The organism is Streptosporangium sp. NPDC049644, from assembly GCF_040675205.1.
Classification (GTDB): Bacteria; Actinomycetota; Actinomycetes; order Streptosporangiales; family Streptosporangiaceae; genus Streptosporangium; species Streptosporangium fukuiense.
Genome location: NZ_JBFAOJ010000012.1, coordinates 1 through 57,671, shown reverse-complemented (window position 1 = coordinate 57,671; position 57,671 = coordinate 1). Strand labels below are relative to the sequence as shown.

The 57,671-nt window shown below is 71.1% G+C and carries 46 protein-coding genes and 1 pseudogene (1 of these 47 running past the window's edge); 22 read left to right on the top strand and 25 right to left on the bottom strand.

Annotation, left to right across the window (positions count from 1 at the left end):
* Together AB0J58_RS09630 and AB0J58_RS09625 are read right to left on the bottom strand one after the other, a co-directional pair.
* Nucleotides 1-2,831, bottom strand: partial view of a DNA-binding protein gene (locus AB0J58_RS09630; protein WP_364212628.1) — the 5' portion only. The gene continues 2,158 nt to the left of window position 1, outside the view; 2,831 of the gene's 4,989 nt are visible here — the first part of the coding sequence; it begins with the start codon at nt 2,829-2,831; its stop codon lies beyond the left edge, outside the window.
* Nucleotides 2,828-3,706 carry a DUF4132 domain-containing protein gene (locus AB0J58_RS09625; RefSeq protein ID WP_364212625.1) on the bottom strand — a complete coding sequence of 293 codons (879 nt, stop codon included), beginning with the start codon at nt 3,704-3,706 and terminating at the stop codon, nt 2,828-2,830. The genes AB0J58_RS09630 and AB0J58_RS09625 overlap by 4 nt, the downstream gene beginning before the upstream one ends.
* A gap of 228 nt (nt 3,707-3,934) precedes the next feature.
* Between AB0J58_RS09625 and AB0J58_RS09620 the strand changes: the two genes are divergently transcribed.
* The 3 genes from AB0J58_RS09620 to AB0J58_RS09610 all read left to right on the top strand — a co-directional run bounded on the left by AB0J58_RS09620 (nt 3,935) and on the right by AB0J58_RS09610 (nt 5,569).
* Nucleotides 3,935-4,312 (top strand): alpha/beta fold hydrolase, encoded by a 378-nt coding sequence (locus AB0J58_RS09620; RefSeq protein ID WP_364212622.1) that lies wholly within the window; start codon nt 3,935-3,937, stop codon nt 4,310-4,312.
* Complete coding sequence (locus AB0J58_RS09615) at nt 4,309-4,863, top strand: hypothetical protein (protein WP_364212619.1); 555 nt, start codon at nt 4,309-4,311, stop codon at nt 4,861-4,863. The genes AB0J58_RS09620 and AB0J58_RS09615 overlap by 4 nt, the downstream gene beginning before the upstream one ends.
* Before the next feature lie 127 nt (nt 4,864-4,990).
* Nucleotides 4,991-5,569 (top strand): HAD-IA family hydrolase, encoded by a 579-nt coding sequence (locus tag AB0J58_RS09610; protein WP_364212616.1) that lies wholly within the window; start codon nt 4,991-4,993, stop codon nt 5,567-5,569.
* Nucleotides 5,570-5,571: 2 nt separating this feature from the next.
* Here AB0J58_RS09610 and AB0J58_RS09605 read toward each other — a convergent pair whose 3' ends face one another.
* The 3 genes from AB0J58_RS09605 to AB0J58_RS09595 are packed head-to-tail and all read right to left on the bottom strand — an operon-like array spanning nt 5,572 to nt 8,774.
* Nucleotides 5,572-6,339: a sugar phosphate isomerase/epimerase family protein gene (locus AB0J58_RS09605; protein ID WP_364212613.1), complete on the bottom strand. Its 768-nt coding sequence runs from the start codon at nt 6,337-6,339 to the stop codon at nt 5,572-5,574.
* Nucleotides 6,340-6,371: 32 nt separating this feature from the next.
* Nucleotides 6,372-7,367, bottom strand: coding sequence for a cytochrome d ubiquinol oxidase subunit II (gene cydB, locus AB0J58_RS09600; RefSeq protein WP_364212610.1), 996 nt, complete (start codon nt 7,365-7,367; stop codon nt 6,372-6,374).
* 21 nt (nt 7,368-7,388) lie between these two features.
* Nucleotides 7,389-8,774 carry a cytochrome ubiquinol oxidase subunit I gene (locus AB0J58_RS09595; RefSeq protein WP_364212607.1) on the bottom strand — a complete coding sequence of 462 codons (1,386 nt, stop codon included), beginning with the start codon at nt 8,772-8,774 and terminating at the stop codon, nt 7,389-7,391.
* A 295-nt stretch (nt 8,775-9,069) separates the two neighbouring features.
* Between AB0J58_RS09595 and AB0J58_RS09590 the strand changes: the two genes are divergently transcribed.
* The 7 genes and pseudogenes from AB0J58_RS09590 to AB0J58_RS09560 all read left to right on the top strand — a co-directional run.
* Complete coding sequence (locus AB0J58_RS09590) at nt 9,070-9,744, top strand: pyridoxamine 5'-phosphate oxidase family protein (protein ID WP_364212604.1); 675 nt, start codon at nt 9,070-9,072, stop codon at nt 9,742-9,744.
* Between the two features lie 11 nt (nt 9,745-9,755).
* Nucleotides 9,756-10,763 carry a zinc-dependent alcohol dehydrogenase family protein gene (locus AB0J58_RS09585; protein ID WP_364212601.1) on the top strand — a complete coding sequence of 336 codons (1,008 nt, stop codon included), beginning with the start codon at nt 9,756-9,758 and terminating at the stop codon, nt 10,761-10,763.
* Nucleotides 10,764-11,186: 423 nt separating this feature from the next.
* Nucleotides 11,187-12,326 carry a serine/threonine-protein kinase gene (locus AB0J58_RS09580; RefSeq protein ID WP_364212599.1) on the top strand — a complete coding sequence of 380 codons (1,140 nt, stop codon included), beginning with the start codon at nt 11,187-11,189 and terminating at the stop codon, nt 12,324-12,326.
* Nucleotides 12,233-13,114: a hypothetical protein gene (locus AB0J58_RS09575; RefSeq protein WP_364212596.1), complete on the top strand. Its 882-nt coding sequence runs from the start codon at nt 12,233-12,235 to the stop codon at nt 13,112-13,114. The genes AB0J58_RS09580 and AB0J58_RS09575 overlap by 94 nt, the downstream gene beginning before the upstream one ends.
* Nucleotides 13,111-15,036 carry a serine/threonine-protein kinase gene (locus tag AB0J58_RS09570; protein WP_364212593.1) on the top strand — a complete coding sequence of 642 codons (1,926 nt, stop codon included), beginning with the start codon at nt 13,111-13,113 and terminating at the stop codon, nt 15,034-15,036. Before AB0J58_RS09575 ends, AB0J58_RS09570 begins: the two co-directional genes overlap by 4 nt.
* A 139-nt stretch (nt 15,037-15,175) precedes the next feature.
* Nucleotides 15,176-15,685, top strand: a complete 510-nt coding sequence (locus AB0J58_RS09565; protein ID WP_364212590.1) for a hypothetical protein — start codon at nt 15,176-15,178, stop codon at nt 15,683-15,685.
* Nucleotides 15,686-15,984: 299 nt separating this feature from the next.
* Nucleotides 15,985-16,965 (top strand): annotated as a pseudogene (locus AB0J58_RS09560) (RNA polymerase sigma factor); the annotation flags it as partial.
* A 14-nt stretch (nt 16,966-16,979) separates the two neighbouring features.
* On the opposite strand, the gene AB0J58_RS09555 reads toward AB0J58_RS09560, so the two are convergent.
* From AB0J58_RS09555 to AB0J58_RS09540, 4 genes are all read right to left on the bottom strand, one after another.
* A complete protein-coding gene (locus tag AB0J58_RS09555) occupies nt 16,980-17,819 on the bottom strand; it encodes an NAD(P)H-binding protein (RefSeq protein ID WP_364212587.1) in 840 nt (279 codons plus the stop codon).
* 267 nt (nt 17,820-18,086) lie between these two features.
* Nucleotides 18,087-19,061, bottom strand: a complete 975-nt coding sequence (locus AB0J58_RS09550; RefSeq protein ID WP_364212584.1) for an ABC transporter substrate-binding protein — start codon at nt 19,059-19,061, stop codon at nt 18,087-18,089.
* A 12-nt stretch (nt 19,062-19,073) separates the two neighbouring features.
* Nucleotides 19,074-20,105: a LacI family DNA-binding transcriptional regulator gene (locus AB0J58_RS09545; protein ID WP_364212581.1), complete on the bottom strand. Its 1,032-nt coding sequence runs from the start codon at nt 20,103-20,105 to the stop codon at nt 19,074-19,076.
* Nucleotides 20,106-20,530: 425 nt separating this feature from the next.
* Nucleotides 20,531-21,703, bottom strand: a complete 1,173-nt coding sequence (locus AB0J58_RS09540; protein WP_364212578.1) for a UDP-N-acetylglucosamine--N-acetylmuramyl-(pentapeptide) pyrophosphoryl-undecaprenol N-acetylglucosamine transferase — start codon at nt 21,701-21,703, stop codon at nt 20,531-20,533.
* A gap of 216 nt (nt 21,704-21,919) precedes the next feature.
* Between AB0J58_RS09540 and AB0J58_RS09535 the strand changes: the two genes are divergently transcribed.
* On the top strand, nt 21,920-23,131 hold the full coding sequence (locus AB0J58_RS09535; protein ID WP_364212575.1) for a hypothetical protein: 1,212 nt from the start codon (nt 21,920-21,922) through the stop codon (nt 23,129-23,131).
* 48 nt (nt 23,132-23,179) lie between these two features.
* Here AB0J58_RS09535 and AB0J58_RS09530 read toward each other — a convergent pair whose 3' ends face one another.
* From AB0J58_RS09530 to AB0J58_RS09520, 3 genes are all read right to left on the bottom strand, one after another.
* Nucleotides 23,180-24,460, bottom strand: a complete 1,281-nt coding sequence (locus tag AB0J58_RS09530) for a hypothetical protein (protein WP_364212572.1) — start codon at nt 24,458-24,460, stop codon at nt 23,180-23,182.
* Between the two features lie 96 nt (nt 24,461-24,556).
* Nucleotides 24,557-28,645 (bottom strand): discoidin domain-containing protein, encoded by a 4,089-nt coding sequence (locus tag AB0J58_RS09525; protein ID WP_364212569.1) that lies wholly within the window; start codon nt 28,643-28,645, stop codon nt 24,557-24,559.
* Between the two features lie 47 nt (nt 28,646-28,692).
* A complete protein-coding gene (locus AB0J58_RS09520; protein WP_364212566.1) occupies nt 28,693-30,099 on the bottom strand; it encodes a glycoside hydrolase family 43 protein in 1,407 nt (468 codons plus the stop codon).
* A gap of 658 nt (nt 30,100-30,757) precedes the next feature.
* Between AB0J58_RS09520 and AB0J58_RS09515 the strand changes: the two genes are divergently transcribed.
* The 7 genes from AB0J58_RS09515 to AB0J58_RS09485 all read left to right on the top strand — a co-directional run bounded on the left by AB0J58_RS09515 (nt 30,758) and on the right by AB0J58_RS09485 (nt 38,390).
* Entirely contained in the window at nt 30,758-31,633 is an 876-nt protein-coding gene (locus AB0J58_RS09515) for a xanthine dehydrogenase family protein subunit M (RefSeq protein ID WP_364212563.1), read from the top strand.
* Nucleotide 31,634: 1 nt separating this feature from the next.
* The gene (locus AB0J58_RS09510; RefSeq protein WP_364212560.1) at nt 31,635-32,129 is read left to right on the top strand and encodes a (2Fe-2S)-binding protein; all 495 of its coding nucleotides are present in this window, start codon (nt 31,635-31,637) and stop codon (nt 32,127-32,129) included.
* The gene (locus AB0J58_RS09505; protein ID WP_364212558.1) at nt 32,126-34,519 is read left to right on the top strand and encodes an aerobic carbon-monoxide dehydrogenase large subunit; all 2,394 of its coding nucleotides are present in this window, start codon (nt 32,126-32,128) and stop codon (nt 34,517-34,519) included. The genes AB0J58_RS09510 and AB0J58_RS09505 overlap by 4 nt, the downstream gene beginning before the upstream one ends.
* A 16-nt stretch (nt 34,520-34,535) precedes the next feature.
* Entirely contained in the window at nt 34,536-35,447 is a 912-nt protein-coding gene (locus AB0J58_RS09500; protein ID WP_364212556.1) for an XdhC family protein, read from the top strand.
* 81 nt (nt 35,448-35,528) lie between these two features.
* Nucleotides 35,529-36,419 (top strand): MoxR family ATPase, encoded by an 891-nt coding sequence (locus tag AB0J58_RS09495; RefSeq protein ID WP_364212553.1) that lies wholly within the window; start codon nt 35,529-35,531, stop codon nt 36,417-36,419.
* 35 nt (nt 36,420-36,454) lie between these two features.
* Nucleotides 36,455-37,204: an SRPBCC family protein gene (locus tag AB0J58_RS09490; RefSeq protein ID WP_364212550.1), complete on the top strand. Its 750-nt coding sequence runs from the start codon at nt 36,455-36,457 to the stop codon at nt 37,202-37,204.
* Nucleotides 37,194-38,390, top strand: a complete 1,197-nt coding sequence (locus AB0J58_RS09485) for a VWA domain-containing protein (protein WP_364212547.1) — start codon at nt 37,194-37,196, stop codon at nt 38,388-38,390. Before AB0J58_RS09490 ends, AB0J58_RS09485 begins: the two co-directional genes overlap by 11 nt.
* A 105-nt stretch (nt 38,391-38,495) precedes the next feature.
* Here AB0J58_RS09485 and AB0J58_RS09480 read toward each other — a convergent pair whose 3' ends face one another.
* Nucleotides 38,496-39,452 carry a LysR family transcriptional regulator gene (locus tag AB0J58_RS09480; RefSeq protein WP_364212544.1) on the bottom strand — a complete coding sequence of 319 codons (957 nt, stop codon included), beginning with the start codon at nt 39,450-39,452 and terminating at the stop codon, nt 38,496-38,498.
* A gap of 158 nt (nt 39,453-39,610) precedes the next feature.
* The gene (locus AB0J58_RS09475) at nt 39,611-41,164 is read right to left on the bottom strand and encodes an FAD-dependent monooxygenase (protein ID WP_364212541.1); all 1,554 of its coding nucleotides are present in this window, start codon (nt 41,162-41,164) and stop codon (nt 39,611-39,613) included.
* A gap of 332 nt (nt 41,165-41,496) precedes the next feature.
* Between AB0J58_RS09475 and AB0J58_RS09470 the strand changes: the two genes are divergently transcribed.
* Nucleotides 41,497-41,868, top strand: coding sequence for a VOC family protein (locus AB0J58_RS09470; RefSeq protein ID WP_364212538.1), 372 nt, complete (start codon nt 41,497-41,499; stop codon nt 41,866-41,868).
* 179 nt (nt 41,869-42,047) lie between these two features.
* Here the strand turns inward: AB0J58_RS09470 and AB0J58_RS09465 are convergent, their stop codons facing one another.
* From AB0J58_RS09465 to AB0J58_RS09450, 4 genes are all read right to left on the bottom strand, one after another.
* A complete protein-coding gene (locus AB0J58_RS09465) occupies nt 42,048-42,692 on the bottom strand; it encodes a LysE family translocator (RefSeq protein WP_364212535.1) in 645 nt (214 codons plus the stop codon).
* Between the two features lie 199 nt (nt 42,693-42,891).
* Nucleotides 42,892-43,995 carry a winged helix DNA-binding domain-containing protein gene (locus AB0J58_RS09460; protein WP_364212532.1) on the bottom strand — a complete coding sequence of 368 codons (1,104 nt, stop codon included), beginning with the start codon at nt 43,993-43,995 and terminating at the stop codon, nt 42,892-42,894.
* A 157-nt stretch (nt 43,996-44,152) separates the two neighbouring features.
* A complete protein-coding gene (locus AB0J58_RS09455; protein ID WP_364212529.1) occupies nt 44,153-44,950 on the bottom strand; it encodes a GNAT family N-acetyltransferase in 798 nt (265 codons plus the stop codon).
* Nucleotides 44,951-44,999: 49 nt separating this feature from the next.
* Entirely contained in the window at nt 45,000-45,542 is a 543-nt protein-coding gene (locus AB0J58_RS09450; RefSeq protein ID WP_364212526.1) for an MOSC domain-containing protein, read from the bottom strand.
* 90 nt (nt 45,543-45,632) lie between these two features.
* On the opposite strand from AB0J58_RS09450, the gene AB0J58_RS09445 reads away from it, so the two are divergent.
* The gene (locus AB0J58_RS09445; RefSeq protein WP_364212523.1) at nt 45,633-46,607 is read left to right on the top strand and encodes a tyrosine-type recombinase/integrase; all 975 of its coding nucleotides are present in this window, start codon (nt 45,633-45,635) and stop codon (nt 46,605-46,607) included.
* 144 nt (nt 46,608-46,751) lie between these two features.
* Nucleotides 46,752-47,300, top strand: coding sequence for a hypothetical protein (locus AB0J58_RS09440; RefSeq protein ID WP_364212520.1), 549 nt, complete (start codon nt 46,752-46,754; stop codon nt 47,298-47,300).
* Nucleotides 47,301-47,456: 156 nt separating this feature from the next.
* Here the strand turns inward: AB0J58_RS09440 and AB0J58_RS09435 are convergent, their stop codons facing one another.
* The 7 genes from AB0J58_RS09435 to AB0J58_RS09405 all read right to left on the bottom strand — a co-directional run bounded on the left by AB0J58_RS09435 (nt 47,457) and on the right by AB0J58_RS09405 (nt 57,114).
* Complete coding sequence (locus tag AB0J58_RS09435) at nt 47,457-48,884, bottom strand: L-fucose/L-arabinose isomerase family protein (protein WP_364212517.1); 1,428 nt, start codon at nt 48,882-48,884, stop codon at nt 47,457-47,459.
* Nucleotides 48,885-48,924: 40 nt separating this feature from the next.
* Nucleotides 48,925-50,967: a bifunctional aldolase/short-chain dehydrogenase gene (locus tag AB0J58_RS09430; RefSeq protein WP_364212514.1), complete on the bottom strand. Its 2,043-nt coding sequence runs from the start codon at nt 50,965-50,967 to the stop codon at nt 48,925-48,927.
* Between the two features lie 51 nt (nt 50,968-51,018).
* A complete protein-coding gene (gene rhaI / locus AB0J58_RS09425) occupies nt 51,019-52,170 on the bottom strand; it encodes an L-rhamnose isomerase (RefSeq protein WP_364212511.1) in 1,152 nt (383 codons plus the stop codon).
* A 159-nt stretch (nt 52,171-52,329) separates the two neighbouring features.
* Nucleotides 52,330-53,418, bottom strand: coding sequence for a rhamnose ABC transporter substrate-binding protein (gene rhaS, locus AB0J58_RS09420; protein WP_364212508.1), 1,089 nt, complete (start codon nt 53,416-53,418; stop codon nt 52,330-52,332).
* Nucleotides 53,419-53,428: 10 nt separating this feature from the next.
* Nucleotides 53,429-54,496 (bottom strand): ABC transporter permease, encoded by a 1,068-nt coding sequence (locus tag AB0J58_RS09415; protein ID WP_364212505.1) that lies wholly within the window; start codon nt 54,494-54,496, stop codon nt 53,429-53,431.
* Nucleotides 54,486-55,508: an ABC transporter permease gene (locus AB0J58_RS09410; RefSeq protein ID WP_364212502.1), complete on the bottom strand. Its 1,023-nt coding sequence runs from the start codon at nt 55,506-55,508 to the stop codon at nt 54,486-54,488. Before AB0J58_RS09410 ends, AB0J58_RS09415 begins: the two co-directional genes overlap by 11 nt.
* Nucleotides 55,509-55,572: 64 nt before the next feature.
* Nucleotides 55,573-57,114, bottom strand: a complete 1,542-nt coding sequence (locus AB0J58_RS09405; RefSeq protein WP_364212499.1) for a sugar ABC transporter ATP-binding protein — start codon at nt 57,112-57,114, stop codon at nt 55,573-55,575.
* Nucleotides 57,115-57,310: 196 nt separating this feature from the next.
* Between AB0J58_RS09405 and AB0J58_RS09400 the strand changes: the two genes are divergently transcribed.
* Nucleotides 57,311-57,671: LacI family DNA-binding transcriptional regulator (locus tag AB0J58_RS09400; protein ID WP_364212496.1), on the top strand; the 361-nt coding region annotated here is incomplete at its 3' end.

Sequence of the window (57,671 nt, the reverse complement as noted above, 5' to 3'; positions counted from 1 at the left end):
GCGATCAGCGCGCCGTGGGTGAGTCCCGGCAGCAGCGTGCGGACCAGCTCGCACAGCTCCTCGCGGGCCGGGCGTCCGGCTCCCGGCGTCTGTCCCGGCTGGGTGGGGTGCGCGAGCCGCGCGGAGTCGAGGGAGCTCGCGGCCTTCAGCAGGGCCGCCGCCGTCTCCCTGTCGATCCCGCGCAGGGCCAGCGAGCCCTCCGGGTCGCGGGCCCGCATGAGGTGCCAGTAACGCGGGGGCGGCAGCAGCGCGGTGCCCTCCGCGAAGGGGCCGGGCGCCTGCTCCTCGGAGGCCGTCGCGACGACGGCGCCTTCAAGGTCGACGAGCTTGATCTCGCGGTAGTCCTTGACAAGGGCACGCGGCCGGTCGTCGCCGGGGAACGTTACCGCGTGCGACGGTCGCCCGGGGCCGTCCTGGCCGCCGCGCAGGGTGACGGTGCGACCGGCCAGGTCCTCACCGCGTAGCGACCCGTCGGGCAGCCGGACCGTCCGCCAGCCGAGCAGTCCGCTCACCGGGACTCCGGCCGGGGCCGCCTCTCCCGCGAAGGGCAGCACCCAGCCGCCGTGGAAGGTGCTGCCCACCGGTGCCGAGTTCAGCGCGTCGGCGAGGAAGCCGGGCATGCTCAGCCTGCCGTCGGCCATGCCGGACGGGTCGTGCTCGCGCCAGTGTTCGACGTCTCCGTCCCAGGTCCAGAACGAGGTCCCGTCCCCGATCAGCGTGCGCCTGCCGGGCACCGTGGTGTCACCCGGGTGCAGCACTCCGGCACCCGTGGCCCTGCCGCCGCCGGGCAGCGGCAGGGTGACCGTGTCGGCGCCCGGCATCCACCTGTTGTCCGTCCCCTCCAGCGTCAGGGTCGTGCCCGCCGAGGAGTGCCAGTATCCGCGCAGTTCGCCGCCCGCGCCGTAGGTGTGCCAGTAGACGAGCAACTCGCCGTCCACGTGGTGGAAGCCGGGGTCTCCCCAGGTGCCGTCCGGGGCGGGGCGCAGGTCGTGGGTGAGCACGGTCCCCTCCGGGCCGATCACCCTGACCTGGGAGGGACCCGAGACGATCAGGTTCGGCCAGGCGTCGGCGACCTCGATCTCGCGCACCCCCTTGGGGCCGGTGAGATCGGCGACCGCGTCCTCCCAGGCCGGCCAGCCCAGCTCGTCGAGGAGTCCGCCGCGCAGGGTCCTGGCGAGCTCGGCGGCGAGGTCGGCACGGGCCGCCTCGGCGACCTCCTCCCTCGCGAGGGCCAGCGCCTCACCGGGCAACCAGGTGAGCCGTTTGAGCGCGTCGGGCAGCTGCGGCAGGCCGGTGGCGACCGAGCGCCGGGCTACCTCGCCCACCCAGTCGGCCAGCATCGTCCGGCCGCCGGGGGACGCCGCCAGGCGGCGCACGGCGCGCCGCCCGTCGGTGTCGTCGTAGAACCTGTAGGCGGCGTACTGGAACGCGGGCCGGAAGCGCGGGTCGGCGGCCAGCGCGAGCAGGTCGCGCCCCTCTTCCTTCCCGGCCCAGAACTCCAGCAGGAGACCCACGCCGTCGCCCGGATCGGCGACCGGGACCTCCAGCGACAGCAGCAGGTCGAGCAGGTCGGGTTCCGGCTTGAAGGGCACGGCCCCGCCCGTGCCGGCGAGCTCGGTACGCAGCCGTCCCGCCACCCGCTCGACCAGCGTGTACAGGCCCGGCAGCCGCGGGCCGGACCGCCGCCCCGGATTCCAGATGCCCAGGAAACGTCCGAGCCAGCCCGCTGTGCCGTCGGCGGAGCGCTCCCGCTCGGGCACCTCGTCCGCGCCCAGGCCCGCGACGGCTCCCGAGTCCTCCAGCATCTCCAGCCAGAGGGCGGGCATCTCGCCGTCACCGTTGACGGGCATCATGTTCAGCAGCGTCCCGCGGATCGCGGGCTCCCTGCGGGCGAGGGCCACCAAGGCGGGGCGATGTGCCTTCCACCAGCCCAGCGGCGCCCCTGAGGTGGCGGGCAGGCCGAGCAGGTCCGCCAGGTACTCCTGCTCCTCGGCGTCCGCGTCGCGCCCGGCGGCCCTGGCCAGGCGACGCAGTTCGGCGGCCATCTGCGCGGACGGCGACAGCCCGGCCGCCGTGCGGCGCACACACAGCCGGCGGACCCTGCGCAGGGCCTCGCCGGCCGGCACCCGGCCCGCCAACTCCTTCGCGTACGCCGACAGGGCCTTGACCGGCAGGGCTCCCGCGAGTGCGAACTCCAGGAACACCGCGTCAAGCCGGTCCTCGTCGACGGGCAGTCCGTGTTCCGCCTCTGCCCTGCGCGCCTGGGTGAACAGCTGCGCCGCATAGGCGGTGTTCTCCACCGAGAGGAACACCCGGCCCGCCTGTTCGAGGAACGTCGGCAGGAAGTGCGGGACGGCCCCGGCCAGCTGCGTGGCGAGCCGCTGGTAGGCGTCGAGGGCGGCCTTCGGCTTGGACTTCACCTGCCTGCCCGCGCGGTCCAGCTCCGGCACCAGGGCGAGCGCGTGGTGACCGTCCTGCGGGTGATGCACGAGCACCCACTCGGGGAACCCGAGCGAGCGCCGCAGGCCCACCCCGACGACGACCGGCTCGCCGTCCGGCTCCAGCCCGAGGAAGCGGGCCGCGGCATCCTCCGCGGCGCCCAGCTCCTCGGCGACCAGACGCACCACCACCCGCTCCGCCAGCCCGGGGTGCCGGTAGGCGCGCGCGGTCAACGGCACCGCCCGCTCACCGCCCCCGCTCACGCCGGACGGCAGGACCGCCCCGGCCTCCAGCAGCTCCCGGATCATGGCCGCTTCCGTGACCTCGGCCCGCTCCGGCTCCCCGGGCGGCTGACTCGCCGGGGTGCCCGGCGACGACGTGGTGTGGCTCACGCGTTCGTTCCCTTCTCGACGTCGCGGCCGGCGTACAGCGCCGCGGCCATGCGCATTCCCTCCGACCAGGCCACCGGACCGACCTCCCGCGACGGCAGCCGCCTGCCCTCCCGGTCGCGCCAGGTCAGGTCGCCCGTCTCGGTCTCGCCGTCCCAGTAGGGCTCGCCGATCCAGACGGAGGCCTCGGCGCTCCGCCCCTCGTCGCGCACCACACAGGTGGCGTAGCCACCGGAAACGCGGTAGCCGAGCGAGGTGGCGCGGGCGGCGAGACCGAACCGGGAGGCGAACCTTCCCCCGGCGAACTCCTTCACCTCCGCGGCCTTCTCCCCCGGCTTTCCCGGCTCCACGAAATCGACCGGCCTGCCCCAGGTCGCCCGGTGGATCTGCTCGACGCGCTGGGTCACGCCCAGCTCCGCGGCGAACTCTCTCAGCTCCTCCAGATCCGGCAACAGCACCGGATGCGGCAGGGTCACCGTCTCCGGGGACAGCCGGACGGTCTCGCCGTCCAGGTTCACGACCCGCAGCTCGCCGGAGTCGGTGACGTCCCGCAGGAAACCCACCTCGTCGTCACCGACCACCACCAGGTCGCGCAGCACCGACCGCCACGCCTCGTCCGGCCACACCCGGGCCACCAGCTCGGTGGGAACGGGCAGGGACGACACCATCCAGGCGTCCACCCGCGCCACGCAGGCGGCCTCGTGCCGGTCGAGCCATTCGGCCAGGCGGCGCAGCCGCTCGACCTCGGGATGCTCACGCACCTGTTTGGGCAGCGACTTCAGCCGTCGTCCCGCCGCGCGACCGGAGGTGGCCCTCGCCGCCACCCGGCCCTCCACAAGAGCGACCTCGTACCCGTCGCCCGCCGCCAGCCAGCCCAAAGGATCCCGCCTCTCACCACGCACGGATTGCCGACGTCCGCGGGGATCTCCTCACCCGCGACCGTGATGCGCGGAACGCTAACGCCCCTGACCGACAAACCCGAACCCGGTGTACGGCCCGGCCGTCGCGCGGGCACCCCTGCGACGCTTCGTCGACGGCGAACACACGTTCCAGGAATGGTGTCCACTCGGTAGGTTGCCGGGGTGGCGACGATTCGACGAGACGGCGTGGAACTTGCGTACGACGAGGCGGGCTCCGGTCCCGCGGTGCTGTTCGCGCACGCGGGGATGGCCGACCGGCGGATGTGGCAGCACCAGTTCCTGGCATTGTCGGCGCGCCACCGGGTGATCCGCTACGACTGGCGCGGGTACGGCGAGTCCGGCGACGCGGCCGGTGAGTTCGCGCGCCACGAGGACCTGCCGGCGGTGCTCGACACGCTCGGGGTGGAGCGGGCGGCGCGGCGGCACGCCGGTTGGACCTGCCACGGACGGGTCACCTGCCGCCACTGGCGCGGCCGGTGGAGACGACCTCCGCGCCGGCGGAGTTCCTCGGCGCGCTTCATCGGCCCGCCGGACCGGGGTGACCACCGGGGTGACCCGCGATGACGCCGGCCGTGCACGGCCACGCGCCGCGGATCTCCGCCTGGCTGCGCGCCCGCCCCGCCCGGGCGGGGCACACCCGTGTCCTGGCCGTCGAGGGGCGCTCGGGGTCGGGGAAGTCCACCCTCGCCACCGCCGTGGCCGCGGAGCCGGCCGCTCCCGTCGTACGGATGGACGACCTCTACCCGGGGTGGGACGGCCTGCTGGGCGGGGTCGACGCGCTGGTCGAGTGGATCCTGCTGCCGCTGAGCCTGAACCGGCCCGCACGATGGCGACGCTACGACTGGGTGGACGGCGCATACGCCGAGTGGCACGAGGTTCCGGCCACCGGGACCCTGGTCGTCGACGGCACCGGCTCCGGCGCGCTGGCCGCCGCGCCGTACCTGAGCGGCCTGCTCTGGGTGGAGGCGGCCGACGAGGTGCGCAAGACCCGCGCGCTGGAACGCGACGGCGATCTCTACGCCCCGCACTGGGAGCGCTGGGCGGCCCAGGAGGAGAGGTTCCACACCCGCGACGACGTCCGTGCCCGCGCCGACCTGACGATCGTCACCGGCTGAGGCGCCGAACCGCGACCGCCCGAGAAATCCGGGACTTCCGGCCCGGAAGTGCCTCTCCGCCCCGGCGCACCGGGCAGGCTGGAGAGGTGCCGGGCACGCCGGTGCCGGCCCACAACGAGGAGAGCCCGTGACCACATGGATGCTGCTTGACTACGGCGAGGTCATCTCCAGGCCACAGCCCGCCGGCGAGATAGCGGCCATGGCGGAGCTCGCCGGCCAGGACCTCGCGACCTTCCGTGACCGCTACTGGCGGCACCGCGACGCCTACGACCTCGGCCAGGCCCCCCACGCGTACTGGAGCGAGGTCCTCGGCCGGACGCTCGACGACGGCGATCCCCTCGTGGCCAGGCTCGACGCGGCGGACACCGCGAGCTGGTCCCACCTCGACCCCGATACCCTGCGCGCGATCGAGGGGTTCGCCGGGCGCCACAGGCTCGTCCTGCTGTCCAACGCCCCCGAGTCGCTGGCGGCGGCCATCGACGACGCGCCGTGGTCCGCGGCGTTCACCCATCGCTTCTACAGCTGCCGGCTGGCCCTCTCCAAGCCGGATGCCGCCGTCTTCGAGCAGGTCCTGCGCCGGCTCGACGCCGCCCCCGGTGACGTCACCTTCCTCGACGACCGGGCGGTCAACGTCCGCGCCGCGGCGGCGCTCGGTATCAACGCCGTCCTCCATCCGGCGCGACCGTCCTCGTGGCATCGGGGCTGAGGTCAGGCCGAGAAGCGCGCCACCCACTCGCGGGCGCCGGGAAGGATCTCCTCCACCGGCGCCACCTGCGGGTACCAGGCGCGTTCCCATTCCAGACAGACCCAGCCGCCGAAGCCGCGCAGCAGATCACCGCACCCGTCGAGGGGAACCCCTCCCGCCCACAACGGCACCGGAGTGGTGTCTTCCGCCGAGACCGCGTCCTTGATCTGCACGTACGCGAGGTGATCACCCAGCGCCGCCAGGGTGCCGGCGGGCGCCTCGCCGTGGCGCCACGGGTGCAGCACGTCCCACAGCGCGCCCGCGGTCTCGGGCACACTCGCGGCATCCAGCAGCCGTCCGACCGCGGCACCGGTCGGCATGGCGTCGTGGGTCTCCACCAGCACCCGCACCCCGGACTCGGCGCACAGGTCCGCGACCGCGCGCAGCCGCCGCGCCCCCGCCTCGAGGTCCTGCCCGCCGGGAAAGACCCGCACGGCGGGAGCGCCCAGGTCCGCGGCGAGGACCAGGTCCTCGCGGAGTTCCCGTACCACGGGCTCGTCCGGGCCGGTCACGGCGATCCCGACGTATCCCGCGAGGGCGGAGATCTCCAGCCGGGCCGCCCCGACGGCCGCGCGTACCTCCGCCCGCCGCGCCGGGGAGAGCCCGGCGTGGACCCCGGTATCGGGGTGGAGGCGGAGTTCGAGCCCGGCGCACCCGTACGCCACGGCCGTCTCGACGGCCCGCGCGAGACCCTGCCCCGGCATGCCGAGCGTGCTGAACGCCAACCGCATCGAGCCCCCTTGGAGAACGGTCGTCGTAGACGCTAGACCACGTGGGCGCCGCCGTGGTCGGTGCGGGTCAGACGGCGGCGGAAGACCCAGTAGGTCCAGCCCTGGTAGGCGAGGACGAGCGGGGTGAAGACGACGGCGACCCACGTCATCACCGTGAGCGTGTACGGGCTGGATGCGGCGTTGTCGACGTTCAGGCTGTTGGCCGGGTCCAGTGCGGGCATCACGTCGGGCCAGAGGTTACCGAAGAGGGTGACCGTGATGGCGACGACGGCCACCGCGTTGGCGGTGAAGGCCCAGCCGTCGCGACCGCGCAGGGTGGCGAGCAGCGCGCCCGCGATCCCGGCGGCGGCCAGCGCGGCGCTCGCCCAGGTGGCGGGCCTGCCGCCGCTGAGCTGGGTGGCGGCCAGAAAGGCTCCGCCCACGACCAGGGTGACCACGGCGAGCCTCTTCGCCATGACGGCCGAGCGGGCGCGCAGGTCGCCGTCGGTGCGCAGGGTCAGGAAGAGCGCGCCGTGCAGCACGAACAGCGAGAGCGTGGCCAGGCCACCCAGCAGCGCGTACGGGTTGAGCAGGGTGAGCAGCGTCCCGGTGTACTCGTGGTCGGCGTCCAGCGGGACGCCCCGGACGATGTTGGCGAAGGCCACGCCCCACAGGAAGGCGGGGAGCAGCGATCCGATGAACAGCGTGCGGTCCCAGCCTCGGGAGCTTTCGCTCTTGTTTCGGTACTCGATGGCCACGCCACGCAGGATGAGCGCGACGAGGATGAGGAACAGCGGCAGGTAGAACCCGCTGAACAGGGTCGCGTACCACTCGGGGAAGGCGGCGAACGTGGCTCCTCCGGCGACCAGCAGCCAGACCTCGTTGCCGTCCCAGACCGGCCCGATGGTGGCCAGGACGGTCCTGCGGTCGGCCTCGTCCCTGCCCAGCAACGGCAGCAGGATGCCGACGCCGAAGTCGAATCCCTCCAGGACGAAGTAGCCGGTCCACAGCACGGCGATGAGCACGAACCAGACGGTGGTGAGTTCCATGGGGGTTCCTTGGTCGGTGCCTCAGTAGGAGAGCGCGGGGGCGGTGTCTTCGGAAGGCTTCTCGGTCTCGTCCTCGGGGCCGAGGCGGATGAACTTGAGGAGCAGCCGGACCTCGATCGCCGCGAGCACCGCGTAGAGAAGGGTGAAGCCGACCAGGGTGATCGCGACCTCGGTGACGTCGACGCCCGGTGAGACGGCGGCCGCGGTACGCATCAGCCCGAAGACGGTCCAGGGCTGGCGGCCCATCTCGGTGAAGATCCACCCCAGCGAGTTGGCCAGGAAGGGCAGCGCGATGCCGGCGATGGCGATCCGGTGGAACCAGGCGCCGGCGGGGAGCCGGCCGCGGCGGGTGAACCAGAGCCCGGCCAGGGCCAGGAGCGCGGCCAGCATGCCGAAGCCGATCATCAACCGGAAGGACCAGTAGGCCAGGCCGACCACCGGCCGGTAGTCGCCGGGGCCGTAGATGCTCTCGTAGCGGGCCTGGATGTCGTTGATGCCCTCCACCTCGCCGTCCAGCGTGTTGGTGGACAGCAGGCTGAGACCGTAGGGGATCTGCAGGTTGATGTGGTTGCGCCCGTTCTCGACATCGCCGACGGCGAATATCGAGAAGCCGGCGGAGGTCTCGTCCTCCCACAGCGCCTCGGCGGCGGCCATCTTCATCGGCTGCTGCTCGGTCATGATCTGCGCCTGCCAGTGCCCGGAGAAGGACACCCCGATCGCGGCGACCAGGGTGACGGCCATGGCCACCCGCGCCGAGACGCGGAAGAGCTCCACGTGCCTCTTCCTGAGCAGCTGCCAGGCGCTCACTCCGGCGACGAACGTTCCGGCGGCGACGAACGCGCCGAACAGCACGTGCGGGAAGGTGACCAGGGTGGTGGAGTTGGTGAGCACCGCCCAGATGTCGGTGAGCTCCGCGCGGCCGGTCTCGGGGTTGAGGCGGTAGCCGACCGGGTGCTGCATCCAGGAGTTGGCGGCGAGGATGAAATAGGCCGACAGGTTGGTGCCGATCGCGGCGATCCAGATCGTGGCCAGGTGGACCCTGGGCGACAGCCGCTCCCAACCGAAGATCCATAGTCCGAGGAAGGTGGACTCCAGGAAGAAGGCCATCAGTCCCTCCATCGCCAGCGGCGCGCCGAACACGTCACCGACGAAGCGGGAGTAGTCACTCCAGTTCATCCCGAACTGGAATTCCTGCACGATGCCGGTGACCACCCCCATCGCGAAGTTGATCAGGAACAGACGTCCCCAGAACTTCGTCATCCGCAGGTAGGTGGGATTGCCTGTACGGTGCCAGGCGGTCTGGAATCCTGCGACGAGTACCGACAGACCGATCGTCAGCGGCACGAACAGGAAGTGGTAGACCGTCGTAATCCCGAACTGCCAGCGCGACAGGTCCAAGACGTCCATCGATGCTCCGTCTCACGAGTGATATCTCCGCAAGGATTCCGATTAGGGGGGTTTGCCACATAGGGCCGCCGGGCCCTGATCGGAGGGACCTTGGTCCCGCCCCCTCGCCCCCGCGTCCGGGACTTATGGCCCTCGCCATGGAAGATCACGGACGGCGGCGAGGTCTCCGCAGGTGAGGTGGCGGGTTAGGGGCGTGTGGCCGCGGGGGAAGCCTCAGGTGATGCCGATCGAGGAACGCGGAGCCGGAGGAGCCCCGGACTCGCAGCGACATCGATCTTCTCGGTGGGAGAAACCCATGACCGGACGCAGATCGGCGCCGGGCGACCTTGGCCGCCGGATCGCCAGACGACGCGAGGATCTCGGCTTCAGCCGGGAGGAGTTGGCGAGGCGGGCCGGAATCGATCCCGGTTATCTCGCCTACCTGGAGGAGTCCGCGGCCTCACCGAACACCGGCACCGTGAACCGGGTGGCCACCGCCCTGGACACCAGGCCCGAGGAACTGCTCGGCAAGTACACCGACCTGCCGCCCGGTCACGGCCCGGCAACGGGTCACCCCGTGCTGGAGAAGCTCGACCGGGACGAGTGCCTGCGGCTCATCACCCCCGGAGGGGTGGGCAGGATCGCCTTCGAGGAGGCCGACGGTCCGGTGATCCTTCCGGTCAACTACGCCCTGCACGGCGATTCGGTGATCTTCCGCACCGCCTTCGGCGGTCCGCTCGACGCCTCCCTGCGCACCGGGATCCGGGGGGTCGAGTGCAAGGTCGCCTTCGAGGTCGACCGGATCGACGACGCCTGCCACGAGGGCTGGAGCGTGCTGGTGCGCGGCGGGATCCAGCACGTCTCCTCCGAGAAGGACCGGGCCGCCCTGGCGGCGCTGGGCGTCCGGCCGTGGGCGGGAGGCGAGCGGGAGCTGTACGTGAGGATCACCGCCACCGAGGTCAGCGGCCGGCGCATCCGGCACGGCCTGTGATCCCCGCGGAGATGGACGCCTGGGTCGTCACCCACCCGGGGCCGATCCTCTCGCGCCCCCTGCGTCAGGTCCGCGTCCCGGTCCCCTCCCCCGGGCCCGGCGAGGTGCTGGTCCGTGTCGAGGTCTGCGCGGTCTGCCGTACCGACCTGCATCTCGCCGAGGGCGACCTGCGGCCACGCCGTCCGAGGACCACCCCCGGCCACGAGGCCGTGGGCCGGGTGGTGGCCGCCGGTCCCGGCGCCGGACGGCTGTCGCCGGGCGCCCGGGTGGGCGCGGCCTGGCTCCGCTCGACCTGCGGTCACTGCCGCTACTGCCTGCGTGGCTCGGAGAACCTCTGTCCTCGCTCGACCTACACCGGCTGGGACGCCGACGGCGGCTATGCCGAATACCTGACCGTTCCCGAGGACTTCGCCTACCCGCTGCCGCCGGAGACGCCGGCGGAGAAGCTGGCACCGCTGCTGTGCGCCGGGATCATCGGCTACCGCGCGCTGCTCCGCAGCGACCTTCCTCCCGGCGGGCGCCTGGGCATCTACGGCTTCGGCGCCTCGGCGCATCTGACCGCGCAGATCGCCATCGCCCAGGGCGCGACGGTACACGTGCTGACCCGTTCGGCCAGAGCCAGGGAACTGGCCATGACGCTGGGCGCGGCCTCGGCGGGCGACGCCGCGGACGCCCCGCCCGAGCCGCTGGACTCGGCGATCCTGTTCGCCCCGGTGGGCGAGCTGGTACCGGTCGCGCTGGCCGCGCTGGACCGGGGCGGCACCCTCGCGGTGGCGGGCATCCATCTCAGCGACATCCCGCCGCTGACCTACCAGCGCCACCTGTTCCAGGAGCGCACCCTGCGCAGCGTCACCGCCAACACCCGGGCCGACGGCCGGGCCTACCTGGAGCTCGCCATGGTCCACCCGCCCCGGGTGACCACGGTGCCCTACCCCCTGGCCGAGGCCGACCGGGCCCTGGCCGACCTGGCCGCCGACCGGGTCGAGGGCGCCGCCGTCCTGACGGTCTCGGCCCCCTGACCGGGGAGGTGATCGCCGCTCCACCCCGTTGCCGGCGTCGGATCCGTGCCGCGCCCGCGAGCCGTCAGGGCCACGGAAGCCGGCGAACTCCTGCCCACCGGCCTCGCACGGCCGGCCCGCTCCGTGCGGTCGGCCCACAGCGGCGCGCCGGCCACCTGGAAAGCCGGACCATGACCGAAAATGCTACGCCCGAGCGAATAATCCCCCGATAGGTCCTACGCCAATAAATATCCCCTTCAGGGCGATATTGCGGTGAGTAACATCAAAAAGGCGATATATAGGCACGATATGGCCGAGCGACCGGATGTACGGGAAAGGCATCCGGAGAAGATCTGACCTCTTATTACGGGCTTTCCACTTCGTACTATTGAATCCTCATAATCAGTGATCTCAAGGTAGCCGCCCCGGAGAGGAAGCCAGACCATGCCTGACGTCGGCCCCATCCAGCCGGGGGACCCCGAGCGTGTGGACGAGTACCGGGTGACGGGGCGGCTGGGAGAGGACGTCTACCTTGCCACGACCCCCTCGGGAGACCGGGTGGTCGTGCGGCTGCTGCCCGCCGACGTGGACCGCGAGCGGTTCCGGGAGGCGATGGAGCCGCTGCGGGAGATGCCCGCCTTCTGCACCGCGCAGGTGCTGGACAGCGGGGTGGACGGCGACAGGCCGTACATCGTCAGCGAGTACGTCGACGGCCCGACGCTTCAGGAGGTGGTGACCTCCGAGGGCGTTCTCGGCGCGGTCGCGCTGCACAGGCTGGCCGTCGGGACGATGACCGCCCTGGCCGCGCTGCACCAGTCGGGGACGGTCCACGGCGATCTGCGTCCCGGCAGCGTGGTGTTCGGTCCCGACGGGCCACGGGTGATCGACCTCGGCATGGCGCGGGCGCTGGAGGCGACCGCGTCCACCACGACCCGCAAGGTCGACATCCCCGCCTACAGCGCGCCGGAGAGACTCACGGGCACCTCCCCCGGGCCCGCCGCGGACCTGTTCTCCTGGGGGGCGACCATGGTCTTCGCCGCTTCCGGCCGCTCCCCCTTCGATGCCGGGACGATGGCCGGCACGGTCAACCGCATCGTCAACGACGAGCCCGACCTCGGCGCGCTCCCCGACGACCTGCGCGGGCCGATCACAGCCTGCCTCGCCAAGGACCCCGCGCGGCGGCCTGGCGCGAGCGACGCCCTGCTCCGGCTGGTCGGCGAGTTCCTGACATCCGACCTGATACCCCCGGCTCCCCCACGCCCGGCACCCCCTCCATCGGTCCGGTACGGCGCCCCCGCCCGCTGCCGCTGGTCGCGGGCGCGCTGGCCGTCGCCCTGCTCTCCGGCGGCGCGGTCTACCTGGCGGTGTCGGGCGGGCCGCCCCCGGACGGGCCGGCCCCCACCCGGAGTACCGCGCAGGGCTCGCTCGCCCCGCCCTTCACCCCCCAGCCCCAGGTCAGCCCGGAGGTCACCGAGGCGGCGTGGGAAAAGGTGGAGAAGGCCACCAGGGACATCGAGCTGCCCGGGACGGGCATCGTCCTGCACGAGCATCCGAAGGACACGGTCAGGCTGGGCGCCTACCTGAGCGCCGCCCAGCCCTTCGGCTCGTTCGCCAGGGAGAAGGGGAAGGACACCTTCAGGCAGGTGGGCACCTTCCTGCAGTCGGTACTGTCACCGCGGGGCGACCTGGTGGCGCTGAACCCGTTCGCGAAGTTCGCCGACTCCTCCTTCGACCACCTGAGGATCTTCGACCTGAGGGACGGCAGCCAGTTCACCGTGCCGACCGTCGAACGACCGCTGGAGGGTGTCCTCCCAGTGTGGTCCGCGGACGGCTCGAAGGTCCTGTTGTCGGTGCGGGAACCGGAAAAGCGCCGGTCCGACGGGTTCGTGGTGGTGGACGTGGCGGCGCGCAAGGCCACCCACGTGCTCACCGAGTCCGTCGGCGCCGACACGCTGCTCTTCACCTTCGCCCCGGACGGTTCGGTCACGCGGGGATACTTCGACGGCAAGAGCCACGGGGTCGACTTCTACGGACCGGACGGGCGGGTCACCAGGACGATGCACTGGGTCGGCCGGCCGCGCGGCGCCAACTGGTTCTCCCCCTCGGGGGCGCTCTTCTTCACCGGGTGCCCCAAGGGGAATTCCCTGTGCGTGTGGGACACGGTGAGCGGCAACCGGCGGTACACGATCGCCGTCGGCGGGAAGACGCAGAGCCTGGGCTGGTTCAACAACCAGCACCTGATCGTGCAGAACCCCGCCAAGAAGGGCGCCAGGATCGAGGTGATCGACTTCTACGGCAAGGTCGTCCGGGTGCTCGCCGACCTTGAAAAGAACAACACCGCCTTTCTGAGCTTCACCGCGGCGACCCGGTGACCGGGGTCACCCCACCGGTTCCCGGCGATCCCGCCGAGGTCGGGCCGTACCGGATCATCGGCCGGCTCGGCCACGGCGGACAGGGGACGGTGTATCTGGCCGGGTCGCCGGCGGGGGCGCGGGTCGCGGTGAAGGTGCTCGGCCGGAGCAACGCCACCGACCAGACCCTGGCGCGCTTCAACCGGGAGATCGAACTGGCCCGCAGGGTGAAGGCCTTCTGCACCGCGCAGCTGCTGGAGCACGGCGAGGTCTCCGGCACGCCGTACATCGTCAGCGAGTACGTCGACGGCCCCAGCCTCGCCCGGGTCATCGGCGAGCGTGGCCCGCTGCGCGGTGCCGAGCTGCGCAGGCTGGCGATCGGGACCCTCACCGCGCTGGCCGCCATCCACCGGGCCGGCGTCGTGCACCGCGATTTCAAGCCCGCCAACGTGCTGTTCGCCCGCGACGGCCCCCGGGTGATCGACTTCGGCATCTCCCGCGCACTGGACGCCAAGGCGACGCTCTCCGACCACCTCGTCGGCACCCCGCCGTACATGGCGCCGGAGCAGTTCGACGGGCGCGACTCGGGGCCGCCGGCCGATCTGTTCGCATGGGCGTCGACCATGGTGTGCGCGGCGACGGGGGAACCGCCCTTCGGGAGTGACGCGCTGCCCGCGGTGATCCACCGGATCCTGACCGCCGAGCCCAGGCTCGGCTCTCTGGACGACGGGCTGCGCGAGCTGGTGGGCGAGTGCCTGGCCAAGAATCCGCAGGCGCGGCCGACGGCCACGCAGGCACTGCTGCGGTTGCTGGGCCACCGGGTGGAGTCGCAGCCCCGCGAGATAGGTGACGACGTGCTCGGCGAGGGCCGTGCGCGGGCCGCCACCCCACCGGCGCGGCGGCGACCGGTGCGCCTGGTGGCCGCGGCTCTCGCCGCGCTGGCGCTCACCGCGGGTGTCGCGGTCCACCTGACGAGGGGGGACGGAGCCACGGAGACCGCCTCGCGGCGTGAGCCGCGGCCGGACATCTCCATCACACCCACCAGGCCCGCGACCGGGCCGATGGCCGCCACCTCGACGACCGGCCTGCGGATTCCGGGAACGACGATCACCCTCCGGGAGAACCCCTCGGACACGGAGCGGGTCACGAGCTACCAGGACTCACGCAAGAACACCACCGCCTACCTCCGGCGGGGGAACGGCGCGGACTTCACGTTCCTCGGGACGTTCGCGACCGCCGTGCTCGCCCCGGGCGGGGCACACGTCGCCGTCAACCCGGACAACAAATTCCTGACCGGGGAATTCGACCTGATCCGGGTCGTGGACCCGGCGGGAGGGCAGGACGTCCAGATCAGAACCGTCGACACGCCGCTGAAGACCCTCAACCCGCACTGGGACGGAAACGGGACGAGAATCCTGCTGACGATCTACGAAGGTCTGGAGGAACAGCGATCCAGGGGCTTCGTGATCGTGGACGTGGCCTCGCGCACGGCCCGTGTCTCCCTGGTGCCGGGCGACGGTCTCGACTCCGAGTACGTCTGGGGCCCGGACTCGGCCTCGGTCGTGCACGCCGGGCCGGGCGGGTCGGTCCTCTTCCATCGCCTGGACGGCACGGTGCTGCGGACGGTCCCGAAGGTCGGCGAGCTGACGAGGGACGACGTCAGGACCACCTCCCTCGGAACGGTCTTCACGACCCGCTGCCCCGGCGAATCCCGCGACGTGTGCCTGTGGGACGCCGCCACGGCGGCGCGCAGGGCGGCCGTCCCCATCCGGAACGGAGTGAGGTTCGGCGGCTGGCTGGGCGACCGCCACTTCCTCGCCACCATGCCCGGGAGGACCACGAAGATCGTCATGCTGGACCTGCGCGGTGAGATCGTGCGCGTTCTCGCGGACGGCCCCGCCACGGAGCTGGAGAAGGTCGTCCTCTGGTACACGGCCAGATGACCTGACCGTTTACCCTCCCGCGCCGGCCGGTACGGAATCGGCCTCGCCGCAGGTTCCAATATCTTCGCAGAACAACTGAAAATCCACTGAAGACACAAATAACTTTGACCTGCCACCGCAGATTGGTCATATTTACGCAATGGTCAAACTACGCCCCCTCGCGGGAGCGATCCTCGCGTCCGCTCTGCTGACCGGCTCCATCGCCGCCACCCCCGCGGCCGCCTCGACCGCGGAGACCGTCACGATCTCCGCCGCGGCGGCGGCACGGCCGGGCAACGGAAAGATCCTCTACTCCCGCTACAGCCGCGGGCAGGGCACCCTGAAGGTCAAGAACGGCAACCGGACGGACGCCGTCATCACCCTGGTCCGCGGCAGGTCCAAGGCGCTCAGCGTCTACGTCCGCGCACGGTCCACCGCCACCGTCAGGGTGGTCAGGGACGGCACCTACACCATCTTCTACACCTCCGGCCACAGGTTCAGCACCTCCAGCGGCAGGTTCACCCGCAACCCCGCCTACCGGCGTTTCGACAAGCGGCTGAGGTTCGTCACGACCTCCACCAGTTCGACCATCTGGACCCTCACCCTCACTCCCACCAGGGGAGGTAACGCCCCTACCCGCGGCGTCTCCCCGAGCGACTTCCCAGCCTGATCCCCGAGGTCCCGCCCCGCCCCGTACATCCGACCGCCATCGCGACGCCCGCAGCGTCACCGAAGGGCGGCCGGGCCGCCTCCCCGCCCGGGGAGGAGGCCCGGCCGCCCGCTCGGCGCCGGCACCTTCCAGCACGAGAGCCCCGGCGGCGGAAGCTCTCCGCTCCCAGCGAAGGACACGACGGCGAGCCAGGCGCCGCAGCACACCTTCGCGGGACGTACCTTGAACTGCACGGGTTGTTGTATCTGACCAGACCCGGGGAAGGTGTGAACGCCATGGAAGCCGCCACCGTGGAAGGCACCGTTGAGGAAGACGAACTCGTCCTGACCGACGACGACGAGATGCCCGCCGCCCTGGAGGCGAGTGTCGGAGCGAGCACCGACCCGGTCAAGGACTATCTCAAGCAGATCGGCAGGATTCCCCTGCTCAACGCCGAGCAGGAGGTCGAGCTCGCCAGGCGCATCGAGGCGGGCCTGTTCGCCGCCGAGCGGCTCAACGACAGCGATCTACTCCAGCCCGACGTGCGCGCGGAGCTCGAATGGCTCGCCGAGGACGGCCACCGGGCCAAGAACCATCTGCTGGAGGCGAACCTGCGCCTGGTGGTGTCACTGGCCAAGCGCCACACCGGCCGGGGCATGCTGTTCCTGGACCTGATCCAGGAGGGCAATCTGGGCTTGATCCGCGCCGTGGAGAAGTTCGACTACACCAAGGGGTTCAAGTTCTCCACGTACGCCACCTGGTGGATCAAGCAGGCGATCACCAGGGCGCTCGCCGACCAGGCCCGCACCATCCGCATCCCCGTGCACATGGTCGAGGTGATCAACAAGCTGGCGCGCGTGCACCGGCAGATGACGACGGACCTGGGCCGCGAGCCCACCCCCGAGGAACTGGCCGTGGAGCTGGAGATGACCCCGGAGCGGGTCGTCGAGGTCCAGGGGTACGGTCGGGAGCCGATCTCCCTGCACAGCCCGCTGGGCACCGAGGGCGACAGCGAGTTCGGCGACCTCATCGAGGACTCCGAGGCGATCACCCCCGAGGACGCGGTGGCCTCCGCGCTGCTCCAGGAGCAGTTGCACACGATCCTGGAGGCGCTGTCTGAGCGTGAGGCCGGGGTGGTGGCGATGCGGTTCGGGCTTGGCGACGGGCGGCCGAAGACCCTGGAGGAGATCGGCCGAGCCTACGGGGTGACCCGCGAGCGCATCCGGCAGATCGAGTCCAAGACCATGACGAAGCTGCGCCACCCCTCGCGCTCGCGGGCCCTGCGCGACTATCTGACCTGACCGGCCGCCGGAGCTCAGCCGCCCATGCGCGCGGCGAGGGCGGCGGCCGTCTCCTCCAGGCCGGCGGCCGGCCGGCCGAGCAGGCGCGCGAGATCGGGGCCGGTCGTCGCCAGGGCGCCCGCGCGCACCGCGGGGAACAGGCTTCCCAGCCAGCCGGCCTCCGCGTCGGTGACCTCCCGATAGCCGACGGGGCCGCCCAGGACGCGTGCGAGGGCCGCGGCAAGCTCCGGATAGGTCCAGAGCGGGCCGTACAGCTCGTAGGTGGCGTTCTCGTGCCCGGCGCCGGTCAGGGCGGCGCTCGCCGCCAGCGCCAGGTCGCGGAGCCGCGCGGTGTTGAGCGGCCGGCCGCCGGTGGAGGAGGTGATCTCGCCGGTCTGCCTCGCCTGGGCCAGCGCGGTGCCCAGGAACGCCTCGGAGTAGAGCGCGTTGCGCAGCACGGTGTAGGCCGTCCCCGACTCGTGAAGCGCCTTTTCCGTGGCCGTGTGGTCGGCGGCCGGGCCGCCGACCACAGGGTCGTTCTCCGCGCCGGCAGCACCGGTGTAGACGATCCGGCGCACTCCCGCCCGGACGGCGCGGTCGATGACGGTGCGGTGCTGCCGCAGGCGGACCCCGGGCGTCATGTCCGGGCCGGACACCAGGAACAGGATCTCGATCCCCTCGAGGGCGGCGTCGAGGGAGACGGCGTCGTCGTGGTCTCCCCGGCGCACCTCGACACCGCGGCCCGGCAGGTCGGCCGCCTTCTCCGGGGTGCGGGCGAGGGCGACGAGGTCACCGGAAGGGACCTTGGCGAGCAGATCCTCAACGACGAGGCGTCCTAGATTTCCGGTTACACCGGTTACCGCGATTCTGGTCAACTACGGCTCTTCTTTTCCGGCCCCGCGGGGCCTGGTCGGTGACGGCCTGGAGATGCCGAGGGAGCGTACCGGCGACGGGCCTTCGCCCGCTTCTGATTTAACTCCCGCCCCGCTCCGGGCCGTCCCCACCGCCCGGCGGACTCTCCGGGCACGCGACCGTGTCGCGCGCCGTCGTCCCCGGGCGATCGGAGCGCCGACGCCCGGATCCCCGGCGTCGGCGCTCCCCGGCCACCGGCGAGGCCCCGGGGGACCTCGCCGCCGGCACGGCTAGTACTTGCGATCGGGCAGGGCCGTCTTGGCCTGCTCGGGGGTGAAGGTGGTCTCCTCGGTGAGGACCCGCTGCGGGATCTGCTCGCCCTTGACCGCCTTCTTGACCAGGTCCATCAGTTGCGGGCCGAGCAGCGGGCTGCACTCCGCGATGAAGTTGATCTTCCCGTCGGCCAGGGCCTGCATGCCGTCCCTGACCGCGTCGATGGTAATGATCTTAATGTCGGTGCCCGGCTTGAGTCCCGCGCCCTCGATCGCCTCGATCGCCCCCAGACCCATGTCGTCGTTGTGCGCGAACAGGACGTCGATGTCCTTGTGCGCCTTGAGGAAGGCCTCCATGACCTCCTTGCCCTTGGCGCGGGTGAAGTCACCGGTCTGCGAAGCGATGATCTTGAACTTGGGGTCGGCCGCGATGGCCTCCCCGAAGCCCTTCTTCCTGTCGTTGGCGGGCGCGGAGCCCGTGGTGCCCTGAAGTTCGACGATGTTGACCGGGCCCGACTCGCCCTCGTACTCCTTGACCAGCCACTCGCCGGACTTCTGGCCCTCGATGACGAAGTCGGAGCCGATGAAGGTCCGGTAGAGCGAGGTGTCGGCGGAGTCGACGGCCCTGTCGGTCAGGATGACCGGGATGCCGGCGTCCTTGACCTCCTTCAGCACGGTGTCCCAGCCCGACTCGACCACCGGCGAGAAGGCGATCGCGTCGACCTTCTGCTGGATGAACGAGCGGATGGCCTTGATCTGGTTCTCCTGTTTCTGCTGGGCGTCGGAGAACTTCAGGTCGATGCCGGCCTCCTTGGCCGCCTCCTGGACGGACTTGGTGTTCGCGGTCCGCCAGCCGCTCTCCGCGCCGACCTGCGAGAAGCCGAGCGTGATCCGGTCGGATCCGCCACCGGTCCCGGCGTCGCCACCGCCGCAGGCGGTGAGCACGAGGGTCAGAAGCCCGGCGGCCAGCGCCGCGGGCACTTTCTTGAACATGGTTTCTCTCTTTCAGTGGGGGGCGGGACCGCTGCTCTCCCTGACCACCAGTTCGGGTTCCACGATGCGCGGGCCTTCTTGCTCGGTGCCCTGGATACGGTCGAGCAACAGCCGGAAAGCGTGCCGGCCGACCTCGCCGAAGTTCTGCCTGACCGTCGTCAGCGGCGGCCAGAAGTAGGCGGCCTCGGGCACGTCGTCGAAGCCCACCACGCTCACGTCCTCGGGGACGCGCCGGCCGGCCTCGCGCAGGGCCCGCAGCACCCCCAGGGTCATCTGGTCGTTGGCCACGAAGACCGCCGTGACCGACGGATCGCCGGCCAGCCGCTTGCCGAGCCGGTAGCCGGAGTAGGCGCTCCAGTCACCGGCCGCCGCCTCGGGCACCGGCCGCCCCTCGGCCTCCAGGACGGACCGCCACCCCTCGACCCGTCCCCTGGCGTCGATCCAGTTGGGAGGGCCGGACAGGTGCCAGACCGTCTCGTGGCCGAGGCTCAGCAGATGTCGCGTCGCCCGTACGGCGCCACCGCGCTGGTCGACCATGACGACGGGGACCGGGATGTCCTCCCCGGCGTCCACCGCGACCACCGGGAGACCGGGTGAGAGGTGGCGCAGGCCGTCGGCGGCCGACTCGTGGGGGGCGACGATGACGATGCCGTCGACCGACTGCGCGCGCAGCCGCTCGACCCCCTCACCGATCGACCTGCGATTCAGCGCGCCGAGGCTGGCGATGTTGACCACGTAGTCGTTCTGCCTGGCCGCCTGCTCGATCGCGTAGAGCGTGGAGGCGGGCCCGTACAGGGTGGTGTCGAAGCTGACCACGCCGAGCACACCCGATCGGCCCGTGACGAGCTGGCGCGCGGCCGGGTTGGGCCGGTAGCCGAGCTTGTTCACCGCCGCCATGACGCGCGCCCGGGTCTCGGGGCGCACCCTGTCGGGCGCGTTCAGCGCTCGCGACACGGTCATGGCGGAGACCCCGGCGAGCTCGGCGACGTCGTCGAGCACCGCCGGTCTGGTCCGTGCCCTGCCCTCGTCGGAGCTCGGTGTCATGGGGTCCTCGCCATGTTTCGCTGGGGTTACCAGAGTGTTTGCGATAACACCGAGCCTGTCAATACCGAGGAAGGCACCTTTTCTCCGCTCTGCCCAGCGAGCTGGATTTCCCTTTCCAAACGGAGTTTCTTCCCGAATCGTGATGCCGGATACTCTTGACGCCCCAGCTGATAGCGCTAACAATCAGAGCCCGATGACCGCCCCTCCCGCCCCCACACAAGGGCATGGATCCCCGATGACGGCGAACCCGTCCCGCGGCGGCGCCGGCTCGGCGACCAGCCGATCCGTCACCGCCGCCGATCCGCCCTCATCTCATCCCAGGCGCCCGCCTCACGGCCGGCCCCCCTCCGGCCCCGCGTGCTCGGCGCGCCTCATGGACGGGCTCCGAGGTTCTTCGAGGTTCTTCGCCGACGGGCCCATCCGGTTCAGCCTGCCTTGCCGGCCACCCTCGCCTCCTCCAGGAGCACCAGGGCCAGCGCGTCGGCGGCGTCGACACGGCCGAGGGAGCCCGCGGCGCCGGCCATGGCGGCACGAGCGCCCGGATCCCGCAGGAGCGCGTCCAGCTCGGCCAGCAGCGCCTCGGCGGTGGGACCGTTCTCCAGCAGCGCCCGGGCGGCACCCGCCTCGGCGAGGTAACGGGCGTTCTGACGCTGCTCGTCGGCGGCGGAGGGCACCAGGGGGATGAGGACGGAGGCCTTGCCCACGGCGGTCAGCTCGGCGACGGTGCCCGCGCCGCTGCGGGAGACCACGACGTCGGCCGCGGCGAACACGTCGGCCAGCTCCGCGCCGACGTACGGCACAGGGTGGTAACGATCGCGCAGCCGCTCGGGAAGCCCCTCGGCGGTACGGGTGAGCTGGCCGATCCAGTCGGGGCCGCACTGGTGGAGCACCTGCGCCCTGGCGAGCAGTTCGGGCAGGATCGCCTCGACCATGGTGTTGATCTGACGGCTGCCCTGCGCGCCGCCGGTCACGTAGACCACCGGCAGGTCGGGCGAGAGCCCGAAGTGGCGCCGTCCGGCGTCGACGTTGCCGCGCAGCAGATGGGGGCGGACCGGGTTGCCGGTGACCACGGCCCGGTCGCGCACCCCGGCGGGCAGGTGCTCGATCGAGGAGGGGTGGGTCAGCGCGATCCGCCGGGCGAAGCGCGACAGGATGCGGTTGGCCAGACCCAGCGAGGTGATCTGCTCGTGCATGACCAGCGGGCGGCCCAGCACCCGGGAGGCGACGCCCAGCGGCACGCAGACGTACCCGCCGGTCGACAGCACCACGTCGGGGCGGTAGCGGGCGGCGATGCCGAACGCCTGGAGCACGCCGACGGGGATCCGGAACATGTCCACGAGGTTGGTGAGCAGCTCACGCGGGTTGGGCGAGCGCCTGAGCTTGCCGGCCTTGATGGCCCGGAACGGGATGCCGTGCTCCGCCGCGATGCGGGCCTCCAGGCCGGTCGCCGTACCGACCCAGAGCACGTCCAGGCCGAGCCCCCGCGCGCCGGCGTGGTCGCGCAGGGCCGCGACCGTGGTCAGCGCGGGGTAGGTGTGGCCACCGGTTCCGCCTCCGGTGACGAGCAACCGCAGGGTCCGGTGATTGCCGGTGTCCATATGTCGGTTCATCCTTCCGATGTCACAATGATTCGTGTTCGCGGGGCGCACCGGAGTTCTCCGGGCCCCGGGCACGGTACCCGAGGTCCCAGCGAAGATCCACTTTGCCCTTCGTCGCCGGGCGGTCGCGCCCGGTGGTTTCTCCGACACGCCCGGCATCCGGGAGCGTCACTCGAACGGCGCACGGCATTCGTTGCGGTGAGTACCGTATGTGACATGGATTTGACGGAAGAGCATTTCGCCGGGGCGTCGGAGCGTCTTGGTGACGCGCTGGCGGTGCTCCGGCAGCGAGCCGGGGCCGGCGCGGAGGCCCTGGACTATTTCGGTGACATCGCCGAAGAGCTGCATCCGATCGGATCCTGGCTACGGCGACCGGCTCAGGCCGGGGAGTGGCCGCACCACATCATGCCTCCCGTCTACGGCCTGCTGTTCGCTCAGGCGTGGTCACTGGCGTTTCCCGACGAGGCGCCTTCGGTCTTCCCCCACGGCGCGGAGCGGACCGAGTCAGGGTGGACCGTGCAGCGGGCCACCATCTGGCTCGGCGACACCTACGTTCCCGGGTGGCTGGACGTGAAGGCGCCGCTGATCGTGATCGGTTCGCTGGTGGTGGAGGGGCTCCTCGACGACGGCGACGTCTCGGAGAGCTATCTCGCGGTGGCCGGTGACCTGCGGGCCCGCGCGATCCACAGCGCGGCGGACCACCTGGTGCTCGGTACCGTCGCCGCGGGGGTGATCTTCTGTTCCGGCAACGACGGCTCCCTCGTCGCGGGCGGGGACATCGTGGCGGACCTGTTCGTGCCCGCCGAGCACGCGTACGAGCACTACGGCCTGCTGCGGGCCGGTGTCGTCGGCGTCGGCGACCGCGCCGACATCGTGGCCGAGCGGCTGGCGCCGTGGCTGCCCTCGGGCTACGTCCGCCTCGGTGGGCTGGGCGAGCCGGTGGACCGCTGGCGTGTCCTGCAGGAGGCCGCCGCCGGGCGGTCACCGGTGCTCGCCCAGCCCCGGCCGGTGATACTCCCGCCGCCGGCGCTCCTGCTCTCGGCCCTCGCCGCACCGGCCGGGGTGACGGAGCTCGACCTGTCCGGCAGCCGCCTGCACCGCGTCCCCGAGGACATCTCCGCCCTCACCTCGCTGACCCGGCTGGACCTGGAGCACACGCCGCTGACCGGCCTGGACGGCATCGAGGGCCTGCACACGCTGGAGCACCTGTCGATCAGGAACACGCCCGTGCGGTCGCTGGCCCCGCTCCAGGCGCTGAAAGGTCTCCGTCACCTCGACGTCTCCTACTGCGAGGACGTCCAGGACTGGGCCGTGCTCCTCGACCTGCCCTCGCTCGACACGCTCGTCGCGCACGGCTGCGCCCTTCCGGCGCACGTACGCGCGCAGCTCGTCGCCAGGCTCGGCGACCGGATCATCGGGCGGGGCTAGGCGGGGAGGACGGCCGGGCCCCGGGGAGGGGCACCGGCCGAAGAGCTCTCACAGGCCGTAACGGCTCTTGAGATGGCGCCACCAGTCGCGGAACATCCACTTGTCGAACTCGGTGATCTGACCGGCGCTTCCCGCCTTCATGAGGAAGCCTCCGACGCCGGTGGGCGTCCAGTCGTAGAAGTCGTCGAGGCCGAAGCTGTGCCCTATCTCATGGAGCAGTATGTGTATGTTGTCGGCGTTGAGGTTGCTCACGTAGTACTCGCTGCCGATGCGCTGGCCCCAGTCCCCGCCCGCACCGCCGCTCATGCCCGCGGTGAGCCACAAGGACATGTCGTAGTGGCGCGCGAGGCCGCCGGGACAGTTGGGATACTGGCCGTTCTGGTTGAAGAACCGGCCGCAGGGCTGGGCGCATTGGGGAGCGTTCTCACGGATGTCGTTGACGTAGACGTCCACGGAGTTGTCGCTCCACTGCAGGGTGGCCCGGTCGCGCACGGCCCAGCCGACCACCTTGACCGGGACGTTCGCGTACGGCCAGCCGTTGTGGCCGGCCATCACGTCCATCCACTTCTTGAACTGCCGGGCGAGCGAGGCGTGGATCTGGTCGCGTAGGGTGGCCGAGACCGGTGCCGAGGAGTCCCACCGCACGCAGTAGTTGATGCTCCCGCCGTTGACCATGACCTGGTCCCAGCCGTAGTTGCGGAAGGCGGAGGGCCCGGGATTGTAGGTGCTCTCGACGTGCTGCCAGACCTGGTTGAGCGGGGTGACGAGGTTGGCCGGCGGGCTCCAGCCGGTGCCGCCTCCGTCGCCGGGTGACTCGGTGGCGTAGACCTTCACCTCCAGCAGGCCGACCGAGCCCGCGCCGCTCTGCAGCAGCACGCGCAGCCTGGTCGTGGTGACACCGGTGAAGACGACCCTGTTGTAGGCGTTGACCGCCGTCGGGTAGCCGCTCGCGCCGGCGACGTCGGCGTAGGCGCTCCCGTTCCAGTACTGCAGCCGCCACGACGCGGGCACGCGCACCCCGCCGTTGTCGTCGAAGAAGTACACCTGTGCCGAGCGCAGTGCCTGCGGCTGCGCCCAGGTCAGCTCGGCCCACTGCGCACCGGTCTGCGGCCAGGTGCCCCAGCGGGGGTTGACCGTGTCGTTGGACTGAGGGGGGTCGATGTCGTCCTTGATCGCCGCGATGCTCTCCCAGGGAGAGGTGTAGGAGGCGGTCGCGGTCGCGTTGACCGCCAGGTTGCCGTCTCCGGGCGCGGCCACCGCCGCGTCGGCCGGAGACATCAGTAAGCCGAGTATCAGGGCGGGAACGGCCGCCATCCACCAGCGTCTCATGCGCGAACCTCCGTAAGGGGTCAGGTCTCGAACGGTGGGCGTGCCTGCGGTCCTCCTCCCGGGCCTGAGCCCGGGAGGAGGGTGGGACACCGGGGCCTAGCCGGATGAGGCGGCGCCTCCCACGGTGACGGTCGCCTGGGCGGCGAGCGAGGTGCCCGGCACGGCGCCGGTGACGGTGAAGGTCCCGGCCGAGGCGTACCGGGAGGCGGGGATCGACGCCCAGCTCACCGTCGTGGTGACGTTGTCCTTCGAACCGTCGTTGAAGGTGGCGGTGACCGTCGAGGGCAGGGACGGGGCCACCCCCACCGGGGTGAAGACGGTCTCCGGCTCGATGAAGGTGATGCTGACCGCGCCGGTCGTGCGCACCCACACCGTGGCCGAGGCGGTCGTGCTCGCCCCTTCGACGATCCCCGCCACGGTGAAGCTCGAGCCGCCGTTCGCCACCTGGGCGGGGGTGATCTGCGCCCAGGTGACCGGGGAGTTCACCCGGGAGCCGTTGGCGTAGACCTTCGTGACCGTGGTGGGCAGTGTGGGGACCTGCCCCGCCAGGGTCGCCTGGTGGACCGGGCGGATCGACTGCGGGACCTCCGCGTAGGCCCGCCACTCCAGGAGGCCGACGGATCCGGCGCCGCTGGTCAGCGACGCCCGTAGCCGGGTCGTGGTCACCGGAGTGAAGCCGACCTTGTTGAAGGCGTTCAGCGCCCTGTTGTACGTGCCCGCGCCGGGCACGTCCGCGTAGGCGCTCCCGTTCCAGTACTGCAGTTTCCAGGACGCGGGCACGCGCACCCCGCCGTTGTCGTCGAAGAAGTACAGTTCGGCGGAGTCGAGCCGCTGCGGCTGGCTCCAGGTCAGCTCGGCCCACTGGGTGCCGGTCTCGGGCCAGGTCCCCCAGCGCGGGTTGGCGGAGTCGTTGGAACTCGCCGGGGTGAACCCGTCGTTGATCGCGTTCACCGACTCCCAGGGGGAGGTGTAGGACGCCGACGCGGTGGCGGAGCCCGCCACGTTGGCCGCGCCGCCCCCGCCGCCGGAGCCCTGGGCGACGGTGACCGTGACGTCCGAGGTGGCCGTGGAGGCGCCGTCGCTCGCGGTGAGCCGCACCGTGTAGGTGCCCGCGACGGTGAACGAGGCCAGCGTGACGGCCGCGGCCGGCGCGGTGAAGACGGCCGTTCCCGGGCCGCCGACCAGCGACCAGGTGGTGCTCAGGGTGCCGTTGGGCAGCGCGTCGTCCTTGACGGTGCCGAGCAGCCGCACCTGTGAGGGCTGGTTGTGGGCGGGATCCTTTCTGGCGAGGACGTAGGGGGCCTGGTTGGTCGCGGCGGGCGGGCTGCCCGCGGAGTTGTAGATCTTGACCTCGGTGAGGCCCGTCCTGAGGCCCGCCCTGTGGGTCATCAGCACCCGGACCCGCTGGGCGCCGATCGCGGGGAAGCGGACCCGGTTGTGGTTGGACACCGGCGCCGCCGGGCTCTTGGCCTGGTTGGGGACGGTGACCCAGGTGCTGCCGTCGTGATACTGGATCTGGTACATCGCGGGTTCGGCGTAGCCTCCCGCCGCGCGGTCGTTGCGGAAGTGCAGCCGCACGTCGTTGAAGGTCTGCGACGAGCCGAGGTTGATCTCGTACCAGTCCTGGGTGTTGGCCGAGCCCTTGGCGCCCCAGATCGGGTCGTTGATGGTGTAGCCGTCCACCGCCGCGGCCGTGGTGGTTCCGGACGCGGTGTAGGAGGCCGTGGCGGCCCGGCCCTGGGCGAGGTTGGCCGGGGCGGCGCCGGAGGTGAGGTTGACCCCGGCCTTGGCGAACATGTCGACCACGCGGGCGTCGGTCTGCACCACCTGGGTGGGCGCCTGCATGCCGGGCATCGCGACGTTGTGGCCGACGGTGCCGGCGGCGCCGGGGAAGGTCACCGTGCCGGTGGCCGGGTCGTAGACGAGCCGGGTGAGGCGGTCGACGGTGAGGGCCCGGGTGCCGTTGACGTACACCGAGTAGCCCTGCGGGACACCGGTGTAGCGGACGACGCCGTCGGCGGGGTCGTCCCAGACGACGGTCAGGTCGCTGTTGCGGTAGCGCAGGTTGTTGACCGTGAAGTGCGACCAGCCGATGTCGATCGGCGACAGCTCGACCTTGCCGTCGTCGCGCGGGCGCAGGCCCGCCACGTCCTCGACGACCGTCCAGTTGCTGCTGCCCAGGATCGTGTGGTGGATCCAGGAGCGGTAGTCGATGGTCTTCGTCCCGGGGTTCCAGTTGGCCCAGAACTCGTTGGAGTCGGGCCAGGCGGTGTTGCCGCCGACGTACTGCGCCCAGGCGTTCCAGTACAGCAGCTTCTTGTAGTGGTCACCGGTGATGTAGGAGGTCGGGTAGTTGCGCAGCGCCGAGGAGAGCAGCCTGAACTGCACGGTCGAGTTGATCTGCGAGAAGTTGTTGGAACCCGGGTTGCCCGCGGCCGCCGCGGCGGCCTTGTCCTTCTGGTTGGCGGTGTAGAACGGGAAGATCGGGTACTCGGTCTCGTCGTCGAACAACCGCAGCGCCTCGCGGTAGGTGGCGGTGTTGGGCATCAGGCCCACCGAGTACGGATAGAAGTTGTTGATCTCCTTCCAGGGCACCAGCGCGTTGGTCGACACGTGCCGGTGCTGCAGCACCTTCGCCGTGGGGTTCCAGAGCACGTTGACGATCGCGTTCTTGACGTTGGTGGCGATGGTGCGCATCTCGTTGGCCTTGGCGGTGTTGCCGACCGCGTCGTAGGCGGAGGCCGAGGCCATGGCGTTGCTGTAGACGTAGGCCGACTCGGTGCGGTCCAGGCGCCCGGCGCGCCAGTGGAAGGAGACGGCGTCGGCGTCGTTGCCGGTCAGCGCTCCCCAGTCGTACTCGATGAGGTTGTTGTGGTCCTGGTCGTAGAAGGCGAGCTGGCCCTTGACGTCCTGCTCGGCGTAGCGGGCGAGGTTGGCCGCGATGCCGGGCTGGCCGCCGTGGATCTGGTAGCTGCGCCAGGCCGCCTCGGAGATGTACTGGGTGTAGCTGTTGGACCAGTTCTCCGGATCACCCGGGTTGTCCATGTAGCGGCCGTTCTTCGACACCTCGCCGGCCGACACCCACGGTCCGTAGGAGTACATCGGGTTGCGCAGGTACTTGAGCTCGTCCACGAACATCGGCACGGTCAGCGCGATGGCGTTGTTGTAGCCCAGGGCACCCTCGACCGAGGTCGGCCACTGGTAGTCCTGGCCGGGGATGTCGGCGTCCAGATGGTTGAAGCGCATCAGCCACCAGCGGTAGTAGACGCTCTTCTTGATGGCGGGCTCGGGCACGTCGATGTAGGGGATGTTCTGCGCCCACCACTGGTTGTAGGCCCGCACGTGCGTCGCGAACGCGGCGGCGGGGGTGGCCGAGCGGTACGACCGGTACTCGGTGAGCGAGGCCGGGAGTTCGTCGGTCACGAAGCCCATCACCACCTTGGTCGTCACGGTCGCCCCGGCGGCGACGGTGAGCGAGCGGGTCAGGTCGGTGCCGCTGACGGCGAAGCCGTCCCCGGAGAGCCTGGGGAAGATCGTGGTGAGCTTGTTCTTGGCGTCCACGATGCCGGTGAGCTCGGTGCCCGCCGGGGTCTTGGCGTACGGCGAGGTCGCCTTCAGGGTGAGCGTCTGGGACCCGGAGCCGTTGTTGGTGACCGACAGGTTGGTGACCGCGACGTTGTCGTGGGTGATGAACTTGGTGACGTTCACCACCAGGGAGCCGCTGGTGTGCACGCTCTTCCAGTGGCTGGGCGCCTGCCAGCGCTGGGCGGGCTGCTCGGTGAACGTGCCGGGCGAGATCGCCACCGAGTAGGCGTGCTCGTTGGAGATGCTCTCCCAGTAGGCCACCTGACCGCCGAAGCCGATGACGGACGGGGTGTGGTTCTTCATGAAGAGCGCGCGGCCCCGGCTCATCAGCCAGGTGCCCGCGGGGTCGTTGCCGGAACGCGACAGCAGCCGGTCCATCCAGAAGTCGGTGCCCGAACTCTCGGCGTCGTAGATGCTCTGCATCATGTTGCCGAGCGTGTACGGGACGGGCGGGGCCGGGATCGCGGGCCCGCTGAAGGTGGGCAGTCCGATGCTCTGCACCGCCGAGGCGGGGGTGCCGAGCGTGAGCGAGGTCGCGGTGAGAAGCAGGGTGACGGCGGCGGCGGTCAGCGACCGCCGGGCGCGGGAGAGGACGGGCATCGCTTCACATCTCTCGGAGGGGGGTTGACGCGGGGGCCTGCGTGCTCCTAGAGAGCCATCCATTCCAGGACACCGGTCGAGTAGCCGGTTCTGGAGGTGATGCTCAGTCTCAGCCGGGTGGTCGAGACCGGGGTGAACGTGGTGACGTTGTAGGTGTTCGCCGCGACGCCGCAGGCCGACTGGCCGGGCACGTCGACGTAGGCGCTGCCGTTCCAGTACTGCACCTTGCAGGAGGCGGGCAGGTCGATGCCCTGATCGTCGTCGAACCAGTAGGTCGCCACCTTGCCGACGCTCTTGGCGGTGGTCCACCGGTACTCGATCCACTCGGTGCCCTGGTGGTTCCAGTTGCCGTACGCGCCGTGGCTGTGGTCGGCGGAGCTCGCCGGGACGTAGCCGTCGTTGATCGCTCCGAGGGTCTCCCACGGAGAGACGTACGAGGTGGAGGCGGTGGCGGTCAGCGCGTGGTTGGTACCGGAGGGCGGCTGGCCGCCTCCTCCTCCGCCGGAGGTCTGCACGACCTTCTGCATGGTGCCGTCGGCGTTCCAGTAGAGCTTGTCCAGGGTGACCGAACGGCGGAAGTTGCCCCCGCCCGGCGCCGCGGCGTTGTGGTAGACCATGTACCACTGGCCCTTGAACTCGACGATGGCCGGGTGGTTGGTGGTCGAGCTGACCTGGTCGAGCACGACACCGCGATGTGTCCAGGGGCCGAGCGGGCCGGTGGCGGTGGCGTAGCGGATGCAGGCGTAGCCGGGCTGGGAGCAGCCGGAGTCGTTGGCGGCGTAGGCGAGATAGTAGGTGCCGTTCCGCTTGAACATCCAGGGGGCCTCCCAGAAGTTGCTCACCCCCGCCGGAGTGATCACCGGGCCGTCCAGGTTGATCATGTCGGGCTTGAGCTTGGCCGCGCGCAGGCCGTAGTAGGAGCCCCAGTAGATGTACGCCTGGCCGTCGTCGTCGGTGAAGACCGTCGGGTCGATGTTGAGCGGCGAGGAGTTCGGGGTGCTGTCGCTGATCAGCGGCCCGCCCTTGGCGTCGGTGAACGGGCCGAGCGGGCTGTCGCCGACCGCGACACCGATGTCCATCCAGCCCGCGCCGTCGCCGTTGACCGGGACGTACCAGTAGTACTTGCCGCCGCGGGGCTCGACCTCTCCCGCCCACGCGTCGGCACCGGCCCAGGGGAAGTTCGACAGCGAGAGCCTCGCCCCCTGGTCCGTCCAGGTCGTGGCGTCGGTGGAGGAGAACACGTGCCAGTCGCGCATGACGAAGTTGGTGCCGCCGGGGGCCGCTTCGTCATGGCCGGTGTACAGGTACATGGTGTCGCCGACGACCAGCGCGGCGGGGTCGGCGGTGTAGATGGACGTCGTGATCGGGCTCGCGGCGGGCGCGGGTCCGGCCAAGGCGAGGACGAGGGTGAAGGCGAAGATCATGGCGAGGGCCGTTGTCCATCGTCTTCTCATGACACTGCTCCTGGGGGGTGATCATGGCGCTTGCCAATGTCTGACGATTACTTGTGTTAACGCTAACAATTCCGATCACGGGAACTCACGGCCCGGAACGGGGAACTCCGAGCTTTGTTTCGTCGAGATTTCCTGAGTGTTTGCGATAACAGAATCGCTGTCAAGGCCCAATCTCCGAGATTGCCGAAACCGCTTTGACCTGGCACTTCATCACTCCACTTAACGCCTTCGGCCGGAAAAAGATTGGAAAAAAAATGATAGGGCTAACATTTGTGATGCCCGAGTCTCGAACAGCGGGAGAGGAGTTTTACCGGGGCCGACCATGGACATTCGGTAGTCCCTCGATCGCCCCCGGAGGCGTGACCGCCTCCCGACGGTGAACGCCCCCTTTTCCGCGGCAGGCACTCACACCGGCGACCGGTGCGGGCGTCTCCGGGAGAGAACCGGCGACCCGTCCGGTCCCGGGAAGCCTGCACCGGTGGTCGCCCCGCCCTCGGCCCGCCATGCCGGCTCCCGTACTCGGGGTACGCGGCCGGACCGCTCCCGGGACCCCGGCCGGCGCCTCTTTCGCGAATTAAGGGAATGCTTAGGTGGCCGTTGACAGCTTCGCGGGGCCGGAGTGCACTGGGCTGCCGAGCACGAGACGGAGGGTGTCCGCATGCAGGTTCCGGCCCCGTTGGAGTACGAGCGTGCCACCAGCGTCGATCACGCCATCGGGCTGCTGGAGCGGCTGGGGAGTTCGGCGCGGCTCCTCGCGGGCGGTCACAGCCTGCTCCCGATGATGAAGCTCCGGCTGGCCAACCCGGAGTACCTGATCGACATCAACGATCTGCACGGCGAGCTGGGATACATCCGGATGGAACCGGCGCAGACCCGTATCGGCGCGATGACCCGCCACCGCGAGCTGCTGGAGTCGGACGCGCTCGCCAGGGCGTTTCCGATCTTCCGTGACGCCGAACGGGTCATCGCCGACCCGATCGTCCGCAACCGAGGCACCCTGGGCGGCTCGCTCTGCCAGGCCGATCCCTCGGAGGACCTGTCGGCCGTGTGCACCACCCTCGGGGCGAGCTGCGTGATCCGCGGCCGGACCGGGGAGCGGGTCGTGACGATGGAGGAGTTCCATCGCGGCCCGTACGAGACGGCGGTCGCGGACGACGAGATGCTGATCGAGATCCGCGTCCCGGCGCGGCCGAACGGGTCGAGCGCCTACGAGAAGGTCGAGCGGCGCGCGGGCGACTGGGCGATCGTGTCCGCGGGCGCGGCCGTCTGGCTGACCGAGGGGGTGATCTCCGACGCCCGGGTCGGCCTGGCCGCGGTGGGCCCGAACACGACGGGGCTGCCCGCGGTCTCCGAGGCGTTGCGCGGCAGGCCGCCGTCCGAGGAGCTCTACGAGCGGGCCGGTGCCCTCGCCGCCGAGAGCTGCAGCCCGGTCACCGACATGCGCGGCAGCGCCGACTACAAGCGCCACCTCGCCAAGGAACTCACCAGGCGGGCACTGCGGCGGTCCGTCGCCCGGATCAGCGAGGGAGGATGACGTGCAGGTTTCGATGATCGTCAACGGTGAGGAGGTCACCGGGGAGATCGAGGGCCGCCTGCTGCTGGTCCACTTCCTCCGTGACCACCTGGGGCTGACGGGCACCCACTGGGGCTGCGACACGAGCAACTGCGGCACCTGCGTGGTGTGGCTCGACGGCGAACCGGTCAAGTCGTGCACCGTGCTGGCGGCGATGGCAGGCGGCCACGAGGTACGCACGGTGGAGGACCTCGAACAGGACGGCGAGCTCGATCCCGTGCAGCGAGGATTCATGGAGTGCCACGGCCTGCAGTGCGGGTTCTGCACGTCCGGCATGATGATGACCGCGCGGGCCCTGCTCGACCGCAACCCCGACCCCTCCGAGCAGGAGATCCGCGAGGCGATCTCCGGCCAGATCTGCCGCTGCACCGGTTATGCGACCATCGTCCGTTCTGTCCGGTGGGCCGCCGCTCACGAGGCGGGCTCGCAGCCGGCCGCCACCGGGAGCGCGCCATGACCACCACCGACGACCGCCCCGCCGCCGAGTTCGAGAGCAACGACCACAAGCCGATCGGCTACGGCCGGATGCTGCGCAAGGAGGACCCCCGGTTCGTCCGGGGGAGGGGCCGCTACTGCGACGACGTGCGCCTGCCGGGCATGCTGCACCTGGCGATCCTCCGCTCCCCCGTCGCGCACGCGCGGATCGTGAGCATCGACACCAGCGCGGCCGAGGCGCACCCGAAGGTCAAGGCGGTCGTCACCGGTGCCGCCCTGGCCGAGAAGGGGCTGGCCTGGATGCCCACCCTCTCCGGCGACGTGCAGGCCGTGCTGGCGACGGACAAGGTCCGCTTCCAGGGCCAGGAGGTCGCGTTCGTCGTGGCGGAGGACCACTACGCGGCGCGCGACGCGCTGGAGCTGATCGACGTCGAGTACGACGTGCTCGAACCGGTGACAGACGTGCGCAGGGCCCTCGACCCCGGCGCCCCCGTCATCCGCGACGACCTGGAGGGCAAGGAGAACAACCACGTCTTCGACTGGGAGACCGGTGACGAGGCGGCCACCGAGGCGGTGTTCGCGACGGCCGACGTCGTCGTCAGCCAGGACATCGTCTACCCTCGCGTGCACCCCGCGCCGATGGAGACCTGCGGGTGCGTCGCCGACTACGACCGGATCGACGGCAGGCTGACACTCTGGTCCACGACCCAGGCGCCGCACGCCCACCGCACGTTGTACGCGATCGTCGCCGGCCTGCCCGAGCACAAGATCCGGGTCATCGCACCGGATATCGGCGGTGGCTTCGGGGGGAAGGTTCCAATCTATCCCGGTTATGTCTGCGCGATCGTGGCGTCGATCGTCACCGGCAAGCCGGTGAAATGGATGGAGGACCGCTCGGAGAACCTCACGAGCACCGGTTTCGCCCGTGACTACATCATGCGCGGCGAGATCGCGGCGAGCAGGGACGGAAAGATCCTGGCCGTCCGCACCAACGTGCTCGCCGACCACGGCGCCTTCAACGGCGTCGCCGCCCCGGTGAAGTATCCGGCCGGCTTCTTCGGCGTGTTCACCGGCAGCTACGACCTTCAGGCGGCGTACTGCAGGATGACCGCCGTCCATACGAACAAGGCGCCCGGCGGCGTCGCCTACGCCTGCTCGTTCCGCATCACCGAGGCCGTGTACCTCATCGAGCGCATCGTCGACTGCCTGGCCTACGAGCTGGAGATGGATCCGGTCGAGTTGCGCGTCAGGAACTTCATCCAGCCCGACCAGTTCCCGTACCGCACCAAGACCGGCTGGGTCTACGACTCCGGCGACTACGAGCCGACCATGCGCAGGGCCATGGAGATCGCCGGCTACCACGAGCTCCGCGCCGAGCAGGCCGAGCGGCGGGCCCGCGGTGAGCTGATGGGGATCGGCGTCTCCTTCTTCACCGAGGCAGTCGGCGCGGGACCGCGCAAGGACATGGACATCCTGGGCCTGGGCATGGCCGACGGCTGCGAGCTGCGCGTCCACCCGACCGGAAAGGCGGTGGTGCGACTGTCCGTGCAGACCCAGGGGCAGGGCCACGAGACGACCTTCGCGCAGATCGTCGCCGAGGAGATCGGTATCCCGCCCGCCGACATCGACGTCGTGCACGGCGACACCGACCAGACGCCGTTCGGCCTGGGCACCTACGGCAGCCGCTCCACCCCGGTCTCCGGCGCGGCCGCGGCCCTGGTGGCGCGCAAGGTACGCGACAAGGCACGGCTCATCGCCTCGGGAATGCTGGAGGTCTCCGTCGCCGACCTGGAATGGCGCAAGGGGGCCTTCCACGTCAAGGGCGACCCTGGAAAGTCCGTGACGATCCAGGACATCGCCATGAGGGCGCACGGCGCGGGAGACCTGCCCGAGGGCGTCGAGGGCGGGCTGGAGGCACAGATCTGCTACAACCCGGAGAATCTGACCTATCCGCACGGCGCCTACATCTGCGTCGTCGACATCGACCCGGGCACCGCCCAGGTCAAGGTGCGGCGGTTCATCGCGGTCGACGACTGCGGCACCCGGATCAACCCGATGATCATCGAGGGGCAGGTGCACGGCGGTCTCACCGACGGCGTCGGTATGGCGTTGATGGAGATGATCGCCTTCGACGAGGACGGCAACTGCCTGGGCGGGTCGCTCATGGACTATCTCATCCCGACCTCGCTGGAGGTTCCCGACTGGGAGACGGGATTCACCGTGACGCCCTCGCCCCATCACCCGATCGGCGCGAAGGGCGTCGGCGAGTCGGCGACGGTCGGTTCCCCTCCGGCGATCGTCAACGCGGTCGTCGACGCCCTCAAACCGTTCGGCATCCGCCACGCCGACATGCCGCTCACCCCCTCCCGGGTGTGGGACGCCATGCGCGGCGCACCGCAGCCGCCGATCTGACCGAATCGGAGCGTCCATGCCTTCCGGTATCTCGGTGCGAATGAGGGAACTGGCCGCGGACCGCGTCCCGTTCGTCCACGCGCTCGTGGTCCGCGCCCACTACCCGACCTCGGTCAACGCCGGCGACGACGCCATCGTGCTGCCCGACGGGTCCATCGAGGGTTTCGTCGGCGGCCGGTGCGCGGAGAGCTCCGTGCGCACGGCGGCTCTCGGCGCGCTCAGGGACGGCCGCTCGGTGCTGCTGCGGGTGCTGCCGGAGGGCGAGCCGGCCTTCCCCGACTCCCCCGGCGCCCAGGTCGTGGTGAACCCCTGCCTGTCGGGCGGCGCGCTGGAGATCTTTCTCCAGCCGTCGCTGCCGCCACCGGTGATCTGGGTCGCCGGTGAGTCGCCGATCGCCGAGGCGCTGGCCGAGCTGGCCGGCCCGCTGGACCTCACCGTCCGGCGGGCGGCGGACGGGCAGGGGCCGGCGGGCGCCACCGCGGCCGTGGTGACCGGCCACGGGCGCGGCGAGACCGCCGCGATCCGCGCGGCACTGGACGCCGGGGTCGGGCTCGTCGGCCTGGTGGCCAGCCGCCGGCGCGGCGCGGCGGTGCTGGCGGAGATGGGACTCACCGAGGCCGAGCGTGCCCGGATCAGCTCACCGGCCGGGTTCCAGATCGGGGCCCGCACCGCGCACGAGATCGCCGTGTCGATCCTGGCCGAGATCATCGCCGCGATCCGCACCTGCGGGCTGACCCCGGCGGTACCCGTCCCCGCTCCCGCGGGTGGCGAGGCCGCGGCGAGTCCGATCATCCAGGCCGTCGACCCCGTCTGCGGGATGACGGTGACCGTCTCCCCCGACACGCCCCACCTGGCCGTCGACGGCGAGGACGTGTGGTTCTGCGGACCGGGCTGCCGGGAACGTCACGCGGAGAAGGGCAGGCGGTAGAGACGTGCAGGCAACCGACTCGCGCCGCCCGGAGTATCGCCCGCCACCGCCGCGAACCGGTCTCGGCGCCGAGGGTGCGTCGTGACCCCGGCCTTCGCCGACGCCGACGAGGTAAGGCGGCGGCTGGACGAGATGGACTACCTGGTCGACGAGGGCACCGCCGCGGCGCTGTTCTTCGCGCTGGTTCTCGGCCGGCCCCTGCTGCTGGAGGGGGAACCCGGCGTCGGCAAGACGACCGCCGCCAGGGCCCTGGCCCGCGTCCTGGACACCCCTCTGATCCGGCTGCAGTGCTACGAGGGGTTGACCGCGAGCGAGGCGCTCTACGAGTGGAACTACCAGCGGCAACTGCTCGCCATCCGGCTCGCCGAGTCACGGCGGGACAGCCTGGCCGACGCCGACCTGTTCAGCGCGGAGTTCCTGCAGGAACGCCCGATCCTGCGGGCCGTCCGGCACGACGGCCCGGTGCCGCCGGTGCTGCTGATCGACGAGATCGACCGCGCCGACGACGAGTTCGAGGCCCTGCTGTTCGAGTTCCTCGGCGAGTCCTCGATCACGATTCCGGAGCTCGGCACGTTCACCGCGAAACGCCGGCCGGTCGTCGTACTGACCTCCAACCGCAGCAGGGACCTGCACGACGCGCTCCGGCGGCGCTGCCTGTACCACTGGATCGACTTTCCCGAGGCCGAGCGGGCCGTGGAGATCCTGCGCCGTTCGGTACCCGGCGCGAACGAGGCACTGATCAGGTCGGTCACCGAGTTCGTCGGCCGGGTGCGCCGGTTCGACCTGGACAAGGCCCCCGGCATGGCGGAGACGATCGACTGGGTCGCGGCCCTGTCCGCGGTCGGCGCGACCCGTCTGGTCAGGCAGGACGTCGTCCGGACGCTGAGCACCATCGCGAAGACACCCGACGACCGTGCCACGATCACCGGCGCGCTCGACGACCTGGGCGACGCCTGCGGCGCGACCGCCTGATCGACGGCACGAAGACGGCGTAGAAAGGGCGGTTCATGAGGATTGACAATGAGTTCACGGTCAACGTTCCGATCGACCGGGCGTGGACGGTTCTCACCGACCTCGAGGGGATAGCCCCGTGCATGCCGGGGGCCCAGCTGACCGGTGTCGAGGGCGAGGTCCACTCCGGCAGGGTCCGGGTGAAGGTCGGCCCCGTCGTCTCCGAGTACGCGGGCACGGTCAGGTTCGTCGAGAAGGACGAGGTGAACCACCGTGCCGTCATCGACGCCAGAGGCCGTGACTCGCGAGGGGCGGGCAACGCCTCAGCGGTCGTCACCGCGCTGCTCCGGGCCGACGGCGCACGTACCGTCGTCACCGTCGACACCGACCTGAAGATCTCCGGAAGGATCGCCCAGTTCGGCAGCGGAATGATCAAAGAGGTCTCCGGGAAGCTGCTCGGCCAGTTCGTCGACTGCCTCGAAGGAAGGCTCGCCGCCGATACGGCCGCAGCGACCGAGGTCGCCGGGAGTCCGGTATCCACCGCTCCCCCCACCGCCGACCGGCGACCGGCGAGCGTCCCGCCGGGCTCCGAGGCCGAAGGCGTTCCGGCCGGGACCGCAGCGAGGAACGTCCGGACGGACCCCGAACCGGTCCCCCGGGAAGCGGGCGAGATCGCCCCGGCGATCGACCCCGAACCGCTGGACGTGATGAGCGTCGCCGGCGGATCCGTCTACCGGCGGGTGCTTCCGGTCCTCGCCGTCCTCGTCGTCCTCGTCGCCGTCGTCGTCTACCTCCTTGTCGCCTAGCGGGCCGGCGCCGGGTGTCGATCGGGCGGCGTTCGCCGTCGCGCTGGCGGTCCGGCTCCGGCAGCACGGCGTGCCGGTCGGCCTCACCGCCGTCGACGACCTCGTCAACGCGCTGGCGGCCTCCCCTCCGGACTCGCTGCCGAGGCTGTACTGGGCCGCCCGCATCAGCCTGGTACGGCGGCGCTCGGAGATCGACGCCTTCGACACGGTGTTCGCGGCCGTGTTCGGCGACGCGGCACTCGCCCTGGATCCGCCCACGCGCCGCCGGTCACGGCGGCCCGCGACCGGCGGGGACGAGGACGTCTCCGTCTTCCCGCCCGCCTTCGCGGACCAGCGGCCAGGGGACGCGCTGCCCTGGGCGACGCTCCCCGCGGTGGTCGCCGACGCGGAGCGGTCGGACAGCCCGCCGGCCGTGCCAGACCGCCTGCCGAGCGACCTCCAAGGGCGGGCGGAGGTGCCGTTCGAGGAACTCGACGCGCGGGAGATGGAACTGCTCGGCGGGTGGCTGCGCTCCGCGGTGACCGACTGGCCCACCAGGCGCAGCCGGCGGCTCGCGGCCGCCCCCCGTGGCAGGAGGGTCGCGGTGCGAGCCACGGTCCAGCGATCCCGCCGGACCGGCTGGGAACCACTCCACCTGCTGCGGGAGCGGACGGTCGACAGGCCTCGACGCGTCGTGCTGCTCTGTGACGTCAGCCAGTCCATGCAGGCGCAGGCGCCCGCCTACCTGCACCTGATGCGCGCCCTGGCGCTGGCCGCCGGCGCGGAGGTGTTCGCCTTCGCCACGTCGCTGACACGGTTGACCCCGATCCTGGCGCACTCCTCCGCGGCCGTCGCCGTCGAGCGGGCCACCGAAAGGGTCTCCGACCGGTTCGGCGGGACACGGATAGCGACCAACGTGCGGGCTCTGCTCGCCTCCCACCACGGAGGGTCGGTACGGGGCGCCGTGGTGATCATCGGTTCGGACGGCTGGGACAGCGACCCCCCGGAGGCCATGGCCGCCGCCATGGCGCGACTGCGCCGGCGCGCGCACCGGGTGATCTGGATGAACCCCAGGGCCTCCGCCCCCGGCTTCGAACCGCGCGTCGCCGCCATGGCCGCCGCCCTGCCGTACTGCGACCGGCTGCTGCCCGCGGACACCTTCCGGTCCCTGCGGCATGTGATCGCCGAGATCTCCGCCACCCGTTAGGTCCTGTTCCGCGGATCTCACCGTGGCGAGGATCGGTCAGGTGGTGCCTCGCAGGGCGGCGGAGAAGATCGCGGCGCGCCGCCTGACCCCGGTGGGCGAAGGGGTCTAGCTCCAGAGGGTGACGTGGATGGAGGGGCGGAACCGGCCGGGGCTCACCCCCGGGCCGCGCAGCATGGCCTGCGTGGCGCGCGGGGTGGTGACGAACCGGACGAGCTCGGCGGCCACCGACGGGGCACCGCGCTCGACGAGGGTCAGCGTGGCCCACACACCGTCGTACCGGAGAGCGCGGCCGGCGATGTGGACGAGACGGCCGGTGGCCAGATCCCGCGCCACCGCGAAGGAGACCGTCGGTGCCACGCCGTGGTTGCGCTTGACCTCCTCCAGCGCCGCCGCGTGACTCTGGAAGATCCGCTGGTGCTCCTCGGGCACGCTGACCCGGCGCAGAATCGCGGGAACGGCACCGATGTCCGCCGCGGCCGACGGGCCGAGCTGCCAGGTCTCCTCGCGCAGCTGGTGGGCGCCGGCGTCGAGTCCGGCGAGCGGGTGGTCCGGGCCGGACACGACGATCACCTGATAGTTGAGGAACGGCCGGCACGCCAGCGACTCGTCCAGGTTGCCCGTCCTGGGCCCGATCGCCACGTCCACCGCCCGCGAGTGCAGCAGGGCGCCGAACTTCCGCGGGTCGTGCACGCTCAGCTCCACATCGAGGTCGGCGGCCCGGCCGGCGAACAGCTCGATCAGGCCGGGAGCCGCGTACTCGGCGAACAGGCTCGACGCGGCGACGCGCAGCAGCCGCCGGCCACGGGCCGCCTGGCCCACCTCGACGATCGTGCGCTCCTGCAGGCTGAGCATCTCCGCCGCGCGGCTCGCCAGCCGCAGGCCGCCGGGGGTGAAGGCGAGCCCGGAGGCCGTCCGCGTGAACAACTGGTCGCCGAGTTCCCTGCGTAGCTGGCCGATGTGCAGCGAGACGGCGGCCTCCGACACCTCCAGCTCCCCCGCCGCCAGCTTTACCGAACCGAGCCGTACCACTGTGGCGAACGCGCGTAGCTGGGTGGGTGTCACGCGTGGAACGCTACGGCACGGACTTCGCCGGCGACAGTGAGAGCCGCGGAGGGCCTTCGGCGGCTACGGGGTGCCCGCGAGGCGCAGGGGCGGGGTGTGGATGTCGAACGGCAATCGCCGGTGGCGAGGATCGAGCTCACAGGTGGCGACGGGAAGACCTACGCGGGGACGCCGAACCAGGTGGCCAGCGCCTCCCGTAGGCCGAGGCTCACGGGATCGCCCGTTTCCTCGTCAGGGGACGTCCAGGCGACGTAGCCGTCCGGGCGGATCAGCAGCCCGGCGGGGACCCGCCGGCTGGAGGTGGCGGTGACGACGTCCACCCGGTCCTTCCAGCCCGCCGCCGTCTCCTCCAGCTCGTCGCCCCCACCGAGGTCGAGGAGGAGCGGCCGGGCGCCGTGCGTCAGGTCCGCGAGCCGCACGGTGCCCGCGTCCGTGGCGAGGGAGAGATCCGGTGCCGGGCGGCCGAGGAGAGGATGCGGCGCCGGGCAGGCATCCCCCATGTCGTAGCGGATGTCCGAACCCGCCATGAGCTCGGCGATGTGCCGCCGGTTCTCCTTGTGTTCGAGCAGCTCGGCGAAGAGCTCGCGCAGCGCGGTGACCTCTTCGCCGGGGGCGAGCAGGGCGGCCTGCGCCCGGGTGTGCGTGACGACCCGCCGGCCCACGGGGTGCCGTTCGCCGTGGTAGGTGTCGAGCAGTCCCGGCGGCGCCCAGCCGTGAACCTCGGCGGCGAGTTTCCAGCCGAGGTTCACGACGTCCTGCAGGCCGAGGTTGAGCCCGGGACCGCCGACCGCGGAGTGGACGTGCGCGGCGTCCCCGGCCACCAGCACGCGACCGGCGCGGTAGCGGTCGGCCAGACGGGTGTTGCCGCCGGTGAGGCGGCGGAGCACATGGGGGCCTCGGCTCGCCGGCGGGGTCATCGGCAGGTCGGCCCCGAGCACCCTGTGCACGCTGTCCCGCAGCTCCTCCAGGGTCATCGGCACCCGCTCGTCGATCCGCCCCCGCCCCCACTCCATGGTGGTCACGAGGTGCACGCCCGGTTCGAACGACGCGAGGGCGAACACGCCGTGTGCGGTTCGGTGGAACATGAACGGCCTCCAGCGTGCCCCGGCCAGCAGCAGCTCGCCGGTCGCGGGATCGAGCGCGGAGGCGGGCAGGACGGCGTGGGCGCTGCGCGACACGACGTCCTCGGCGGTGGCCCCTGGGAAGCCGATACCGGCCCGCTTCCGTACGACGCTGTGGGCTCCGTCACAGCCGACCAGGTAGCGGGTGCGCAGCTCGTAGTCTCCGCCGGGGGCGTGGACGGCGACCGTGACACCGTCCCCGTCCTGCGCCAGGTCCACCAGTTCGTGGCCGCGCCGGATCTCCACCCCGAGCTCCAGCGCCCGCTCCTGTAACAGCTGCTCCAGGCGGCGCTGCGGGATCGGGAGGATGTGCAGCGGGCCGGGGTCCAGTGTGCTCAGGTCCAGTTGCATGCCGCCGAACATGAAGAACGGCGCGGGAACCGGGGGGTGTGAGGCACCGGTGAACCGCCGGTACAGGCCCCGGCTGTCGAGCACCTGGACCACCCGCCCGACCAGTCCGTTGGCCCTGGGCTCCTCGCCCGGCTCCGGCAGCCGCTCCAGCAGCACCGGGCGGACGCCTGCCAGGCTCAGCTCGCAGGCCAGCATCAGCCCGTTCGGGCCACCTCCGGCGATCACGACGTCAACGGACATCACAAACCTCCTTGATCGGATGAGGGAGCGGGCGCGATGGCACACCACCCGCCGAGGGGGCGGCGAAACGGCCATGGCCCGTATACGGCCACGCGTTGAAACCGTCTCGGTGCCCGCGCACCGCCCATGAATGTCAATATAGGTTGACACCAATCTTCCGTCAACCCCGGTTGACGAGAGGTCCGCGTCTTCCTCGAACACCGGGGAACACATCCGGAGGCACGTCCGCGACCGAGCCCGGTGGCCGTGTTCGCGTCAACAGCCGCCGGGCACGGTCGTGGCCCGGACCCTCCGGGTTCCCCCCTGCCGGGAATCCCTGCCAGGATCGGCACATGGTGAGGATCGGACAGGTGGTGCTGGGCGTCACCGACATGCGACGTGCCGTCGGGTTCTGGACGCGGGCGCTGGACTACGCGCCGCGCGAGGGCGAGACCGCGGACGACTGGACCGTGCTCGACCCGGTGGAGGGTGACGGCGTCCCGCTGGCACTGGACGTCAGCGGGACACCGGCCCGCCGGCATCCCCGGACGCACCTCGACCTGTTCGTCCCCGACGCCGCCGGGCAGGCGTCCGAGGTGGAGCGACTGGTGTCACTAGGGGCCGAACGCGTCGACTGGGACCTCTACCCGAACGACCCCGACTTCGTGGTCCTCGCCGACCCCGAGGGCAACGTCTTCTGCGTCGTCGACCTCAGTCACGGCTGAGAACCGGAGCGCGGCCCCCGGCCGGACCCGTCTCGTCCCGCATCCGGGCGGTTCCCGCCAGGCACACCGTGCGGCCGACCACGACATGGAGCGCACGCGTGAGCGCGTGGCGGCCCGGGTCGGGCCTCAAGGCGTACCTGGACGAGATCGCGACGGGCCGGCACCGGCGAGAACGACCCCTAGGCGGCCACGGCGGGCGAGCGGTCGCCGGCGACGCGGATGGCGAGGCCCACGAGCACGGTGCCCGTCAAGTAGCGCTGCACGCGCATCCAGGTGGGCCGCCGCCCGAGGAAGGTCGCGGCCGAGCCCGCGGTCAGCACGATCATCGCGTTGACCGACAGGGCGATGACGATCTGGATGGCTCCCAGCAGGAGGCTCTGCGTGCCGACGTCGCCCCGGGCCGGATCGACGAACTGCGGCAGCACCGACACGTACACAATGGCGATCTTGGGGTTGAGCAGGTTGGTGACCAACCCCATGGAGAACAGCCGGCGCGGCGGGTCCACCGGGAGGGTGCCGAGGGCGAAGATCGGCTCACCGCCGGGTCTGATCGTCTTCCAGGCCAGCCAGAGCAGGTACCCGGCGCCCGCGAGCTTGACCGCCGTATAGACGGCGGGCACCACCGCGAAGATCGTGGCGATCCCGGCCGCCGCCGCCAGCAGGTAGACCAGAAAGCCCGCCGCGACGCCCGCCAGCGAGATCAGCCCGGCCCAGCGCCCCTGCGTCACAGACCGCGAGATCAGGTAGATCATGTTGGGGCCGGGGGTGAGCACCAGGCCGAGGGCGACCGCGGCGATGCCCGCGAGGGCACTGATAGAGATCATGGGCACATCATCGAGCATCCCTCCCGCCGAGAGAACGGCCAATTTCCAGAATTGGCCTGGTAACCATCGATCCCGGCCGATCGGACCACGGCGCTGGGACGCCCTCGCCCCGGCAGTGAGGACCCGGGCCTGATTCGCTCGGTCAAGGACACCACCCACCTGGCCCATCGGCCGGCGCGACCTCGCGGAAGCGGCGCGGTCAGGCCTCGCGGAAGCGGATGTCGCGAGATGACGCCCCAGGGGCGACGAAGTCGAGCAGGCGTGCTCCCTCCAGCTCCAGGTCCGCCCGCTCCCCCGCGCTCACCGGCGCGAACAGCTCCACCTCCAGGATCGCCTCGCCCCGTTTCCCCGTCACCTTCCACATGCCCCGCACGAAGCCGTCGACCAGCACCGTCGCCTTGATGATGCCGTTGATCGTGAAGATCCGCCCCCGATACTCCTCCTCCGTGATCCGGGTCCTGGTCCGCGGGGCGAACGACAGCAGCGTGTTGTCGAACTCCGACAGGTAGCGCACCGGGGCAGGGGTCTCGGGGCCGGGGCGCGGCGCCTCGGGCAGGTCGAACAGCTCCGCGCCGTCCTCGGTCGCGAAGGTCCGCAGGCCCATCCCGCGAACGATCTCCCCCAGGCGGGTCATGCCCGACCACTGCTGAACGTCCATCACCGTGGCGGGACCGTAGGCGGCGAGGTAGCGGCGGATCGCCTCCTCGGCGGAGGGCCGCTCGTCCTGGGGCCGGCCCAGCCATGCCTCCGCGGTGGTGTGGGTGGCCTGGCCGCCCACCCCCCAGATCCCTCTCGGCGGGACCTGCACCAGCGCCAGCGTGTTGCGCACCCCGGCGACCAGGGCGGCGGCCGGGGAATCCGGCCACCGCTCCTGCAGCAGCACCCCGAGCTCACGGAATGTCAAAGGGCGTTCCTCCACCAGCTTGCGCCCGGTGACGGCAAGCTCGTCCAGGTCCACGCCGGCCAGGCCCTTACCGTGCATGCCCCCCCGCAGGCCCCGCGCCAGCATCGGCCCCAGCAGCGGGCGAAGCGCCAGGCAGTCGTCGGCGGTGACCAGATGGATGGTGGAACGCATCAGCGCCAGCCTCACCACCTGGCGCTCGTTGATCAACCGGGCGAGGTCGCCGTGGGTGAACCCGGCCAGGCGTGTCCAGAGCCCGACATAGGGAGGGTTGGGGGCCTGGGCCTGCATGCCGTACAGGTGCCGGACCGCCTCCAGCGCGGACGACTCGGCGCGGGCCAGCAGCAGCTGCCGCTCCAGGGTGGCCCGGTTGAGCGCGCGCCGACTGAGCACCTCGGGCATGCGTGTCCTCTCATCGCGAGTCGCGAGTCGCGAGTCGCGAGTCGCGAGTCGCAACGGCGCGATCTCGTCTTGATCCAGTTGATCCGCGCCAAGCTACCAGAATGAAATAACTCACCTCATATTGCTTCCGGCGGGCGGGATCGCGGGCGACGCCAGGTCAGAGGGTCGGCGGCACCCACACGTACGGCGTCGTCGTGGTGATCGCCTCCAGGCCGAGCCTGGCCAGGATCGGGCGGCTGGCATCGGAGGCGTCCACCTGCACCAGGCGGAAACCTCGTGCCACCGCCAGCTCCGCCCGGTACGACACCATCGCCCGGTAGATACCCCTGCCCCGCCACTCCTTCAGGGTCGAGCCGCCCCACAGTGAGACGAAGTCGGTGCCCTCGTGGAAACGCACCCATGCCGCGCACACCACCTGCCCGCCCGCCTCGGCGATCACCACCGTGCACGGATCCCCAGGGCCGGCGAGCTCGCGCTCCAGCATGCCGGGCAGCCAGCCATGGTCGGCATCCCAGACCGTCTCCTCCAGCTCGCGGATGCGCTCCAGGTCATCCCGCCCCGCCACCTCGCGCAGCCGCACCCCGGCGGGTGGCACGTGGGCACCGGCCAGCTCACCGGCCTCGCCGACGAGCAGCGTCTCCCGCTCCCCCGCCTCGAACCCGGCCGCCGCGAGCCGCTCGGGCAGGTCGGCGGGCAGGTCATAACCGTGGTACTTCCACTCGACCTCGCGCCCGACCCGGGTGAAGAAGTCCCGCTGGCGCGCGATGAAGGCGTCCAGCTCGACACCCTCCAAACCACCAAGGTCGCGATATGTCAGGAAACCTTGGCCGTGGCCGTTCGACACGACCCTCAGCAGCGGCCCGATCCTCTCGGCCGTGCGACCCGGCATCGGCCGGGCCCGGAGCTGCTCGTCATATGCCCGAAGGTAGGCGGAAGCGCGCGATGAGATGTTCATTGGGGACAGCCAACCACACACTTATCGGCCGCGACATGGCGTTATGGACCTAGACGCGGTCCAGGCGCCGGTGCGGGGGCGGTGGCCGCTCCACCTCGATCGGATCGCCGGGCCGCACCTCACCGCCCACCACCACGCCCATCACCCCGGCCCTGCGGACCGGCTCGCCGTTCTCGTCCCTGCCCACCACCTGCTTGAGCAGGCCCCTCTGGAAACCCTCGATCTGCCCGCAGGGACTGCGCAGCCCGGTCACCTCCACCACCGCCTCCCGCCCCAGTCCGAGCAGCGTCCCCACCGGCAGGCCCAGCAGGTCGACGCCCCGGGTGGTGACGTTCTCCCCCAGCTCTCCGGCGGCCACCGAGAAGCCCGCGGCCCGCAGTTCGTCGTGGAGTTCGGCCTGGATCAGGTGGACCTGGCGCAGGTTGGGCTGGGTGGGGTCCTGCGCCACCCGCGACCGGTGCTTCACGGTCACCCCGAGGTGCGCGTCCCCCTCCACGCCCAGCCCGGCCAGCAGCCGGATGACGGGTTCCGTGGTCTTGCCGAAGGTGTGGGTGGCGCTACGGCTGACCGCCGTAACTCGTCCGTCCGTCATACCGCGATCCTTCCTCCTATCCGGCGGGAATGGAATCTCGCGCCCGCGCCTTCACGACGTGGATTCATGACGCCCGGTAGGGTCGGCACGGTGAGCGTGCCAGCCGTCCCCGTCTCGCCCGGCCCGTCCATCGAGCCCGCACGGGACCCCTACCGGGTGTATCTCGACTCCCTGACCAGCGCCGAGTCCCGCCGCACCATGCGCGGCTGTCTCGACAGGCTCGCGGCGCTCGTCTCCGGCGAGGAGGTCTCCAGCGGCGCGGGCCAGCCCTGGCACCTGCTGCGCTACGAGCACACGGTACGCATCCGCGCCCTGATGACCGAGCGCGGCTGGTCCCCCTCGTACGTCAACAAGCACCTGGTCGCGCTGCGCAGGGTGCTGCGCGAGGCCTGGCGGCTCGGCCTGATGACCGCCGAGGAGTACCAGCGCGCCGCAGACCTGCCGACGGTCGAGCACACCCGCCTGCCAACGGGCCAGCACGTCCCGCCTGAGGTGGTGGGCGCCGCGCTGGCCGCCTGCGATCGCGACGACTCCGCCGCGGGGGTCCGCGACGCCGCCCTGCTGGCGGTGCTCTACTCCACCGGCTGCCGCCGCGCCGAGATCTCCGGGCTCGCGCTGGGCGACTACGACCCCGGCTCCCGCTCGCTGCGGGTGCGCGGCAAGCGCGACAGGGAGCGGATGGTCTACCTCACCACCGAGGCCGTGGCCAGGATGGAACGCTGGCTGGCCGTACGGGGCCGCTCCGCGGGCGCCTTGTTCTGCCCCATCAGCAAGTTCGGCCGGCTGCGGACCAGGGACCGCGGGCCCGCGCCCATGACCGGCCAGGCGGTCGCCGACATCCTGGCCAGACGCCTGGCCGAGGCCGGCGCCGGGGCACGCACCCCGCACGACTTCAGGCGCACCTTCATCGGCGAGTTGCTCGACGCCGGGGTGGACCTCGCCACCGCGCAGGCCCTCGTCGGCCACTCCTCCCCCGCCACCACGGCCCGCTACGACCGCCGCCCCGAACGGCGCCGCCGCGAGGCCGTCGACAGGATCACCCTGCCCGCCCCCAGGCCGCTCTGACCGTCGGCGCGGGACCGCGGACGGTGATCCACCGGTACCTGCGGCCTCCTGACCGAAACCTGAACTCGCCACGATTCACCAGCCGCACCGTAACTGTCGGTGGCGCCCCCTACTATGAGCCACCTCAAGGAGGGACAACCGCTCATGGTCAACGCACTGAGGGTTTCGCTGCTGGTCACGACCGACCTGCCACCGGATACCGACCTGACGGAGTTCGGGCGGTTACTGGTCGACTCGGTGCGCACGCTCCAGCGGGACGAGGTGACATATCCCGCGTTCCTGCGCGGCGGGGTGTTCTGGCTGGACCGGCCCCTGCCGCCGTCCGACGACGGGATTCCCCGCGCGGCGGCCGAGGAACTGCGGTTCGCGGCGCTGCTGGGTCATCTGTCGGCCGGTCAGCCGCCGGGCTCCTCGAAGGAGACGGTCGCCGACGCCTGCCGGGCGATCACCGCCGCCGTCGCCGCCAGGTATGGTGACCTGGGCAGCCCGCCCGCTGTGATGGCGATCCGCAGCGAGGACGTGCGCGAGCGCACCCCTTCCTCGGCCGTCTCCGTCGGACCCGCGGAGACGCTCCCCGGAACCGCGGATCTCTCCGCCCGGGACGCGTGGTCCTGGGCGGAGAGATCCGGGCAGGTGGAGGATCAGCCCATGGCGACGACCGGGAAGGCCCAGGTCCCGGAGCCGACGGCGTAGGGCGTCGCGGTGTCCGCCGTGCGGACCCGTACGGCGCCATACGGCGCCTTCCGGCCGGCTCAGGGCCGCCGGGCGGTTGCCGGTGGATCGGGAATCCGGGCTCGCGAGGGTCGGAGTCGCCCGGCCTCGGCCACGGGGGACGGGCGGGGCCGCGTTTCAGGGCTGGACGTGGACGACCTCGATGCCGAGCAGGTCGGCGACCGCGCGCAGTTCGGCCAGCCGGTGGCCGATGCCCAGCGCCCAGTGATGGGAGATGCCGGTGGCGCTCCACGCGTCGGTCCACTCCCCCGGGTCGCAGCCGAAGTCCACCCGCGAGGTGGTGTTGCCGATCCGCAGCAGCGGGCCCTCCACCGTGACGCCCTCGGAGACCACGAAGGCGAACGTCCCGTCGCGCCGCTGCAGCAGGCCGAGCGTGGTCACCGGACCGTGCGCCACGTCGAACTCCACCGAAACGCCCCAGCCGCGCTTGCCGTGGTAGACGCCCAGCCCGCGCAGCAGCGGCCGGCGCGCGCTGATCGCCAGGTGGGCGGGGCCGTCGTGGCCCATCTCCACATGGCCGCGCGCGAAGTCCAGCGCCTGCAGTTCGGTGAACGAACCGCCTGCCCCGAGCCGGTCCATGACCAGCATGGCGAGCGAGGTACGCAGCTCGTACTCACCGGCCGTGGGGATGCCCCGCGCGGTCAGCAGGGACGAGCCCAGGATCATGCCCGCGCCCAGCCGCTCGTGGATCTCCCCGTCCAGGCCCCGGTGGTAGTAGGCCAGGCTGTCGAGGGCGAAGTCCTCCACCAGCCGGTCCAGCCCGACCGAGACCCGCGCGGCCCAGGCGAAGTCCTCGTCGTTGACCGTGTCGGCCAGCTCGAAGACCTCCCGTGCCAGACCGGTGCGCTCCTTGACCTCGGCGTCGGTGACCTTCTCCACCCGCACCCGCAGGTCGTCGAACTCCAGCACCTCCACGTGCCCGCCGAGGTTCACCGGCACCAGGGTCAGGTCGGTGGCCACGTCGAGCATGCCGGGGTACAGGTGTCCCATCAGCCCGTGGCGGCCCCGGCGCAACGCGGCGCGCACACCGGCGGCCCGCACCCATCGGCCGATCTTGGCCCAGGCCCGCTCGTCCTCCAGGTACCCCGACACCGACCGGAAGGGGATGCCCGCGCGGATGAAGGTGTTGGCCATCTCCGGCAGCGGGCACGCCCCGCAGTAGGCGAGCCACTGACCGGTGTCGAAGGTCGCGTGGTCCATCGACTCGCTGGGCTGGAGATTGATCAGCAGTACCGGCGCGCCACTGCGCTGCGCGACCGGCAGGAGCATCGTCGCGGTCATGTACGTGGTCAGGAAGCCCACGATGATGTCACAGCCGGCCTCGCGCAGCCTCTCCGCCGCGACCGCGCCCTCCTGGGCGTCGGAGATGAAGCCGACGTCGACGACGTCACAGCCCAGCTCCCGCATCCGCTCCGAGACTCGCTCGGAGGAGCGCCGGAGCTGCGGGAGCAGGTCGGGGAACTGCGGCCAGTAGGCCCCCAGCCCGCCTGCGACCAGCCCCACCTTCGTGCGGGGCGGGGCGATCCGATCCAGAGCCGTGGTCAAGACGTTCTCCTCTCAGCGGGGATTGCCACGGGAAGCGGGGTCAGCGCAGGAAGGCGGCGGCGACGCCGGCGTCCACCGGGATGTGCAGGCCGGTGGTCTGGGTGAGCTGGGTCAGCTGGAAGACCGCGGCGGCGATGTGCTCGGGCAGCACCTCGCGCTTGAGCAGGGTGCGCTGCGCGTAGTACTCGCCCAGTTTCTCCTCCTGCACCCCGTACACCGCCGCCCGGTTGGCCCCCCAGCCCGAGGCGAAGATGCCGGAGCCGCGCACCACCCCGTCGGGGTTGATGCCGTTGACCCTGATCCCGTACTGGCCCAGCTCGGCCGCCAGCAGCCGTACCTGGTGCGCCTGGTCGGCCTTGGCCGCTCCGTAGGCCACGTTGTTCGGCCCGGCGAACACCCCGTTCTTGGAGGAGATGTAGACGATCTCCCCGCCCATGCCCTGGCCGACCATCACCCGGGTGCTCTCCCGCGAGACCAGGAACGAGCCGCGGGCCATGACGTCGTGCTGCAGGTCCCAGTCGGTGACGCTGGTCTCCAGCAGCGAGCGTGACAGCGACAGGCCGGCGTTGTTGACCACCAGGTCCACCCCGCCGAACGCCAGCACCGTCGCCTGGAGCGCGGCGATCACCTGTGCCTCGTCCGTGACGTCCATCCGCACGGCGGTCGCCACGTCCTCGACCCGGTAGGCCCTGGCGCCGAGCTCGGCGGCGACCTTCTCCGCAGCGTCCAGGTCGCGATCGGCCACCACCACGCACGCGCCCTCGGCGGCCAGCCTGCGGGCGGTGGCCGCGCCGATGCCCGAGCCGCCCCCGGTGACCAGCGCGACCCTGGTGGCCAGCGGCTTCGGCGCCGGCATCCGGCGCAGCTTGGCCTCCTCCAGTTCCCAGTACTCGATCCGGAACTTCTCGCTCTCCTCGATCGGGGCGTAGCGCGACAGCGCCTCGGCGCCGCGCATCACATTGATCGCGTTGACGTAGAACTCCCCGGCCACCCGGGCGGTCTGCTTGTCCCGGCCGAAGGAGAACATGCCCACCCCCGGCACCAGCACGATCGCCGGATCCGCGCCGCGCATGGCGGGCGAGTCGGCGGTGGCGTGCCGGTCGTAGTAGGCCGCGTACTCCTCGCGGTAGGCGGCGTGCAGCTCGCGCAGCCGGGTGACGGCGTCGTCGAGCGGAGCCTCGGCGGGCAGGTCGAGCACCAGCGGGGCCACCTTGGTGCGCAGGAAGTGGTCGGGGCAGGAGGTGCCCAGCGCGGCCAGTTCGGGGTGACGCTCGCGGGACAGGAAGTCCAGCACCTCGTCGGTGGCGGTGTAGTGGCCGACCTGCGCCACGTCGGTGGAAGCCAGGCCGCGGATCACCGGGAAGAGCGCGGCGGCCCGCTCGCGCCGGGCCTCCTCGGGAAGCGGCCGGTAGCCGGGCCTGACCGGGCCGAACGGTTCGGCCGCGCCGTGTTCGGCGATGTGGGCCTCGGCGGTCCGGATGATCCACAGCGAGTTGGCCTCGCACTCCTCGGAGGTGTCGCCCCAGGCGGTGATGCCGTGGCCGCCGAGGACACAGCCCACGGCCTGCGGGTTGTCCTTCTTGATCACGGCGATGTCGAGGCCGAGCTGGAAGCCGGGGCGCCGCCACGGCACCCAGACCACCCGGTCACCGAAGATCCGTGCCGTCAGCGCCTCGCCGTCGGCGGCGGTGGCGATCGCGATGCCCGCGTCCGGGTGCAGGTGGTCCACGTGTGCCGCGTCCACCAGGCCGTGCATCGCGGTGTCGATCGACGGCGCCGCGCCGCCCTTGCCGAAGGCGCAGAAGTCGAACGCGGCGACCATCTCATCCTCGCGTTCGACGCCCGGGTAGACACCCCTCAGGGCGTGCAGCCGGTCCAGCCGCAGTACGGCCAGGCCCGTCTCGGCCAGCGTGCCGAGGTCTCCTCCGGACCCCTTGACCCACATCAGCTCCACGTCGGAGCCGGTCACCGGGTCGACGGCCACGCCCTTGGCCGAGGTGTTGCCGCCCGCGAAGTTGGTGTTGCGCGGGTCCGCGCCGAGCGCCCGTGACCGCTGCAGCAGTTTCTCAACCGGCGTTCTCATGAAATATCCCCCAACGAATGAACCGTGTTCTCAGAGTGCGAGGCGCGGGTCTCAGGCGCCCCAGCCGGCCTGGGCACCGCCGACGCGCTCGGCGGCGATCTTCTCGAAGTACCCCGAGCGCGCGTAGGCGGCCATCGGGTCGGGGTCCAGCCCCCGCTCGGCGCGTACCTCCGCCAGGAGCGGGCGCACGTCGGTGTTGTAGGCGTCCATGAACACCCCGTTGGCTCCCAGCACGTCACCGGCGGACTGCGCCGCCGCCAGTGCCGCCCGGTCCACCAGCAACGCCTTGGCCGTGGCCTCTTGCACGTTCATCACCGACCGGATCTGTCCGGCGATCTTCGGCTCGATGTTGTGGCACTGGTCCAGCATGAACGCCACGTCCTCGGTGTATCCGCCACCGCGAACCACCTCGAACATGATACGGAAGAGCTGGAACGGGTCGGCGGCCCCCGCCATCAGGTCGTCGTCGGCGTAGAAGCGGGAGTTGAAGTCGAACCCGCCCAGCTTGCCCTCGCGCAGCAGGAACGCCACGATGAACTCGATGTTGGTGCCCGGCGCGTGGTGCCCGGTGTCGACCACCACCTGTGCCTTGGGGCCGAGCTTGACGCAGTGGGCGTAGGCGGTGCCCCAGTCGGGCACGTCGGTGGTGTAGAAGGCCGGCTCGAACAGCTTGTACTCCAGCAGGAAGCGCTGGTGCTCGCCCAGCCGGTCGTAGACCTCGGCCAGCGACTCGGCCAGCCGGTCCTGCCGGGAACGGATGTCGTCCTGGCCGGGGTAGTTGGTGCCGTCGGAGAACCACAGCTTGAGCGTGTCCGAACCGGTGGCGTCCATGACGTCGACGCACTCCAGCAGGTGGTCGGTTGCCTTGCGCCGCACCCGCGCGTCCGGGCTCGTCACGCTGCCCAGCATGTAGTCGTCGTCCTGGAAGACGTTGGAGTTGATCGCGCCGATCCGCACTCCCAGGTTCGACGCGTGCGCCGCGAGGTCGGCGTAGTCGTCGACCCTGTCCCAGGGGATGTGCAGCGCCACGCTCGGCGCGGCGCCCGTGAAGGCGTGCACCTGCGCGGCATCCGCGAGCTTCTCGTACGGATCCCGGGGCACCCCTCGCTGGGCGAACACCTTGAACCGGGTACCGCTGTTGCCGTACGCCCATGACGGGGTCTCGATGGCCTGCGCCAGCAGGGCGGCCTTGATGTCGCTCATCGAAGCTTCGGGGCGGCCCCGGCCACGGCCGTGGCAGCCCCTCCTCCTATCTTCCTGATCCAGTGGGGGTACGCGGTCCGACCGTTCCGGCACGCACGCCGGCCGGTCCCACCCGGGCAGGGCGCGCGCGGGCCGGGCGCGCCGTGCCGGCGGTGTCCGTCAGAAGTCGAACTGGTCGATGTTGGCCTTGTCGAAGACGAAGGGCGGGCCCAGGATGATCTCCCCGTCCTTGCCGATGGTCCGCTCGCCGAGCCTGCCGGCCTTGAGCACCTCGCCCTCGGCACCGGTGATCTGTCCCGAGGCCAGCGCCGCGGCGGCGTAGGAGGCCAGGTAGCCCAGGTCCTTGGGGTTCCACAGCGCGAACTTCTCCACCGTGCCGTCCTTGACGAACTGGCGCATCTGGTTCGGGGTGCCCAGCCCGGTCAGCACGACCTCGCCCTTGTACTTGGAGCCGGAGATGTAGCGGGCGGCGGCGGAGATGCCGACCGTGGTCGGGGAGATGATGCCCTTCAGGTCCGGGTAGGCCTGCAGCAGTCCCTGGGTCTCCTGGAAGGATTTCTGGTCGTCGTCGTCGCCGTAGGCGACCTTGACCAGCTTCAGCTCGGCGTACTCGGGCTTGCCCAGCTCGTCCTTCATGAACTCGATCCAGGTGTTCTGGTTGGTCGCGTTCGCCGTCGCCGACAGGATCGCCACCTCGCCCTTGCCGCCGATCATCTCCGACAGCAGTTTCACCTGGCTGCGTCCGATCTCCTCGGAGTTGGCCTGGTTGATGAAGATGTCCCGGCAGTCCTTGGAGGCGTCGGAGTCGTAGGAGACGATCTTCACACCCTTGGTGCGGGCCTGCTGGAGCGGGCCGCACACCGCGTTGGCGTCGTTGGCCGCGATCAGGATCGCGTCGTGGCCCTGCTGGGTCAGCGTGTTGATGTAGGACACCTGCGAGGAGGCCGAGGCGTCGGAGGGGCCGACCTCCTTGGCCTCGCCCTTGAACTCGGCCGCCGCCTCGATGCCCGCCTTGTCGACGATCGTCTCGTAGGGGTTGTTGATCTGCTTGGGCAGGAACGCGAGCTTCAGCCCTTCCTTGAGCGGCGCGTTCGGGTCGGCCTTGGCCGGAGCCGAGGCCGCCGGGGCCGAGGAGGCCGCCGAGCCGGCCGAGTCCTTGGTGGTGCCGCCGCCGCAGGCGACGAGCCCGAGCGAGAGCAGACCGGCCATGACCGCGGTCGAGGCGGACCTTCGCGAAACAGTGAACATAAGCGCTTCCTCAGGATGCGGGGGGTGTGGGCGATGGGACGGGTGACGGACGGCGCCGGCGTTGCCCGATGACGGCAACGAGACGCGGGGTGATCACCGAGATGATCAGGAGGAGTCCGGTGACGATCGACTGGATCTCCGTCGACACGTCGTTGAGCATGAGCAGGTTGCGGAGAAGGCCGATGAGCAGCACTCCGGCGATCACCCCGCCGAGGGTGCCCTTGCCGCCGTCGAAGTCGACGCCGCCCAGCAGGACGGCCGCGATGACGGCCAGCTCCAGGCCCATGCCGTTGTCGGCGCGGGCGCTTCCGTAGCGGAGGGTGAAGATCACTCCGGCGAAGGCGGCGACCGTGCCGGAGAGCACGAACAGGATGAGCTTGACGCGCTTGACCCGGATGCCGGCGAACAGCGCGGCCTCCTCCTGGGCGCCGATGGCGAACAGCGAGCGGCCGAATCCGGTGGCGTGCAGCACGACGCCGGTGATGATCGCCAGCAGGACGAACAGCGCCACCGGATAGGGGATCGGGGTACCGGGAACATCCTCCACGGCGAGGGAGACGTACTGCTGCGGGAACTCGGCGATGGCCCTGTCCCCGAGCACCACGTAGGCCAGTCCCCGGTAGAGCGCCAGCGTGCCGATCGTCACCGCCAGCGAGGGCAGTCCCAGCCTGGTCACCAGCAGGCCGTTGACAAGGCCGCACACCGCCCCGACCACGACCACCAGCGGAATGATCGTCTCGATCGCCCAGCCGGCGTCCCACAGGGTGCCGACCAGCGCGCTCGACAGGCCGAGCACGGAGGCCACCGACAGGTCCACCTCGGCGGCGACGACCAGCATGGTCATCGCCAGCGCGATCAACGCGATCTCACCGAGGTCGCCGAGGGCGAAGGACAGGTTGTCGACGCCGGCGAAGCCGGGCGATCCCACCGAGCCGCCGACGAAGACGAGCACCAGGAGCAGGCCGACCAGCACGTCCCAGCGGAGGAGACGGCCTGGCGAGCCACGCTCCGGCAGCCCGGCGAGGGACGGAGCGGCCGTGTCCGCGGCGCCGGTGGCGGACTTCACGTCAGGAGCCATGTCGGGAGTTCCTCCTCCGCAGTACCCTCGCGACCCGCAGGGCGAGCAGCCGGTCGACACTGATCGCCAGAAGCAGCAACGCGCCGGTGATGGCCTGCTGCCAGAACGGGCTGACCTTGAGCACGACCAGCGCGCTGGTGATCGTGGTGAGCAGCAGCGCGCCGAGGGCCGCGCCGTACACGGTGCCGACACCGCCGGTGATCGCCACGCCGCCGACCACGACGGCGCTGACCACCTGGAGTTCCCAGCCGTTCGCGGCGTCGGCGACGACGGTGCCGAACCGGGAGAGCCAGAGCACCCCGGCCAGGCCGGCGAGCGCACCGCTGAAGAGATAGGCCGCCATGACGCGGCGCCGTACGGCCACACCGGCCAGCGCCGCCGCCTCCGGGCTGGAGCCGATGGCGTAGAAATCCCGGCCGGAGGCGTAGGAGCGCAGGTAGTAGCCGACGGCCAGCATCACCAGGACGGCGATCATCGGCAGGTACGGGACGCCGAACACCGTGCCGTTGCCCAGCGACAGCAGCGCCGGAGGGAGGTCGACGGCGTTGATCTGCCTGCCGTGGGCGATGTAGTGGTCGACGCCCTGGATCACGTACAGCGTGCCGAGCGTCACCACCAGGGCCGGGACTCGGCCGAAGCTGACCAGCAGGCCGTTGACCAGTCCGCAGAGCGCGCCGATCGCGACGCCCAGCACCACCGCGAAGACGATGCCCCTGCCGTGGTCGGCGGCGAGGAAGTCCCCGACGGTGAAGGCCACCAGGCCGACGACCGAGCCGACGGACAGGTCGATGTTGCGGGTGATGACCACGACGGACTGGCCCACGGCGAGCAGCACCAGGATGGAGGCGTTGAGGAAGATGTCCTTGACGCCCTGCTCGGACAGGAAGTTGCCGTTGACGCCCACGGTCACGATGACCAGGACGGCCAGTGCCGCCACGATGCTCAGCTCGCGGGCCCGGAAGACCAGGTCCACCAGGTTCCGGGTGCTCCGCCCGGCGGTGACGGTGCTCACGAGGCCTCCTCCGTCCGCCGCATGACCCGGGCACCGCGCTTTCCGGCGCCCTCGTTCCTGTCGATCACGAGGTCCCTCCGGTCGCTGCGGTCATCACGCTCTCCTCGGTGGCCCGCTCCCGCGGGATCTCGGCGACGAGCCGCCCCTCCTGCATGACGAGCACCCGGTCGGCCATGCCCAGCACCTCGGGCAGGTCGGAGGAGATCATCAGCACGGCGAGCCCGTCGGCGGCCAGCTGGGACAGCAGGCGGTGCACCTCGGCCTTGGTGCCCACGTCGATGCCCCGGGTGGGTTCGTCGATGATGAGCACGTCGGGCTTGGTGGACAACCACTTGCCCAGCACGACCTTCTGCTGGTTGCCGCCGGAGAGCACGTTCACCGCGTCCGACAGCCGGCTGAACTTGAGCTGGAGCCGGATGGCCCAGTCGCGGGCGCGGTCCCGCTCGGCGGCCCGGGATATCACCGGGCCACGGCGCAGCGCCTTCAGGCCGGTGATGCCGATGTTGCGCTCGATCGAGTGGTCCATCACCAACCCCTGCTGGCGCCTGTCCTCGGGTACCAGGGCCAGGCCCGCGGACATCGCGGCGGTCGGGGACGCGGGCGGCAGCCGCTCTCCGTTGACCTCCACGGTCCCGGCGTCCCAGCGGTCCACTCCGAAGACGGCCCGGGCGACCTCGCTGCGCCCGGCGCCGACCAGCCCCGCCAGTGCCACGATCTCGCCTCGCCGCACCTCGAAGGAGACGTCGGTGAACACGCCCTCACGGGTGAGCCGGCCGACCTTGAGGGCGACCTCGCCGACCTCGGTCTCCTGCTTGGGATAGAGGTTGTCGAGGTCGCGGCCGACCATACGGCGGATCAGGTCGTCGTGGGTCAGGCCCGCGACGGGTTCGCTGGCGATCCAGCCGCCGTCGCGCAGCGTGGTGACCCGCTGGCAGAGCTCGAAGATCTCGTCCAGGCGGTGCGAGATGAACAGCACCGCGCACCCCTGCTCGCGCAGCGCCTTGACCACGTTGAACAGCCGGGTCACCTCGTTGCCGGACAGCGCCGCGGTGGGTTCGTCCATGATCAGCACCCGGGCGTCCCGGGAGAGCGCCTTGGCGATCTCCACGAGCTGCTGGTCGGCGATGGACAGACCACGGGCCGGCTGCTCGGGGTCGAGCGCCACGCCGAGCCGTTTGAACAGCTCGGCGGCCCGGCCGTGCATGGCCCTGCGGTCGATGCGGCGGAGCGCGGCCTTGGGCTGCCGGCCGATGAAGATGTTCTCGGCGACCGACAGGTCGGGGAACATCGTGGGTTCCTGGTAGATCACGGCCACGCCCGCCTGCTGGGCGTCGGCGGGACTGCCGAACTCCACCGGTTCTCCGTCCAGCAGGACCTGCCCGGCGTCCGGACGGTGCACCCCGGCCAGGGTCTTCACCAGAGTGGACTTCCCCGCGCCGTTCTCCCCGGCGAGCGCGTGCGCCTCTCCGGCGTAAAGGTTCAGAGAGACCTCGCGCAACGCCTGCACGGCGCCGAACGCCTTGCTGACCCCGGCCAGCGCCAGGACCGGAGGGGCCCCGTCGGGGGGCGGCCCGGGTGACGCCTCCCCTTCGCCCGGTGCGCTCACCGCGCCACACCCCTTCCCTGCTCTAAAAACGTTTTAGAAGACTGACCGGACGCTAATCCGCAGCGTCCGGCATTGTCAATGGGTGGTGAAGCTCTCGTTTCCAACGCGTTACGACAACTACGCAGGCAGGGGGATGGTAGACCTACCGCCATCTTTGAGTAAGGTCTTGTCGACATCGTGTAACACGTTTTAATCTATGCCGGGTCAAGGGGGGCAGCGGGTGAGCGGCGTCGGCATCAAGGAGGTCGCTCGGGTCGCCCAGGTCTCCCCCGGCACGGTGTCCAACGTGCTCAACCGGCCGGAGCGGGTCGCCCCCGAGACCCGGGAGCGCGTCAGGCGTGCGATCCGCGAGCTCGGCTTCGTCCGGCACGGCTCCGCCTCGACGCTGCGCGCCGGGCACAGCCGGACCATCGGGCTGTCGCTCATGGACATCGGCAACCCGTTCTTCACCGACGTCGCCGCGGGGGAGCGTGGCCCCGCCGGGCCTCAGGGCCCGCGGGGTGAGCAGGGCCTGACCGGTCCGCAGGGGCCGATCGGGAAGACCGGCCCGCAGGGTC

What these genes read in the sequence shown, in the direction of transcription:
- rhaS (WP_364212508.1), bottom strand. Translation starts at nt 53,418, where the DNA reads ATGTTCACTGTTTCGCGAAGGTCCGCCTCGACCGCGGTCATGGCCGGT.
- AB0J58_RS09490 (WP_364212550.1), top strand. Translation starts at nt 36,455, where the DNA reads ATGAGGATTGACAATGAGTTCACGGTCAACGTTCCGATCGACCGGGCG.
- AB0J58_RS09565 (WP_364212590.1), top strand. Translation starts at nt 15,176, where the DNA reads ATGGTCAAACTACGCCCCCTCGCGGGAGCGATCCTCGCGTCCGCTCTG.
- AB0J58_RS09415 (WP_364212505.1), bottom strand. Translation starts at nt 54,496, where the DNA reads ATGGCTCCTGACGTGAAGTCCGCCACCGGCGCCGCGGACACGGCCGCT.
- AB0J58_RS09550 (WP_364212584.1), bottom strand. Translation starts at nt 19,061, where the DNA reads ATGTTCAAGAAAGTGCCCGCGGCGCTGGCCGCCGGGCTTCTGACCCTC.
- AB0J58_RS09545 (WP_364212581.1), bottom strand. Translation starts at nt 20,105, where the DNA reads ATGACACCGAGCTCCGACGAGGGCAGGGCACGGACCAGACCGGCGGTG.
- AB0J58_RS09505 (WP_364212558.1), top strand. Translation starts at nt 32,126, where the DNA reads ATGACCACCACCGACGACCGCCCCGCCGCCGAGTTCGAGAGCAACGAC.
- AB0J58_RS09525 (WP_364212569.1), bottom strand. Translation starts at nt 28,645, where the DNA reads ATGCCCGTCCTCTCCCGCGCCCGGCGGTCGCTGACCGCCGCCGCCGTC.
- AB0J58_RS09470 (WP_364212538.1), top strand. Translation starts at nt 41,497, where the DNA reads ATGGTGAGGATCGGACAGGTGGTGCTGGGCGTCACCGACATGCGACGT.
- AB0J58_RS09535 (WP_364212575.1), top strand. Translation starts at nt 21,920, where the DNA reads ATGGATTTGACGGAAGAGCATTTCGCCGGGGCGTCGGAGCGTCTTGGT.
- AB0J58_RS09590 (WP_364212604.1), top strand. Translation starts at nt 9,070, where the DNA reads ATGACCGGACGCAGATCGGCGCCGGGCGACCTTGGCCGCCGGATCGCC.
- AB0J58_RS09500 (WP_364212556.1), top strand. Translation starts at nt 34,536, where the DNA reads ATGCCTTCCGGTATCTCGGTGCGAATGAGGGAACTGGCCGCGGACCGC.
- AB0J58_RS09475 (WP_364212541.1), bottom strand. Translation starts at nt 41,164, where the DNA reads ATGTCCGTTGACGTCGTGATCGCCGGAGGTGGCCCGAACGGGCTGATG.
- AB0J58_RS09585 (WP_364212601.1), top strand. Translation starts at nt 9,756, where the DNA reads ATGGACGCCTGGGTCGTCACCCACCCGGGGCCGATCCTCTCGCGCCCC.
- AB0J58_RS09540 (WP_364212578.1), bottom strand. Translation starts at nt 21,703, where the DNA reads ATGGACACCGGCAATCACCGGACCCTGCGGTTGCTCGTCACCGGAGGC.
- AB0J58_RS09580 (WP_364212599.1), top strand. Translation starts at nt 11,187, where the DNA reads ATGCCTGACGTCGGCCCCATCCAGCCGGGGGACCCCGAGCGTGTGGAC.
- AB0J58_RS09520 (WP_364212566.1), bottom strand. Translation starts at nt 30,099, where the DNA reads ATGAGAAGACGATGGACAACGGCCCTCGCCATGATCTTCGCCTTCACC.
- AB0J58_RS09595 (WP_364212607.1), bottom strand. Translation starts at nt 8,774, where the DNA reads ATGGACGTCTTGGACCTGTCGCGCTGGCAGTTCGGGATTACGACGGTC.
- AB0J58_RS09615 (WP_364212619.1), top strand. Translation starts at nt 4,309, where the DNA reads ATGACGCCGGCCGTGCACGGCCACGCGCCGCGGATCTCCGCCTGGCTG.
- AB0J58_RS09450 (WP_364212526.1), bottom strand. Translation starts at nt 45,542, where the DNA reads ATGACGGACGGACGAGTTACGGCGGTCAGCCGTAGCGCCACCCACACC.
- AB0J58_RS09455 (WP_364212529.1), bottom strand. Translation starts at nt 44,950, where the DNA reads ATGAACATCTCATCGCGCGCTTCCGCCTACCTTCGGGCATATGACGAG.
- AB0J58_RS09440 (WP_364212520.1), top strand. Translation starts at nt 46,752, where the DNA reads ATGGTCAACGCACTGAGGGTTTCGCTGCTGGTCACGACCGACCTGCCA.
- AB0J58_RS09530 (WP_364212572.1), bottom strand. Translation starts at nt 24,460, where the DNA reads ATGAGACGCTGGTGGATGGCGGCCGTTCCCGCCCTGATACTCGGCTTA.
- AB0J58_RS09605 (WP_364212613.1), bottom strand. Translation starts at nt 6,339, where the DNA reads ATGCGGTTGGCGTTCAGCACGCTCGGCATGCCGGGGCAGGGTCTCGCG.
- AB0J58_RS09430 (WP_364212514.1), bottom strand. Translation starts at nt 50,967, where the DNA reads ATGAGAACGCCGGTTGAGAAACTGCTGCAGCGGTCACGGGCGCTCGGC.
- AB0J58_RS09515 (WP_364212563.1), top strand. Translation starts at nt 30,758, where the DNA reads ATGCAGGTTCCGGCCCCGTTGGAGTACGAGCGTGCCACCAGCGTCGAT.
- AB0J58_RS09460 (WP_364212532.1), bottom strand. Translation starts at nt 43,995, where the DNA reads ATGCCCGAGGTGCTCAGTCGGCGCGCGCTCAACCGGGCCACCCTGGAG.
- rhaI (WP_364212511.1), bottom strand. Translation starts at nt 52,170, where the DNA reads ATGAGCGACATCAAGGCCGCCCTGCTGGCGCAGGCCATCGAGACCCCG.
- cydB (WP_364212610.1), bottom strand. Translation starts at nt 7,367, where the DNA reads ATGGAACTCACCACCGTCTGGTTCGTGCTCATCGCCGTGCTGTGGACC.
- AB0J58_RS09465 (WP_364212535.1), bottom strand. Translation starts at nt 42,692, where the DNA reads ATGATCTCTATCAGTGCCCTCGCGGGCATCGCCGCGGTCGCCCTCGGC.